The organism is Halomonas salipaludis (assembly GCF_002286975.1).
In the GTDB taxonomy this organism is placed as follows: Bacteria; Pseudomonadota; Gammaproteobacteria; order Pseudomonadales; family Halomonadaceae; genus Franzmannia; species Franzmannia salipaludis.
Genome location: NZ_NSKB01000010.1, coordinates 1 through 57,671, shown reverse-complemented (window position 1 = coordinate 57,671; position 57,671 = coordinate 1). Strand labels below are relative to the sequence as shown.

Annotated in this window: 49 protein-coding genes (1 of these 49 running past the window's edge); 18 read left to right on the top strand and 31 right to left on the bottom strand. The window is 63.7% G+C overall.

The window, feature by feature from the left end; translation table 11 throughout:
• The 5 genes in view from CK498_RS22015 to aldA are tightly spaced (at most 47 nt apart) and all read left to right on the top strand, a layout consistent with a single transcriptional unit that may run on beyond the window.
• Positions 1-840, top strand: partial view of a TRAP transporter substrate-binding protein gene (locus CK498_RS22015; RefSeq protein WP_095623009.1) — the 3' portion only. 165 nt of this gene lie to the left of the window's left edge; the window shows 840 of its 1,005 coding nt (coding positions 166-1,005); its start codon lies off the left edge, out of view; it ends in the stop codon at positions 838-840.
• A gap of 19 nt (positions 841-859) precedes the next feature.
• Entirely contained in the window at positions 860-1,339 is a 480-nt protein-coding gene (locus tag CK498_RS22010; protein ID WP_095623008.1) for a TRAP transporter small permease, read from the top strand.
• On the top strand, positions 1,336-2,619 hold the full coding sequence (locus CK498_RS22005) for a TRAP transporter large permease (protein WP_095623007.1): 1,284 nt from the start codon (positions 1,336-1,338) through the stop codon (positions 2,617-2,619). Before CK498_RS22010 ends, CK498_RS22005 begins: the two co-directional genes overlap by 4 nt.
• 23 nt (positions 2,620-2,642) lie before the next feature.
• A complete protein-coding gene (locus tag CK498_RS22000; RefSeq protein WP_095623006.1) occupies positions 2,643-3,443 on the top strand; it encodes an aldolase/citrate lyase family protein in 801 nt (266 codons plus the stop codon).
• A 47-nt stretch (positions 3,444-3,490) separates the two neighbouring features.
• Entirely contained in the window at positions 3,491-4,927 is a 1,437-nt protein-coding gene (gene aldA / locus CK498_RS21995) for an aldehyde dehydrogenase (protein ID WP_095623005.1), read from the top strand.
• Positions 4,928-4,972: 45 nt separating this feature from the next.
• Here aldA and CK498_RS21990 read toward each other — a convergent pair whose 3' ends face one another.
• Together CK498_RS21990 and CK498_RS21980 are read right to left on the bottom strand one after the other, a co-directional pair.
• The gene (locus CK498_RS21990; RefSeq protein ID WP_095623004.1) at positions 4,973-5,203 is read right to left on the bottom strand and encodes a DUF1127 domain-containing protein; all 231 of its coding nucleotides are present in this window, start codon (positions 5,201-5,203) and stop codon (positions 4,973-4,975) included.
• A 320-nt stretch (positions 5,204-5,523) separates the two neighbouring features.
• Positions 5,524-7,377 carry an ABC transporter ATP-binding protein gene (locus CK498_RS21980; RefSeq protein ID WP_095623002.1) on the bottom strand — a complete coding sequence of 618 codons (1,854 nt, stop codon included), beginning with the start codon at positions 7,375-7,377 and terminating at the stop codon, positions 5,524-5,526.
• Positions 7,378-7,493: 116 nt separating this feature from the next.
• Here CK498_RS21980 and chrA point away from each other — a divergent pair, with 116 nt between their 5' ends.
• Complete coding sequence (gene chrA / locus CK498_RS21975; protein ID WP_095623001.1) at positions 7,494-8,705, top strand: chromate efflux transporter; 1,212 nt, start codon at positions 7,494-7,496, stop codon at positions 8,703-8,705.
• A gap of 15 nt (positions 8,706-8,720) precedes the next feature.
• Here the strand turns inward: chrA and CK498_RS21970 are convergent, their stop codons facing one another.
• From CK498_RS21970 to CK498_RS21945, 6 genes are all read right to left on the bottom strand, one after another.
• Entirely contained in the window at positions 8,721-9,818 is a 1,098-nt protein-coding gene (locus CK498_RS21970) for a histone deacetylase family protein (protein WP_229359181.1), read from the bottom strand.
• 116 nt (positions 9,819-9,934) lie between these two features.
• Positions 9,935-10,783, bottom strand: coding sequence for an ABC transporter ATP-binding protein (locus CK498_RS21965; RefSeq protein ID WP_095622999.1), 849 nt, complete (start codon positions 10,781-10,783; stop codon positions 9,935-9,937).
• 12 nt (positions 10,784-10,795) lie between these two features.
• Complete coding sequence (gene ntrB, locus CK498_RS21960; RefSeq protein WP_229359180.1) at positions 10,796-11,650, bottom strand: nitrate ABC transporter permease; 855 nt, start codon at positions 11,648-11,650, stop codon at positions 10,796-10,798.
• A gap of 43 nt (positions 11,651-11,693) precedes the next feature.
• Positions 11,694-12,998 (bottom strand): CmpA/NrtA family ABC transporter substrate-binding protein, encoded by a 1,305-nt coding sequence (locus CK498_RS21955; RefSeq protein WP_095622998.1) that lies wholly within the window; start codon positions 12,996-12,998, stop codon positions 11,694-11,696.
• A gap of 277 nt (positions 12,999-13,275) precedes the next feature.
• On the bottom strand, positions 13,276-14,547 hold the full coding sequence (locus CK498_RS21950) for a nitrate regulatory protein (RefSeq protein ID WP_095622997.1): 1,272 nt from the start codon (positions 14,545-14,547) through the stop codon (positions 13,276-13,278).
• Between the two features lie 109 nt (positions 14,548-14,656).
• The gene (locus tag CK498_RS21945; protein WP_095622996.1) at positions 14,657-16,009 is read right to left on the bottom strand and encodes a NarK family nitrate/nitrite MFS transporter; all 1,353 of its coding nucleotides are present in this window, start codon (positions 16,007-16,009) and stop codon (positions 14,657-14,659) included.
• A gap of 382 nt (positions 16,010-16,391) precedes the next feature.
• On the opposite strand from CK498_RS21945, the gene CK498_RS21940 reads away from it, so the two are divergent.
• Complete coding sequence (locus tag CK498_RS21940) at positions 16,392-17,012, top strand: TetR/AcrR family transcriptional regulator (protein WP_095622995.1); 621 nt, start codon at positions 16,392-16,394, stop codon at positions 17,010-17,012.
• A 179-nt stretch (positions 17,013-17,191) separates the two neighbouring features.
• On the opposite strand, the gene CK498_RS21935 is transcribed toward CK498_RS21940, so the two are convergent.
• The 5 genes from CK498_RS21935 to CK498_RS21915 form a co-directional block, all read right to left on the bottom strand.
• On the bottom strand, positions 17,192-18,913 hold the full coding sequence (locus CK498_RS21935; RefSeq protein ID WP_095622994.1) for a methyl-accepting chemotaxis protein: 1,722 nt from the start codon (positions 18,911-18,913) through the stop codon (positions 17,192-17,194).
• Positions 18,914-19,151: 238 nt separating this feature from the next.
• Positions 19,152-20,456, bottom strand: coding sequence for an NAD-dependent dihydropyrimidine dehydrogenase subunit PreA (gene preA, locus CK498_RS21930; RefSeq protein WP_095622993.1), 1,305 nt, complete (start codon positions 20,454-20,456; stop codon positions 19,152-19,154).
• Positions 20,453-21,844 carry an NAD(P)-dependent oxidoreductase gene (locus CK498_RS21925; RefSeq protein ID WP_229359179.1) on the bottom strand — a complete coding sequence of 464 codons (1,392 nt, stop codon included), beginning with the start codon at positions 21,842-21,844 and terminating at the stop codon, positions 20,453-20,455. The genes preA and CK498_RS21925 overlap by 4 nt, the downstream gene beginning before the upstream one ends.
• Positions 21,845-21,887: 43 nt before the next feature.
• Positions 21,888-23,330: a dihydropyrimidinase gene (hydA, locus tag CK498_RS21920; protein WP_095622992.1), complete on the bottom strand. Its 1,443-nt coding sequence runs from the start codon at positions 23,328-23,330 to the stop codon at positions 21,888-21,890.
• Positions 23,331-23,352: 22 nt separating this feature from the next.
• Entirely contained in the window at positions 23,353-24,219 is an 867-nt protein-coding gene (locus CK498_RS21915; protein ID WP_095622991.1) for a nitrilase-related carbon-nitrogen hydrolase, read from the bottom strand.
• Positions 24,220-24,835: 616 nt separating this feature from the next.
• Here CK498_RS21915 and CK498_RS21910 point away from each other — a divergent pair.
• Both CK498_RS21910 and codB read left to right on the top strand, forming a co-directional pair.
• On the top strand, positions 24,836-26,347 hold the full coding sequence (locus CK498_RS21910) for an NCS1 family nucleobase:cation symporter-1 (protein ID WP_095622990.1): 1,512 nt from the start codon (positions 24,836-24,838) through the stop codon (positions 26,345-26,347).
• A 106-nt stretch (positions 26,348-26,453) separates the two neighbouring features.
• Positions 26,454-27,701, top strand: coding sequence for a cytosine permease (codB, locus tag CK498_RS21905; protein WP_095622989.1), 1,248 nt, complete (start codon positions 26,454-26,456; stop codon positions 27,699-27,701).
• A gap of 50 nt (positions 27,702-27,751) precedes the next feature.
• Here the strand turns inward: codB and CK498_RS21900 are convergent, their stop codons facing one another.
• Positions 27,752-29,509, bottom strand: a complete 1,758-nt coding sequence (locus tag CK498_RS21900; protein WP_095622988.1) for a peptidoglycan DD-metalloendopeptidase family protein — start codon at positions 29,507-29,509, stop codon at positions 27,752-27,754.
• Positions 29,510-29,725: 216 nt separating this feature from the next.
• The gene (locus CK498_RS21895) at positions 29,726-30,574 is read right to left on the bottom strand and encodes a pirin family protein (protein ID WP_095622987.1); all 849 of its coding nucleotides are present in this window, start codon (positions 30,572-30,574) and stop codon (positions 29,726-29,728) included.
• A 108-nt stretch (positions 30,575-30,682) separates the two neighbouring features.
• Here CK498_RS21895 and CK498_RS21890 point away from each other — a divergent pair, with 108 nt between their 5' ends.
• Together CK498_RS21890 and CK498_RS21885 are read left to right on the top strand one after the other, a co-directional pair.
• Complete coding sequence (locus tag CK498_RS21890; protein ID WP_095623097.1) at positions 30,683-31,603, top strand: LysR family transcriptional regulator; 921 nt, start codon at positions 30,683-30,685, stop codon at positions 31,601-31,603.
• 79 nt (positions 31,604-31,682) lie between these two features.
• Positions 31,683-32,687 (top strand): glutathione S-transferase family protein, encoded by a 1,005-nt coding sequence (locus CK498_RS21885; RefSeq protein ID WP_095622986.1) that lies wholly within the window; start codon positions 31,683-31,685, stop codon positions 32,685-32,687.
• A 68-nt stretch (positions 32,688-32,755) separates the two neighbouring features.
• Here the strand turns inward: CK498_RS21885 and CK498_RS21880 are convergent, their stop codons facing one another.
• From CK498_RS21880 to CK498_RS21860, 5 genes are all read right to left on the bottom strand, one after another.
• Positions 32,756-33,724: a substrate-binding domain-containing protein gene (locus CK498_RS21880; RefSeq protein WP_095622985.1), complete on the bottom strand. Its 969-nt coding sequence runs from the start codon at positions 33,722-33,724 to the stop codon at positions 32,756-32,758.
• Between the two features lie 99 nt (positions 33,725-33,823).
• The gene (locus CK498_RS21875; RefSeq protein ID WP_095622984.1) at positions 33,824-34,819 is read right to left on the bottom strand and encodes an ABC transporter permease; all 996 of its coding nucleotides are present in this window, start codon (positions 34,817-34,819) and stop codon (positions 33,824-33,826) included.
• A gap of 1 nt (position 34,820) precedes the next feature.
• Positions 34,821-36,344, bottom strand: a complete 1,524-nt coding sequence (locus tag CK498_RS21870; protein ID WP_095622983.1) for a sugar ABC transporter ATP-binding protein — start codon at positions 36,342-36,344, stop codon at positions 34,821-34,823.
• Positions 36,337-37,497, bottom strand: coding sequence for a Gfo/Idh/MocA family protein (locus tag CK498_RS21865; RefSeq protein WP_095622982.1), 1,161 nt, complete (start codon positions 37,495-37,497; stop codon positions 36,337-36,339). The genes CK498_RS21870 and CK498_RS21865 overlap by 8 nt, the downstream gene beginning before the upstream one ends.
• Before the next feature lie 31 nt (positions 37,498-37,528).
• On the bottom strand, positions 37,529-38,584 hold the full coding sequence (locus CK498_RS21860; RefSeq protein ID WP_095622981.1) for a sugar phosphate isomerase/epimerase family protein: 1,056 nt from the start codon (positions 38,582-38,584) through the stop codon (positions 37,529-37,531).
• A gap of 428 nt (positions 38,585-39,012) precedes the next feature.
• Between CK498_RS21860 and CK498_RS21855 the strand changes: the two genes are divergently transcribed.
• Positions 39,013-40,017 (top strand): LacI family DNA-binding transcriptional regulator, encoded by a 1,005-nt coding sequence (locus CK498_RS21855; protein ID WP_095623096.1) that lies wholly within the window; start codon positions 39,013-39,015, stop codon positions 40,015-40,017.
• Between the two features lie 4 nt (positions 40,018-40,021).
• Here CK498_RS21855 and CK498_RS21850 read toward each other — a convergent pair whose 3' ends face one another.
• The 9 genes from CK498_RS21850 to CK498_RS21810 are packed head-to-tail and all read right to left on the bottom strand — an operon-like array spanning position 40,022 to position 46,521.
• A complete protein-coding gene (locus tag CK498_RS21850) occupies positions 40,022-40,135 on the bottom strand; it encodes a DUF188 domain-containing protein (RefSeq protein ID WP_229359178.1) in 114 nt (37 codons plus the stop codon).
• Between the two features lie 50 nt (positions 40,136-40,185).
• Positions 40,186-40,299 carry a DUF188 domain-containing protein gene (locus CK498_RS21845; protein ID WP_324615573.1) on the bottom strand — a complete coding sequence of 38 codons (114 nt, stop codon included), beginning with the start codon at positions 40,297-40,299 and terminating at the stop codon, positions 40,186-40,188.
• A 50-nt stretch (positions 40,300-40,349) separates the two neighbouring features.
• Positions 40,350-40,799 (bottom strand): YaiI/YqxD family protein, encoded by a 450-nt coding sequence (locus CK498_RS21840; protein WP_095622980.1) that lies wholly within the window; start codon positions 40,797-40,799, stop codon positions 40,350-40,352.
• A 57-nt stretch (positions 40,800-40,856) separates the two neighbouring features.
• Entirely contained in the window at positions 40,857-41,687 is an 831-nt protein-coding gene (locus CK498_RS21835) for a phosphodiesterase (RefSeq protein ID WP_095622979.1), read from the bottom strand.
• Positions 41,680-42,762: an ABC transporter ATP-binding protein gene (locus CK498_RS21830; RefSeq protein ID WP_095622978.1), complete on the bottom strand. Its 1,083-nt coding sequence runs from the start codon at positions 42,760-42,762 to the stop codon at positions 41,680-41,682. The genes CK498_RS21835 and CK498_RS21830 overlap by 8 nt, the downstream gene beginning before the upstream one ends.
• Before the next feature lie 27 nt (positions 42,763-42,789).
• A complete protein-coding gene (locus CK498_RS21825; protein WP_095622977.1) occupies positions 42,790-43,578 on the bottom strand; it encodes an ABC transporter permease in 789 nt (262 codons plus the stop codon).
• Positions 43,575-44,471: an ABC transporter permease gene (locus CK498_RS21820; protein WP_095622976.1), complete on the bottom strand. Its 897-nt coding sequence runs from the start codon at positions 44,469-44,471 to the stop codon at positions 43,575-43,577. Before CK498_RS21820 ends, CK498_RS21825 begins: the two co-directional genes overlap by 4 nt.
• A gap of 2 nt (positions 44,472-44,473) precedes the next feature.
• Positions 44,474-45,481, bottom strand: a complete 1,008-nt coding sequence (locus CK498_RS21815) for an ABC transporter substrate-binding protein (protein ID WP_095622975.1) — start codon at positions 45,479-45,481, stop codon at positions 44,474-44,476.
• Positions 45,478-46,521, bottom strand: a complete 1,044-nt coding sequence (locus CK498_RS21810; protein ID WP_095622974.1) for a LacI family DNA-binding transcriptional regulator — start codon at positions 46,519-46,521, stop codon at positions 45,478-45,480. Before CK498_RS21810 ends, CK498_RS21815 begins: the two co-directional genes overlap by 4 nt.
• Positions 46,522-47,128: 607 nt before the next feature.
• On the opposite strand from CK498_RS21810, the gene CK498_RS21805 reads away from it, so the two are divergent.
• A complete protein-coding gene (locus CK498_RS21805) occupies positions 47,129-48,829 on the top strand; it encodes a DEAD/DEAH box helicase (protein WP_095622973.1) in 1,701 nt (566 codons plus the stop codon).
• 96 nt (positions 48,830-48,925) lie between these two features.
• Here the strand turns inward: CK498_RS21805 and CK498_RS21800 are convergent, their stop codons facing one another.
• Positions 48,926-49,879 (bottom strand): LysR substrate-binding domain-containing protein, encoded by a 954-nt coding sequence (locus CK498_RS21800; RefSeq protein ID WP_095622972.1) that lies wholly within the window; start codon positions 49,877-49,879, stop codon positions 48,926-48,928.
• Positions 49,880-50,043: 164 nt separating this feature from the next.
• On the opposite strand from CK498_RS21800, the gene CK498_RS21795 reads away from it, so the two are divergent.
• The 5 genes from CK498_RS21795 to CK498_RS21775 are packed head-to-tail and all read left to right on the top strand — an operon-like array spanning position 50,044 to position 56,074.
• Positions 50,044-51,039, top strand: a complete 996-nt coding sequence (locus tag CK498_RS21795; protein WP_095622971.1) for an arabinose ABC transporter substrate-binding protein — start codon at positions 50,044-50,046, stop codon at positions 51,037-51,039.
• Between the two features lie 52 nt (positions 51,040-51,091).
• Positions 51,092-52,585, top strand: coding sequence for an L-arabinose ABC transporter ATP-binding protein AraG (gene araG / locus CK498_RS21790; RefSeq protein ID WP_095622970.1), 1,494 nt, complete (start codon positions 51,092-51,094; stop codon positions 52,583-52,585).
• Between the two features lie 28 nt (positions 52,586-52,613).
• Positions 52,614-53,630 carry an L-arabinose ABC transporter permease AraH gene (araH, locus tag CK498_RS21785; RefSeq protein WP_095622969.1) on the top strand — a complete coding sequence of 339 codons (1,017 nt, stop codon included), beginning with the start codon at positions 52,614-52,616 and terminating at the stop codon, positions 53,628-53,630.
• Positions 53,631-53,654: 24 nt separating this feature from the next.
• Positions 53,655-55,400 (top strand): IlvD/Edd family dehydratase, encoded by a 1,746-nt coding sequence (locus CK498_RS21780; RefSeq protein WP_095622968.1) that lies wholly within the window; start codon positions 53,655-53,657, stop codon positions 55,398-55,400.
• A 26-nt stretch (positions 55,401-55,426) separates the two neighbouring features.
• Positions 55,427-56,074: an SMP-30/gluconolactonase/LRE family protein gene (locus CK498_RS21775; protein WP_095622967.1), complete on the top strand. Its 648-nt coding sequence runs from the start codon at positions 55,427-55,429 to the stop codon at positions 56,072-56,074.
• Between the two features lie 88 nt (positions 56,075-56,162).
• Here the strand turns inward: CK498_RS21775 and CK498_RS21770 are convergent.
• A partial coding sequence (locus CK498_RS21770; RefSeq protein ID WP_095623095.1) for an aldehyde dehydrogenase (NADP(+)) occupies positions 56,163-57,671 on the bottom strand: 1,509 nt, incomplete at its 5' end.

Sequence of the window (57,671 nt, the reverse complement as noted above, 5' to 3'; positions counted from 1 at the left end):
TTTCGTGACCTGGTGGCCGAATATAGTGATGGTGAAGTACAGGTACAGATCCTCCCATCTGGCCAGATGGGAGGGCAGAGAGAAATCATTGAATCCGTCGAACTAGGCACTCTGGAGATGGGCTATGGAGAGTCTGGACTATATGCCAACTACGTATCTGAGTTTGGGCTCCTAACGCTGCCTTTTCTCTATCGCGACACCGAGCATTGGGAACAGGTGGTAACGGGTGAGATCGGTGAGCAGCTGATTGAGCAGTTGGTCGATACTTCCGGAGTCAGGCCGCTCAACTGGATCCTGGCAGGCTATCGAGATACCTACTTGGTGGATGACGTAATAGAGAGCCCTGACGACTTCAAAAACTTGAAGATTCGTGTCCCGGAATCACCGGTTTTTGTTGGCACTTTCTCGGCACTTGGGGCTCAGCCGACGCCGGTTCCTATGCCTGATGTCTATACGGCTATGCAAACGGGCTTGGTGGATGCGATGGAAGGAACTCCGGAGGTTGGTTACACCTTTAGAATCTACGAAGTTGCTGAGTCACTCTCCAAGACACGTCATATTCTCTTCGATGGTAGCTTTGCCATTAATGAAGACTTCTATAACAATCTATCTGATAGCAATCGTGACGCAGTGACACGTGCTGCTTTGGAATCTGCTGAAATGCAGCGCAGCGAGTGGGCTGAGCGCGAGCAGTCCTGGCTCGACAAACTGACAGAAGAAGGCATCGCCATCAATGAAGTGGATCCTGAGCCTTTCCAAGATGCTTTGGCAAGCTTTCGTGAAAAGTTTGCAGCTGACATTGGTGCCGTAGAACTCCTAGAGTCCATCGACCAACAGTGACTCTAGAAGGAGTTTGCAAATGCGTCGTTATCTAGATCATGCATTTGCCACCTTGGGAGCCATGGTCGTCGCCATATTTGCGGCGATCATGGTTTTGATCTTCCTTCAGGTGATCAATAGGTTCTTCCTAGGGCTGCCACTTTTCTGGACAGAAGAAGTGGTCAGGATGCTTCTGGTTTGGCTAGTGCTGATGGGAACTCCTGTGGTGGTTTATAAGTGCGATGAAATAAAAGTAGAGCTCTTCCAGTTTAAATGCATTCGCTTTGAGATGATGAGGCGTGCTGTGGTATCGATCATATCGATTATCTTCTGTCTCTTCTTGGCATATTGGGGATATCTGTTCATGGAGCGCGCAATGGGAGCTATGCAGCCATCATTGGGGATTTCACGGGCTTGGCTGTACGCTCCTATCCCCCTCGGTAGTGTGCTGACGATTATTGCTCTCATTGTTCGTCGTGATGAAGCAAGGGATCCATTGGACATAGAGGAAGTCGTATGATCGTTGCTTTGATGTTTGGGTTGTTCACGGCTTTTCTTGCCTTGGGTGTACCTATTGCTTTTGCCATGGGGCTTAGCGCTGTCACTGTCTTGATAATTGATGGCGGGGTACCACTATTGGTGCTTCCTCAACGCTTCTTCAGTTCTCTCGACAGTTTTCCTCTACTTGCTATTCCATTGTATATATTTGCTGGTAACTTGATGAACTATGGAGGTATAACCTCTGCTATTGTTGGCTTTTCTCGATCCCTGGTAGGCCATGTCCGCGGCGGGCTCGGTCAGGTCAACATTATGACCAGTGTGCTTTTCTCTGGTATTTCTGGCTCAGCATCGGCAGATGTTGCCGCTGTGGGTGGGATGATGCTACCAGCTATGAAGAAGGAAGGGTATAAGCCAGAATGGTCTGTGGTTATCACGGCTGCCTCGGCTATTCTAGGACCAATTATTCCTCCTAGTCTGCTGATGGTGATCTATGGCGCTATGACAGGACTATCTATCGGAACACTCTTCTTGGCCGGGATCGTGCCAGGGCTCTTCTTGGCAGTCATCATGATGGGACTGGTGTACCTAAAGGCTGATGAAATAGGGGCACCGAGGCACTCCCGAGCCAGTTTGGGAGAGATCGGAAAGGTATTTCTAAAGGCGGCACCTGCTCTCGTCATGCCGGTGATCATCGTCGGTGGTATTCAGACGGGCTTGTTTACGCCCACGGAAGCCGGGATCGTGGCTGTTGCCTATGGCCTCGGTTTTGGCTTGCTAACTCATCGGCTTAATGTCAGGAGGACCTATCGCTTTGCCTTGCAATCTGCAGTGACCTCTTCAAGTATTCTTATCATTCTTGGTAGTGCAGCACTATTTAGCTGGATTATCGCGAGAGAGGGAGTCCCTGCAACCCTGGCCGCCTGGCTAGCGAGTGTAACCAGTGAGCCGGCGATTGTGCTACTTCTCATCGTGCTTGCGCTCATCCTGGTTGGTATGTTTGTTGAAACGATTTCAGCACTTATCTTGATGGTGCCAATCTTGACTCCTATTGCCCAGATGTTCGGCTTCGACATGATTCACTTTTCGGTCGTAGTGATCATCGCACTGTTGCTTGGTTCACTGACTCCTCCCGTTGCCTTGATAATCTTACTGGGATGTAAGATAGCCGAGGTTGATTATATGAAAACTATGCGCCCGCTTTTTCCATTTTTCATGGTTCTGGTCGTTGGCTTGTTATGCATCATGTATGTGCCATTGATTACGCTAGGATTGCCTGAGCTGCTGGGCGCTTTTGACTAACATTCATCTGATAGGACTCGGTTATGACAATGCCTAAGAATACATTCAAGGCAGCGCTTCATGAATCCAGCGCCCAGTATGGCCTGTGGGCTGGTTTCGGTACCGGTTATGCCGCCGAGATTGCCGCCACCACTGGTTTCGACTGGATGCTGATCGACGGCGAGCACGCTCCCAACACATTGCCGACCATTCTCGCTCAGCTCCAGGCAGTGGCGCCCTATGCCACTGCTCCGGTGGTGCGCAGCGTCAACCAGGATCCGGCACTGATCAAGCAACTGCTCGATATCGGTGCCCAGACCTTGATGGTGCCGATGGTCGAGAGTGCCGAGCAGGCCGCGAGCTTGGTGCGTGCCATGCGTTATCCGCCGCATGGTATTCGCGGTGTGGGCGGCGGTCTGGTGCGCGCCACCCGCTGGGACGGAGTGGACGACTACCTGACCCGGGCCCACGAGGAGCTCTGCCTGATCGTACAGGTGGAGTCGCCCAAGGGAATCGACAATGTTGAGGTGATCGCCGCCACCGCAGGCGTCGATGCGGTCTTTATTGGGCCCGCGGATCTATCGGTGGGCATGGGACACCCCGGTAATCCGGGGCATCCCGAGGTTCAGGCCGCCATCGAGCATGCCATCGCGGCTATCCAGGCCGCTGGTAAACCGGTGGGCATTCTCGCGCCGCGGGAAGCCGACGCACGCCGTTATCAGGCCCTGGGCTGCCAGTTCATTGCCGTGGGCATCGATATCAGCTTGCTGCGCCAGGGGGCGCTGGAGACCATCGCCCGCTACAAGGGCGGGCCATCCGGCGCGTCGCCCTCGACCACCTACTGACATCCTTCACTGCATAGCAACAACATAGCTACTAAGGGAGACAGAGCATGAGCCAGCCTACTACCTATCAGAACTACATCGATGGTGCCTTCGAGTCGGCCCGCGACCATCTCGAGGTGTTCAATCCCGCTACACAGGCGCTGCTATCTCGGGTACCGGCCTCCGGAGGTGAGGAGGTCGAACGCGCCTTGGCGGCGGCACGCCGCGCCCAGAAGGGCTGGGCGGCGACCCCGGCCGTGGAACGTGCGGCCTTCCTGCATCGGCTCGCCGACACCCTGCGTGACAATGTGGCGCTACTGGCCAGGACCATTACCCAGGAGCAGGGCAAGGTCAGCGGCCTGGCCGAGGTGGAAGTCAACTTCACTGCCGATTATCTGGACTATATGGCCGAATGGGGTCGTCGGATCGAAGGCGAGATCATCGAGAGTGACCGTGTCGGGGAAAGCATCTTCTTGTTTCGCAAGCCCCTTGGCGTAGTGGCCGGCATCCTGCCGTGGAATTTCCCATTCTTCCTAATTGCTCGCAAGATGGCGCCGGCGCTGGTGACCGGCAATACCATCGTTATCAAGCCCAGCGAGGAGACCCCCAACAACTGCTTCGAGTTTGCCCGGCTGCTCGATGGCCTGGGCCTGCCGAAGGGTGTTTTCAACGTGGTTAGCGGCACCGGCGCGGCGGCTGGCAGTGCCCTGACGTCGAGCGCTGAAGTAGACATGATCAGTTTCACCGGCAGTGTCGAGACCGGTTCGCGGATCATGGCCAGTGCCGCTGACAACATCACCAAGCTCAACCTGGAGCTGGGGGGCAAGGCGCCGGCCATCGTGCTGGACGACGCCGACCTCGATCTGGCGGTCAACGCCATCCGCGGCTCGCGCATCATCAATACCGGCCAGGTGTGCAACTGCGCCGAGCGGGTTTACGTCCAGCGCGGCGTGGCCGCTGAGTTCATCACACGCATGGCCAAGGCGATGAGTGCCACGCGCTTTGGTGATCCGCTGGCGGATGCCGCGGTCGAGATGGGCCCATTGATCAACCGTGCCGGCCTCGACAAGGTGGCACGCATGGTCGAGACCGCTCGGCGCGAGGGCGCAGAGCTAATTACTGGTGGCGAAATTGCCGACCTGGAGGCGGGTTATCACTACCAGCCTACCGTGCTCGCCGGCTGTCGCCAGACGATGGAGATCATGCAGCAGGAGGTCTTCGGGCCGGTGCTGCCGATTCAGATCATCGACGACCTGGATGAAGGCATCGCGCTGGCAAACGACTGTGAGTACGGCCTCACGTCATCCATCTATACCCGCAGCCTCAAGAGCGCCATGCAAGCTTGTCGTGAACTCGACTTCGGCGAGACGTATATCAATCGTGAGAATTTCGAGGCGATGCAGGGGTTCCATGCCGGGGTGCGTAAGTCGGGTATCGGCGGTGCCGATGGTAAGCATGGGCTCTACGAGTACACCCACAGTCATGTGGTGTATCTGCAAGCCTAGACTTGTACGAAACGCCCCGGCCACATCCTGTGGCCGGGGCGTTGGCTACGTCAGTCTGCTCCCGCAGTGGGGACAGCTCTCATGCGCGTCGCGGGTGATGCCCTCGGATGGCTCGCGCTCGGGATTGATGGCGACCAGGGTGCCGCGCTCCCAACGCAGGCCCATGTCCTTGAGCATGCGTGGGTCGCACTCCCTGAGTTGAGCGAATTGACGACGCTTGATTGCACGGCTGCGCAGCGCATGAAGCAGGCTCTTGAGGCTAGCGGAAATTGCCATTTCTCGGTCTCCTTGCGGGAGGCCGGGATGCAGCGCGAACAGGAGATGACCAAATACAGCGGGGGTAATCACATGGCCGCGACACATGCCGCGGCCATCGTTTCTCAGTATCGGATTGGCACGCGGCAACGGCAGGCTCGCATCGCATTATTGGCAATACGATGTAGCTTGCTTGGGCGATTGACGCGGGTTTGCCAGCGCATGAGAAAACGGTCTCTGGATGGGGTTGATGCCACTCACCTAATGAAGTGACTCTTTTTTTATAAACAATCGCTGAACAAGCGTCAAGCAGTTGGGAGAGAACCGTTGAGCCTGGATCGTCAGCGATATCCCTTGGCCTGGAGCCTAAACAGCGTGGCGTAGCGGCCGTCGGCGGCCAGCAGCTGGTCGTGGGTGCCGCGCTCGATGATCTCGCCGCGGTCGATGACCAGGATCTGCTCGGCGCTGCGCACCGTGGAGAAGCGGTGCGAGATCAGGATGGTCATCTTGTCGTGCCCATGTTCGCGGAAGCGCGCGAAAATCTCCGCCTCGGCGGCGGCGTCCATCGCCGCGGTGGGCTCGTCGAGCACCAGGATATCGGCATTCTCGCGCATGTAGGCCCGCGACAGGGCGATCTTCTGCCACTGCCCGCCGGAGAGTTCCTGGCCGCCTTTGAACCAGCGGCCCAACTGGGTCTGGTAGCCGCTGGCCATGCGCGCGATGAAGTCGTCGGCCATGCCGTGGCGAGCGGCCTCCTGCCAGCGCTGCTGGTCATCGAAGGCGTGGGTGTCACCGACCCCGAGGTTCTCGCCGACCTGCAGCTGGTAACGCACGAAATCCTGGAAAATCACCCCGATGCGCTCGCGCAGGGCTTCGGTCTGCCAGTCGCGCAGGTCGCTGCCATCCAGCAGGATGCGCCCCTGGGTGGGGTGGTAGAGCCGCGTCAGCAGTTTGATCAGGGTGGTCTTGCCGGAGCCGTTCTCGCCCACCAGGGCGAGGCTCTGGCCCGGGGCGAGATGCAGGCTGATATCGTGGAGCACTGCCTCGCCGCCGGGATAGGCGAAGCCGACGCGCTCGAAGCGCAGGCCATCGCCGGGCGTGGCGCCCTGGGTGAGGGTGCCGCCGTCGTCCTCTACCGGCTGCTCCAGGTACTCGTAGAGGTTCGAGAGGTAGAGGTTGTCCTCATACATGCCGCTGATCGCGGTCAGGCTGGCCGAGAGCGCTGCTTGGCCCTGCTTGAAGACCATCAGGTACATGGTCATCTCGCCCAGCGTGAGGCCCCCGGCGATGGTCTCCACCACTACCCAGCCGTAGGCGCCGTAGAAGGTCAGGGTGCCGAGCAGGCCGAGCAGGAAGCCCCAACTCTCGCGACGCAGCGTCAGCAGGCGATCCTCGGCGAACAGCCGGGTGAAGATGTCGCGATAGCGCTGCAGGAACAGCCCCTCGAGGCCGAACAACTTGACCTCCTTGATGGTGTCCTCGCGGGCCAGCACCGTCTCCAGGTAGATCTGCATGCGGGTCTGCGGCGAGCGCCAGCGGAACAGCCGGAAGGCGTCGCCGGAGAACTTGGCCTCGGAGATGAACACCGGCAGGGCGCCGGCCACCAGCAGCAGTAGCGCCCAGGGCGAGAACTGCACCAGCAGCACACCGAAGCTGGCCAGCGAGATGGCGTTCTGCAGCAGCCCGAAGGTCTTGTTGACAAGCGCCAGGGGACGGGTAGAGGCCTCGCGGCGGGCGCGGGTCAGCTTGTCGTAGAGCTCGGAGTCCTCGAACTGCGCCAGCGAGAGCTTCCCGGCCTTCTCGAGAATCATCACGTTGACCTTCTGGCCGAGCAGCGCCCGCAGCAGCGATTGCTGGGCGGCGAGGCCGCGCTGGGCAAGCGCAATCAGCGCGATGATCACTCCCTCCAGCGCCACCAGCCACAGCACCGGGGTGATCAACGTAAGCAGCTCGGGGTCGCTGGCCGCGCGGTGGGCCTCCATGGCGGCGACCACACCGTCGACGATCAGTTGGCCAACCCAGGCCGCCACCGCCGGCAGCACGCCGGCGACCAGGGTGCACAGCATCAGCCCCAGGGTCATCCAGCGCGAGGTCTCCCACACCAGGCCGAGCGCCCGGCGGCTGTAGCGAAACACGCCGAAGAACCCGGCGAGGGGATTGCTGCTGTCACGATCGGGGGCTGACGGTGGTGACACGTATGGGCTCCTGGCGAGGGAGCCGCCAGTGTACGCGTAACGAGGGCGTCACGCAGGTGTGGCATCATGAGACGGCGTTTCGCGTTACCCATACCGCCAGTCAAGGAATTCCGATCATGACTACCCTCCATCCGGGCCGCATCCAGGAGGTCTTTCGCGCTTTTCTGATGCTGGGGCTGACCTCCTTCGGTGGGCCGATTGCCCACCTGGGATATTTCCGCACCGAGTTCGTGGCGCGTCGTAAGTGGCTGTCGGAGAAGGATTACGCCGATCTGGTGGCGCTCTGCCAGTTCCTGCCTGGCCCGGCCAGTAGCCAGGTTGGCTTTGCGCTGGGACTGATGCGCGCCGGCCCCTGGGGGGCTGCCATGGCGTGGTTGGCGTTCACCCTGCCGTCGGCCATTATCCTGGTGCTGTTCGCCGTCGGCGCGGCGGTGATGGAGGGGCCTGTGGGTAGCGGCATCATCCACGGCCTCAAGGTGGCCGCGGTGGCCATCGTCGCCCATGCGGTGTGGGGCATGGCGCGCAACCTGTGCCCGGACCGCCAGCGTGCTGCCATCGCCCTGACTGCGGTGCTGGTCGTGGTGATGGTCAGCGGCCCGCTGGGCCAGGTAGCGGCAATCGTCGCGGGCGGATTGGCAGGCCTTGTGCTGTGTCGTGCCGCGGTGGAGAACGCGGTCAGCGAGGTGCACTTTCCGGTGACACGGCGTGCCGGCGGGGTCGCACTGGTGGCCTTCATGCTGCTGCTGGTGGGGCTGCCGCTGCTGGCCTGGAGCACGCCGTCGCAGACCCTGGCGCTGCTGGATGCCTTCTACCGCGCCGGTGCGCTGGTGTTTGGCGGCGGCCACGTGGTGCTGCCGCTGCTCGAGGCCGAGGTGGTGCAGTCGGGCTGGGTCACCCCGGACGACTTCCTGGCCGGCTACGGCGCGGCCCAGGCGGTACCAGGGCCGCTGTTCACCTTCGCCGCCTATCTCGGTGCGGTACTCGAGCCGCTGCCCAACGGACTGGTTGGCGCGACCCTGGCGCTATTGGCGATCTTCGTGCCGGGCATGCTGCTGCTGGTGGCGGTGCTGCCGTTCTGGAACCGCTTTCGCCAGTGGGCCAGCGCCCAGTCGCTGATGCGCGGCGCCAACGCCGCGGTGGTGGGTATTCTCGGTGCCGCGCTCTATCAGCCGGTGTGGACCAGCGCCATTCTTGGCAGCCATGAGTTCGCCCTGGCGCTGACCGGCTTCCTGCTGTTGACGATATGGAAGCTGCCGGCCTGGGCGGCAGTGGCGGTGATGGCGTTGGGCGGCGTGCTGATCAGCCTGGTCGCCGGCCTGCCTGCATGACGCAGGGTGGTAACGTCACGAATCGACAAAGGCGCGGCAGTGAAAGGCCGCGGCTGCCTCGACCTCGGCGATGCCGCACTCGCCCGGCGGCGGCGGAACTGCACCTGCGAGCACCTCGAGCACGGCCTTGACGCCGTGTGACAGCGAAATCAGGTTGTAGCCGCCTTCGAGCACGAACACCAACCGGCCCTGGCTGTGGCGGGTGGCAAGCTGCTTGAGGCGGTGTGTCATCGAGGCGAAGCCGCGGTAGGAAACGTTGAGTGCCAGGTCGTGGGCGTGAGGGTCGAAGCCTGCCGAGACCAGGATCAGGTCGGGCTTGAACCAGTCCGCCGCGGGTTCGATGATGCGTTCGAAGGCCAGCAGGTAGGCCGCGTCGCCGGCATCGGCCGGCAGCGGAATGTTGACGGTGGTGCCTTCTCCGAGTCCTTCACCGATCTCGTCCAGGCTGCCGCTGCCGGGATAGAAGGGCGCGCCGCGGTGCAGGTCGATGAACAGCACATCGGGGTCGGCCCAGAAGATGTCCTGGGTGCCGTTGCCGTGATGTGCATCCCAATCGAGAATCATGATGCGTTGGCAGCCCAGCGTCGCCTTGGCGTGGGCGGCGGCCACCGCCACATTGTTGAACAGGCAGAAGCCTCGGGCACGCACTGGCTCGGCGTGGTGCCCCGGCGGGCGTACCAGGGCGAAGGTGCTGTCGCTTGCGCCAGCGACCACCGACTCGACGGCGGCAATCGCGGTGCCGGCGGCCACTTCCGCGGCATCCACGCTGCCCGGCGATACCGCGGTGGTATCCACGTCCAGCCAGGCATACTGGCCGCGCAGCTTGTACACCTGCTCGAGGTACGACGAGGTATGAACGCGTCCTAGCTGCTCGGCGGTGGCCGCTTTTCCTGTCGCGAAGGTGACGCCCTGAAGTGGCGCGAGGGCCAGGAACTGGCTGATGGCGGTAAGCCGGCCGGGATGCTCGGGGTATTTCCAGGGCACGCCGAGCCCGGAGAGCAGCTGGCGGATGCGAGTATCCATGCGGCCGGGGAGGAAAGCGGCATCGGCGCTTGGTTCATGGGCCAGCATGCGTTCGTCATAGAATACCGTGACGCGAGGGGAATCTGTCACTGGGCGGGCTCCGTGTCGCGGGCGATGGCTATGAGCATGGCTCGACACCCGCCGGGCTGCCACCTTTGTCGTCATGCGGAGAAAGGCCGCGCCGCCCGCAGGCGGCGCGGCTGTCTTCAGGCGCGGGCCTTTGAGGCCTCGGCGGTGGGGGCTTTGTCGCGCCGTTCGGCGAGCTGCTCGACCTTACGCTGCTTCTCGTAGAGGAATCGCAGCACCTCCTGGCGGTAGTGGTTGTAGGCTGGATCATCGGCCAGGGTGATGCGGTTGCGCGGTCGCGGTAGGTCGATGTCGAGAACTTCGCCGATACGCGCCGAGGGGCCGTTGGTGAGCATCACGATGCGGTCTGAGAGCAGCACCGCTTCGTCGACGTCGTGGGTGATCATGATCACGGTGTTGCCGAGCTCATCCTGGATCCGCATCACCTCCTCCTGAAGGTGGGCGCGGGTCAGGGCGTCGAGGGCGCCGAAGGGCTCGTCGAGCAGCAGCACCTTGGGCTCCATGGCCAGCGCTCGGGCGATGCCGACGCGCTGCTTCATGCCACCGGAGATCTCCGCCGGGCGCTTGTCGAGGGCGTGGCCCATGCCGACCATTTCCAGGTTCTTGAGGATCCAGGCGTGACGCTCGGCCTTGCTCTTGGTACGCGCACAGGTCTTGTTGACCGCCAGGGCGACATTCTCATACACGGTCAGCCACGGCAGCAGCGAGTGGTTCTGGAACACCACGCTGCGATCGGGGCCCGGGGCGTTGACCTCCTTGCCGTCGAGGATCACCGCGCCGGAGGTGGACTCGGTCAACCCGGCAATGATATTGAGCAGGGTCGACTTGCCGCAGCCGGAGTGGCCGATGATCGAGATGTACTCGCCGCGGGCGACGCTCAGGTCGATGCCCTTGAGCACATTGCTCGAGCCACCCTTGGTGTGAAAGGTCATGTCGACCTGTTCGATGCTGAGATAGCGTTGGGTCATGGGGAGTCTCCGTTAGCCCTGGGCGGTGCCGCGGGTGACGCGGTTGCCGATGTACCCGACCATGCGGTCGAGGATGAAGCCGACGATGCCGACGTAGATCAGCGCCAGCACGATGTCGCTGATCATCGAGGCGTTCCAGGCATCCCAGATGAAGAAGCCGATGCCCACCCCGCCGATCAGCATCTCGGCGGCGACGATGGCCAGCCACGACAAGCCCACGCCGATGCGCAGGCCGGAGAAGATATAGGGCGCGGCGGCCGGCAGCATGATGCGGGTGAAATACTCCATGCCGTTGAGGCGTATCACCCGGGCGACGTTGCGGTAGTCCTCGGGGATGTTACGTACCCCGACCGAGGTGTTGATGATGATCGGCCAGATGGCGGTGATGAAGATCACGAAGATGGCCGACGGTGTGCTGTCCTGGAAGCCGGCCAGCGAAATCGGCAGCCAGGCCAGCGGTGGTACGGTACGCAGCACCTGGAAGACCGGGTCGAGCCCGCGCATGGCCCAGGTGGACTGGCCGACCAGCACGCCCAGGCTGATGCCGGCCACCACCGCCAGCAAATAGCCGTAGGCGACCCGCTCGAGGCTGGCCAGTATCTGCCAGCCCATGCCCTTGTCGTTGCCGCCGTAGTCATAGAAGGGATTGACGATCAGCTCCCAGGTGTCGGTGAGCACCTGGGAGGGTGGGGGCAGGGTTGCCCCAGGTGAGGAGCACAGGATCTCCCAGATCGCCCCGAGCACGGCGAGGATGATCACCGGTGGCAGGAGCTTCTGGACCAGGGTGTCCCTGATGCCCTGGAGGTTGGGTGTCCAGCCACCCAGCAGTGGGCGACTGGCGCTATCGGTGCTAGGTGAAGCGCGCATGGCGATTCTCCGCTATCAGTGAGTCGGTGGGTGTCGATGACGCTCAGGCCAGGCGCTTGATTTCGAGGCTGTCGAGGTAGGCCTGGGGATTCTCGGGATCGAAGGTCTTGCCATCGAAGAAGGTCTCGACGCCCCGCGAGGTCGAGTCGGGAATGTCGCTTGATGCCACGCCGAGTCGGTCGGCGGCTTGGCGCCACAGATCCTCGCGATTGACCTGCTCGACCAGGGCGGCGCTGTCCATGTCTTGCGGCAGATATCCCCAGCGCTTGTTCTCGGTCAGGAACCAAAGATCGTGGCTCTTGTAGGGGTAAGAGGCATGACGATCCCAGTAGCGCATCATCTGCGGATGATCCTCGACGACTCGGCCAGTACCGTAGTCGAAGTTACCTTGGATACGATCGATAAGGTCGCCATAGGGGGCGTGAATCCAGCGCCGGCGCGAGCAGATCTGTGCCATCTCTTCATGGTTGGCCGGATCTTCGCACCACATCTGTGCCTCCATGATCGCCATCAACAAGGCCTGGGTGGCATTGGGGTTGGCTTCCACGTAGTCACTGCGCATGGCGAAGGCTTTTTCCGGATGATCGTTCCACAGTTCGCCGGTGGTATTGGCGGTATAGCCGATTCCCTGGTTGACCAGCTGGTGGTTCCATGGCTCGCAGACGCAGAAGGTATCCATGCTGCCAACGCGCATGTTGGCGACCATCTGGGCGGGCGGGATGGTGATCGTCGACACGTCACGGTCGGGATCGATGCCGCCCGCCGCCATCCAGTAGCGAATCCACATGTCATGGGTGCCGCCGGGAAAGGTCATAGCAGCACTGGCCTCGTCGCCGCCGGCGCGTTTCTCGGCCAGGGCCTGGCCGAATTCACGAGTATCGAGCTGCACCTCGAGGTCGGCATAGTCGCTACCCACCGAGATGCACTGGCCGTTGAGATTGAGGCGCGCCAGGATGCTCATCGGCACCGGCTGGTTGTTGGGTGTGACCGCGCCGGAGCTGATCAGGTAGGGCATGGGGGTGAGGATATGCGCACCGTCGATGCCGTTGCGCTGTGAGCCGAGCACCAGGTTGTCGCGGGTGGTGCCCCAGGACGACTGCTTGAGTACCTCGACATCGGTCATGCCGTGCTTGGCGAAGAAGCCCTTTTCATCGGCGACGAACAGCGGAGCGGCATCGGTCAGGGCGATAAAGCCGAGCTTGGCCGCAGTGGTCTCCGGCTTGCCGTCGGCAAAGGCCCAGCTCACCGGCAAACTGCTGAGCAGCGCCGAGCCGCCGACCAGGGTGGCGGAGTTCTTCAGGAAGCGACGACGCTGAGGGGAGTAACCCTTGAATCTGTTGTTGTTCATATGATGGCTCCAAACAAAGAAACGGCGCCTGATGTAAGCCCCCACTCACTGGGGGACTCTTATCAGACGCCGTTGTCCGGTATTGAGAACTGCCTGGGAGCTGAACCGTCGTTGACTCAGCGTACGCCAATACCGTTGCAGTTAGGGTGCCATTCTTATCTGTAATGGTGCTGTTTCTTTCGCTAACAAGGACTTGCGTATAGTGGCCTGGTTTCGGTGATATCTCGCTTGGCGTTGTATTGGTGCGCATTCATGATGCATCGCACCACTTACGCCCTCAGGCCTGGCGCTTTTGTAGAATATCGGCCAGATCGATAATGGTCTTGGCCATCTCGGCCATGCTCTTACTCTGATCCATGGAGGCCTTGCGCATGAAACGATACGCCTCCTCTTCGCTCATCTGCTGATGTTCCATGATCATGCCCTTGGCTCGGTCGATCAGCTTGCGTTCGCGAAGTGTCTTGCGGGTATTTTCCAGCTCATCGCTGATATGTTGCAGTCGCGCATTCTGGGATTGCATCAGGTCTATCAGGGCCCGGTTGAGCCTCGATTCCACGGCATTGGCGGTCAATTGGCCGAGCTCGTGGGTGGCCTCCTGTGGGAAAAGGTCGGCCAGCTGTTCGCAGGTCGAGCAGTGTTCGATAGCATCCTGAAGCGAGGCGTCCAACTGCTGCTGGTCGTTGATGTCGGCTTGGGCCTGCTCGATCTTGCGATGGCAGAGCTGCGAGAGCTCGGCCGCCAGCTGCGCCTCGACCTGCTGCATGGTATCGATGCGTGCGGTCGTCAGTTCGTACCAGGTCTCGCCCAGGTCGCGGTCCAACTGCTGCGCAGCGTCGGTGCAGGCGCGCTCGCGCAGCTGCTGGATGCCGTCCTGGGTACGCAGCGACAGCTGTTGCTGCCAATATTCGCGGGTGGCGTCGCTGGCAAACTCGCTGAAGGTATCGAAGCAGCGCTGCTGGGCGTCGATCAGCTGCAGCAGTAGCTGGCGGTGGGGGGCGTCGAACTCACCGGCGGTAAACCCGATGGCCCCGCAGGCGCGCTCCTGGCCGGCCAGCTCCTTGCCCTGCATGAAGTGGAAAATGGCCACCAGCGAGCGCGTCACGTCGGGGTCGTCGGCGGTGTCGGCGGCATCGAAGACCACGGCCAGCAGCCCCCCGATCAACCGGTTGTAGGTGCGCGTCGCGGCATCGGCGCTGATCGCCAGCGTTTCGATGTCGCGGCGCAGGCCGGCGAGGTCGTCGAGAGCGACCCATACACAGGCGATGCGCTTGAGCAGGCGAGCGCTGCTCGCGGCGTATTGCGGGAGGTGGTCGAGGCGCTCGCGAATGGCCCGCTCGCGGGTGAGGCTGTCGGCCACCCGCTCCAGACGACGGCTGGCGAAGCGCTGGCCATGGGAGGCGAGAAACACATTCGAGGCACCACGCTCTTTCTGCAGCGCATGAATGAAGCGGCTGATATCGCCGACCAGTTCGCAGGTGGTGGCGAGGTGCTGAAGGTTGTCGATCTCGCTACGCTTGGCGGCTTGCAGCAGGCGGTGTGCGGGGTTCATGGGCGAGACCTCCTGAGTAAATGACGCATCATCTCCCGTCATGCAAGCCGCCGCCCTTGCGAGCGGCGGCTTGCTGTCGAGCCGAGCCTGGTGTCGGCGCGGGTTACGCTCAGCGCAGCGAGAGTGCCCCGGCACCGGTGTTTTCGCCCACGGCATCCTGGTAGGCGTCGGCCTCTTCGGCTTCGGTCTCCGGCGAGAAGCGCACCAGCAGGGCGCAGGAGGCCAGCACCAGCACGATCAGCCCGAGGTAGAACAGCCCTTGCTGATAGGTGATGGCTTCCGAGCGGAACAGGAAGGCCGCTGCCACGGCACCGACGTTGCCGCCGGCACCGACGATGCCGGCCACGGCGCCCAGCGCGCGCTTGTTGATGAAGGGCACCACGCCGTAGGTCGCGCCCTCGGCCATCTGCACGAACAGGCTGAACACCAGCATGATGCCGATGGCGTAGGAGAGCACGTGCATCTGCGAGAAGGCCACCAGGGCGATGCCTTCGCACACCAGGGCGATGAACAGCCAGCGCACGCGGCCCTTGAGGCCACCGTTGCGTGCGAAGAGGTCGGAAAAGATCCCGCCCATGGTACGGGCGAAGATATTCATCAAGCCGAACAGCCCGGCAATCAGGCCGGCGGTGGCCAGGGTCAGGTCGAAGTGATCGAAGAAGTAGATGGCGGCAATGTTGTTGATGGTCAACTCGACGCCGAAGCAGATGGCATAGACCACGAACAGCGCCCAGACGCGGATGTCCTTGGCCGCCGCCAGGAAGGTCTGGCCGGCACCGCTGTCGCCGTCTGCCTGGGGTAGTTCGCCCCGGGCGCGCAGGTCCTCGAAGTTGCCGTTGGGCGCATCCTGGGTGAAGCGGTAGTAGCAGATACCGGTAATGAACAGCACCACGCCGGGTACCACCATGGCCAGGCGCCAGCCGAGCGTCTCGCTGACACCCAGCATCAGCAGGCCGGAGAAGATCAGCGGCATCAGGATCTGCGTAGTACCACCGCCCAGGTTGCCCCAGCCGGCGCTGGTGGCATTGGCGGTACCCACCACGTTGGGCGCGAACATCATGGTGGTGTGGTACTGGGTGATGACGAAGGAGGCACCGATGGCACCGATGGCTAGGCGTGCCAGCAGGAAGGTCTCGAAGCTGTTGGCGAAGCCGATGGCCATTACCGGAATCGAACCGAGGATCAGCAGCCCGGAGTAGGCCTTGCGTGGGCCGATACGGTCGCAGAGCACGCCGATCAGCAGGCGCACGATCACGGTGATTGCCACCGAGGCGATGATGGTGTTACCGATCTGGGTCTGGGTCAGCGAGAGGTCTTCACGGACCACCGCCATCAGTGGGGCGATACCGAACCAGCCAAAGAAACAAATGTGGAAGGCGAACCACGAGAAGTGGAAGGCCCGCATCTGGGGGGTGTTGAAGCTCAACAGGCGGATCTTGTTGGCCTTGTTGCGAATATCCATGGGACTAGCCTCGTCAAGTGACGGTCGAACTCACGATCAGGGCCTTCGCCGTTGAAGGTCAGGTCGACGCACTCGTACTCGATTTGAGCCTGGTCCACGTCAATATCTGTCATTCATTAAGCAATTAGTTTGCCGTTTCTTGTATTTTTCTTTTTATTCATGGGCTTGTGATGTTTTGGGTGCGCGCTATGCTGCGCTGCATGGTGCATGTTGGTGCAATGGCAGTGTGGTTACGCCATGCCAGGGTGCAGGAAACTGGGGCGGCTAGGCGTCGGCTTGGGCGTGCTTGCGCCGCCCTGGGGGTGGAAAATGGTACGCTGGATAGGGCCTCGTCGGCGGGCGGTGGCCAGCGTTCAGCGTGAGACGGGTGCAAGGAGACGGGATGGCCAAGAAGAAGGGCGATATTCGTCGCCGTAATGTCGAGAAGATCCTGCTCGCCGCCGAGCGGGTCTTCGCCGAGAAGGGGTATGCGGGCGCCGCCATGGGCGATATTGCTCAGTTGGCTGACCTGCCCAAGTCGAACGTGCACTACTACTTCGCGACCAAGGAGGAGCTGTATCGCGAGGTGCTGCTGGGGTTGCTCGAGGTCTGGAAGCAGGATGCGCTGTGCTTCGAGCTCTACGACGATCCACGTATCGTCCTGTCGAGCTATATTCGCGCCAAGATGCAGCACTCACGCAATCGCGCCTATGGCTCCAAGGTCTGGGCAGCCGAGGTCATGCAGGGCGCACCGGTGCTTCAGGAGCGCCTGCGCGACAACCTCTACGAGTGGGCCAAGCTCAAGGAGGCCAAGATTCGCGAGTGGGTCGAAAGCGGCAAGATTCTGCCGGTGGAGCCGTCGCACCTGCTTTACATGATTTGGGCCTCGACCCAGCACTATGCGGATTTCGACTACCAGATTGCGCTGCTCAACGACGACCGCCCGCTCGATGATATCCAGTTCGAGCGGGCGGTGCAGTCGGTGACATCGGTGATCCTGCGCGGCATCGGCCTGTCGGCCTAGGTTGACCAGCGCCGAGGCTATTTAGGCTGCCGAGATCGAAGGTGGTGATGCTGGTGGTGTTTGTCGCCCTGACGGCAGGGAACATGGCGTAGCGCGATCGCACTGCCCTTGGCAGTGCGGTCGGGGTGATCAGCCGGTACTCAGCTGGCCTGGCGGGGTGTGCTATCGAGGGAGGGAACTCAGAATGTTTCCCATTCCTCGGTTTTTTCATCGTTAGCGCGTTGCAACCTGGGCGGGCTGTTGCTCCCCGTAAGGGTGGCTGCAGATTGGATATCATCGCCTAGCACGAAGGTCCCGATCATGGTGCTGAGATGCTCGGCATGGTTACGCATTTGCATGGCGGCCGAGGAGGTTTGCTGCACCATTGCAGCATTCTGCTGGGTCATGGTGTCCATCTCTGCCACGGCCGTGTTGATCTGACCGATACCCTCGTTTTGCTCCTGAGCACCGGCGCTGATTTCGGCAATCACATCGGTGACTCGCGCAACGCTGGTAACAATTTCCTGCATGGTGGCGCCAGCCTGCTTGACGATAATACTGCCCTCCTGCGTATGTGAAACAGAAGCGTCGATCAGGGTTCGGATTTCGCGTGCCGCATCGCCGCTCCGACTAGCCAGGGTGCGCACTTCCTGAGCGACCACGGCGAAGCCGCGGCCATGTTCACCGGCCCGGGCTGCTTCAACCGAGGCATTGAGCGCTAATATATTGGTTTGGAAAGCGATGCCATCAATCAGTGTAATAATCTCACGGATACGGCTGGCCGAAGCGTCGATATCACTCATGGTGCGCTCGACACTTTGCATCGCGGTTTCCCCTTCGCGGGCCACTGATGCCGTGGATTGAACCAGCTGGTTGGCCTGCTCGGCCGACTGCGTGCTGTGGTTGACCGTTGCCGCGATCTCTTCCATGGAGGCCGACGTTTCCTGAAGGTTGGCTGCGGCCTGTTCGGTACGTGTGGCCAGTTCGTCGCTGCCCTGGGCTATTTCCTGGGCGGCCTGTTGCACACTAGTGGTGCTGCGGCGCACGTCGCGTAGGGTGTCTTGCATCCGTGATACGAAGGCATTGAACTGGGCTGCCAGTTCACCGATTTCGTCGCGACTCTCCACTTTCAGACGGCGAGTCAGGTCGCCCTGTCCTTTAGCGATGTCGCGCATGGCTTCGGCGGTGCGGCGGATCGGCTGCACCGTGCGTCGCACTAGCCAGATGGCGATCACCGATACGCCAACGAAGATCAAAAGTCCTGCCAGGGCAGAGGTCAGAAGAGAACGGCGCAGCTCGACTGCCGCCTGGGTCTCGGCGCTGGCCATGGCGGCATCGATATCGGTGGTATAGACGCCTGCGCCGATCATCCAGTCAAATTCCGGCACGCTGGTGGCATAGGAATACTTCGGCTCTATCGTGCCTGTGGCCGGGTGCTCCCACGGATAGGCGTAATAGCCGCCACCTTGCTGCGCGACATCGATCAGGTCGCTGATGATATAAGCGCCGTCAGGCGCCTGAACGTCCAGCATATGGGTGCCCTCTCTATCGGGCATGGGGGCAGTGACCACGTTAAGTCCGTCATACTGATAGATGAATACGTAGTTGTCGCCTTCGAAGCTAATGGCACGCACGATTTCAGCTGCTTGCTCCTGGCGCTCGGCATCGCTGAGGCTGCGGTTCGACAACACTGGCTGGATGGCCGTGCGGGCGCTTTCCACCACGTCTCGCACACCCGCCTGGCGGGTTTCGATGAGCAGTTCACGCTGTCGCTCGAGGGCGTCATGACTGCTCTGGATGCGGGTATATGCATCCAGGGCCACCAGGCTGCCGGTGGTCAGCAATAGGGGGAGTAGCACGAGTGCCAGAATACGAGTCTGCAGGCCTAGCAAGAACGAGGCTTTGGGAGCCGAAGAAGCCATATTTTATTGTCTCATGGGAGTGCTGGGTTTACTGGCGATAAGCACTCACCCAATCGGCTTGGCTAGGCGCGACTTTAGGGGGCGCTGAAAAATTCAGCATTTGGTCTATGAGTCTGCCCAAGAATGGCTATTGCTCTATCCTCGCGAGGGGCACCGGGCATACCGGTACGCGTCATCTCATTGCAGGCGCCCCGACCGCACTGCCCTTGGCAGTGCGGTCGGGGCGATCGGCCTGTGATCAGCTGGCCTGGCGGAAGGGGTTGCGCGGGTCCTGATCCCAGCTCATATAGGGTTTGCCGGTCTGCTGGGGCAGCATGCTGATGCAGTCCTGCACCGGGCAGGTGATCTGGCACAGGTTGCAGCCCACACACTCCTCTTCGATCACCTCGTAACGCCGCGCCCCGCTGGCGTCGATCAGTTGGGCGATCGACTGGTGGGAGGTGTCCTCGCAGGCGATATAGCAGCGCCCGCATGAGATGCACGTGTCCTGGTCGATGTGCGCGATGGTCTTGAAGTTCATGTCGAGGTGCTTCCAGTCGGTGGTATTGGCCACCGCCTTGCCGCTGAACTCATCGAGCGAGCGATAGCCCTGCTCGGCCATCCAGCGCGACAGGCCGTCCTTCATCTCCTCGACGATGCGAAACCCGTGCAGCATGGCGGCGGTACACACCTGCACGCTGCCGGCGCCGAGGGCCACGAACTCCGCGGCATCGCGCCAGTCCGAGATGCCGCCGATACCCGAGATCGGCAGGTCCTGGGTAGGGGCGTCGCGGGCGATCTCGGCGACCATGTTCAGGGCGATGGGCTTGACCGCACTGCCGCAGTAGCCGCCGTGGGTGCTCTGCTGGCCGACGGTAGGCTTGGCCACCATATTGTCGAGATCGATGCTGGTGATCGAGTTGATGGTGTTGATCAACGATACCGCGTCGGCGCCACCGCGTAGGGCGGCCTGGGCGGCCACGCGGATGTCGGTGATGTTGGGGGTCAGCTTGACGATCACCGGCTTGGAGTAATACTGCTTGCACCAGCGCGCGACCTGCTCGATCAGGTCGGGGTTCTGGCCCACCGCCGCGCCCATGCCGCGCTCCGGCATGCCGTGGGGGCAGCCCAGGTTGAGCTCGATGCCATCGGCACCGGTGGCTTCCACCAGTGGCAGGATATGCCGCCAGGCCGCTTCCTCACAGGGCACCATGATCGAGACGATCAGCGCGCGATCCGGCCAGTCGCGCTTTACCCGAGTGATCTCCTCGAGATTCACTTCCAGCGAGCGATCGGTGATCAGCTCGATATTGTTGAAGCCCAGCACCTCACGGTTATTGCCGAAGTGTGCCGAGTAGCGCGACGAGACATTGACCGCGGGCGGGTCTTCACCCAGGGTTTTCCAGACTACGCCGCCCCAGCCTGCCCGATAGGCGCGCTCGACGTTGTAGGCCTTGTCGGTGGGCGGTGCAGAGGCCAGCCAGAAAGGATTGGGGGATTTGATCCCGGCGAAGTCGATGGACAGGTCGACGCCGTTGACGAGGTGGTCCGTGCGAGTGTTCATGCGGCCTCCTGCTTGGCCAAGAGATCCTGATGAATAGCGTGGGCGGCCAGCTTGCCGTGCTGCACAGCCTGGACGGTGAGATCCTGGCCGGGCGCGACACAGTCGCCGCCGGCGTAGACCCGTGGCAGCGAGGTGCGAAAGGCGTCGTCGACGCGGATGCGCTCGCCGTCGCGGGCCAGCTCGCTGGCCGCCGGGTCGTTCAGGCTGTCGTCATCGAAGCCCTGGCCAATGGCCTTGAATACTGCGTCGGCCTCGACCTCGAAGGTCTCACCGGTGCCTTGCAGTTGCCCCTCGGTCGCGTGGGTTCTTTCGAAGCGCATGCCGCTCACACGGCCTTCGGCGTCAAGCAGCACCTCACGCGGCGTCGCCCAGGTCAGCATGCGCACGCCGTTGACCTTGGCGATCTCCTGCTCGTGACCGGTGGCCGACATGGCCTCCACGCCGCGCCGATAGACCAGGGTCACCTCGTCGGCGCCCAGGCGTGCCATCTGGGTCGCCATGTCGATGGCGGTGTTGCCGGCACCGATCACCACGCAGCGGCGAGCCAGCGGCAGGTCCACGAGATCCTCTGCTTGGCGTAGCTGCTTGATGTAGTCCACGGCTGCTGCAAGGCCCGGGGCATCCTCGCCGGTCAGCCCCAGCTGGCGGCTGGCCCCCAGGCCGAGGCCGAGAAACACGCTGTCGTAGTCGCTATGCAGTTGCGCCAGGCTGAGGTCGTGGCCAAGACGCTGGCCGTAGCGCATCTCGATGCCGCCAATCTCGAGCAGGAACTCGACCTCCTTGCGCGCGAAGTCGTCGGTCATTTTGTAGCGGGCGATACCGTACTCGTTGAGCCCGCCGGGCTTGGCCTCGGCCTCGAAGACGGTGACCCGGTGGCCGAGCATCGCCAGCCGGTGGGCGCAGGCCAGCCCTGCTGGCCCGGCCCCGACCACCGCCACCTGGTAGCCGCTGTCGGCGGCGCGCTGGAACGGATGGCCGTCGAAGCGCGCGTGATCGGTGGCATAGCGCTGCAGCAGGCCGATCAGCACCGGCTGGCATTCGGCATCGTGATTGCGTACGCAGCGCTGCTCGCAGAGGATCTCGGTGGGGCAGACCCGGGCACAGCTGCCGCCGAGGATGTTCTGTTCGAGGATGGTATGCGCGGCGCCGTCGATATTCTGCTCACTGATCTGGCGGATGAAGCGCGGAATGTCGATATCCGACGGGCACGCCTCGATGCAGGGGGCGTCGTAGCAGTACAGGCAGCGCTGGCTCTCGATCAGCGCCTGGCGCTGGGTCAGCGGCGGATGCAGGTCGCTGAAGTTGGCCTCCAGCGCCTCAGACGACGTGCCCGGGCGGCCGGCGACGGCATCGCCGGCCCGGGGCAGATGGGTCAGGTCATGTTTCACGGTAATACCTCGTTGTTGTTGTGGGCCTGTCAGGGGCCTGGCGCTAGGCGCGTTTCACCGGCGTTGGCGCATTGAGCTCGGCGCGGCGTTTGAGCAGCTCGTATACGCCGGGGTAGGCGGGGCGCTCGAGGTAGCGGCCCGCGCCGCGCTCGGCGCGCAGCTCGCCGTCGCGCCATACCCACTTGCCCTGGCTGACGGTGTGACGCGGGATGCCGCGTACCGTCTTGCCCTCGAAGATGTTGAAGTCGACGTTCTGGTGGTGGGTCTCGGCCGAAATGGTGCGGGTGCCCTTGGGGTCCCACACCACCAGGTCGGCGTCGGCGCCAACCTGCACCGCGCCCTTGCGCGGATAGAGGTTGAAGATCCGCGCGGTGTTGGTCGAGGTCAGCGCCACGAACTCCTGCATCGACAGCTTGCCGCTGTTGACCCCCTCCTCCCAGAGTACCGCCATGCGGTCCTCGACCCCGGCGGTGCCGTTAGGGATCTTGGTGAAGTCGTCCTTGCCGGCGGCCTTTTGCTCGGCGCAGAAGCAGCAGTGGTCGGTGGCGGTGGTCTGCAGGTTGCCCGACTGCAGGCCGTGCCACAGCGCCTCCTGATGGCCCTTGGGGCGAAACGGCGGGCTCATCACGTGGGCCGCGGCGCGTCCCCAGTCGGTATCCAGGTAGACGCTGTCGTCGAGCACCAGGTGACCGGCCAGGCACTCGCCGTAGACCGGATGGCCCTGCTGGCGGGCATAGGCGATCTCGTCGACGGCATCCTTGGTGGAGACGTGAACAAGATAGATCGGCGCGCCCAGCGTGCTGGCGATACGGATCGCGCGGCTGGCCGCTTCGCCCTCGACCTGGGGGGGCCGCGACAGCGGGTGCGCCTCGGGCCCGATCATGCCCTCGGCCAGCAGCTTCTGCTGCATGTGGTAGACCAGCTCGCCGTTCTCGGCGTGCACGGTGGGCACCGCGCCGAGCTCCAGGCAGCGCGAGAAGCTCTCCACCAAGATGTCGTCGGTGGCCATGATCGCGCCCTTGTAGGCCATAAAGTGCTTGAAGCTGTTGACGCCGTCGTCGCGCACCAGGGTGCCCATCTCCTCGCGCACGCTGTCATCCCACCAGGTGATGGCGACGTGGAAGGCGAAGTCGGTGGCGGCCTTTTCCGCCCAGCCCTGCCAGGTCTCGAACGCCTCGAGCAGCGACTGACCGGGCTGGGGGATCACGAAATCGATGATCGAGGTGGTGCCGCCGGCCAGCGCCGCGGCGGTGCCGGTATAGAAATCCTCGCTGGCCACGGTGCCCATGAAGGGCAGCTGCATATGGGTGTGTGGGTCGATGCCGCCAGGCATCACGTACATGCCGTCGGCGTCGATGACCTCGCCGCCCTGCGGCGCCTCTAGATTGCTGCCGATGGCTTGGATCTTGCCGTCATCGCAGAGGACGTCGGCGCGGTAGGTGTCGCTGTCGGTGACCACGGTGCCACCGCGAATCAATAGGCTCATGGTGCGTCTCCTGGTGTCGGGATCATTCGCCGTCAGTCAGCCGGGCGTAGGCATCCGGGCGGCGGTCGCGGAAGAACTGCCAGTTGTTGCGCACCTCGCGGACCATATCGAGGTCGATCTCATGGATCAGCAGCTCGTCGTCCTTGTCGCTGGCCTGGGCCTCGATCTTGCCGCGCGGATTGACGATGTAGCTCGAACCGTAGAACTCGCCGATGTTCCAGGGCGCCTCGCTGCCGACGCGGTTGATGGCGGCGATGAAGCAGCCGTTGGCAGCGGCCGAGGCCGGCTGTTCGAGCTCCCACAGGTACTGGGACAGCCCGGCCACGGTCGCCGAGGGGTTGAAGATCACCTCGGCACCGTTGAGTGCCAGCGCCCGCCAGCCCTCGGGGAAGTGACGGTCGTAGCAGATGTAGACGCCGATCTTGCCGTAGGCGGTATCGAACACCGGCCACTCCGACTTGCCGGGCTTGAAGTAGAACTTCTCCCAGAAGCCGGCGACCTGGGGGATATGCGTCTTGTGATACTTGCCGAGATAACTGCCGTCGGCGTCGAAGACCGCCGCAGTGTTGTAGTAGATCCCGGTCACCGTCTCCTCGTAGACCGGCACGATCATCACCATGTGGTGCTTGGCGGCAAGCTTCTGCATCATCTGGCAGGTAGGCCCCTCGGGTACCCGCTCGGCGGCGGCATACCACTTGGGGTCCTGGCTGGGGCAGAAGTAGGGCTGGTTGAAGACTTCCTGAAAGCACAGCACCTGCACGCCTGCATCGGCGGCCTGCTGGATCAGTGGCAGGTGGGCGTCGTTCATGGCATCGCGAATGGCGTCCGGTTCCAGGTCGGTACTGGTGTTCAGCGCCATCTGGATCAGACCAATCTTCATCTTCTGCATGGCATTTCACTCATCTTGTGTTTGTTGTCAGGACAGCCTCCCTGCCGTGGTGGTGCGGGAAGGGCCCAAGGCACGATCTCGGCTGTCAATAAAGTTGACTCATTAGACAGTTTTTTAAGCTAGTCGCCATTGACAGGTTCCTGCAAGAACTTTTTTTCCACCCAGCCAGTTTGTCTATAAGTTATTGTATTGAAAGTTTTATTTGTAGTTCTGTGCGGTTACATCCCCATTTTGGTGATTCTCTGCACCATAATGGAGAAACGTGTTCTCTATATATTTTCATTACATGACAATGGTTTATGATCCATGGCTGAAGGTTTTTGTTAGCTCGATAATGAACCTTGAACCATTATGAAAACTGACTAGCCTGTCATGAAGCGTAAAGGAGATGACTGCGTAGTTGGCTTTTCCTTTCGCTGAAATGACGTCAATTAAGCTGTCTGTAGGGACAGTTTTTCACAAAAATCATTGAGTTGAAGGCCCTGGGCATGCCCTGCGGCGAGACTGGCAGTGACGTCATGCGTCGCCAATGGCGCAACTGGGCACGCTTATTGCGTTGCATCTGACACGTACGCCGCCAGGCGTTGTGACGATATGAGTGACGAGGAGAACAACAATGACCGTCAAGGCATCGAGGATGGTGGATAGGCAAGGATTGATCGAGCTCGAGGAGGGCGACGACGTCCGCGACAGTCCACGTTTCAATGCTGATATCGCGCCGACCAAGGCGCATGAACGCACCTGGTCGAAATGGAACGTGGCCGCCCTGTGGGTGGGCATGTCGATCTGCGTACCCACCTATACCCTGGGCGGAGTGCTCACCGCCTATTTCGGCCTGAGTGTCGGCGAGGCGCTGTTTGCGATCCTGCTGGCCAACGTGGTGGTGCTGATACCGCTCACGCTGAACGCTTTTCCCGGCACCAAGTTCGGGATCCCGTTTCCGGTAGTGCTGCGCTCATCGTTCGGCATCCTGGGGTCGAATGTGCCGTGTCTGGTGCGGGCACTGGTCGGTTGTGGCTGGTTCGGGGTGCAGACCATGTTCGGTGGGCTGGCGATTCACCTGCTGCTGGCGACGATCTTTCCCCCATGGCAGGCACTGGGGGGCCTGGGTGAGGTGGTCGGCTTCTTCGTCTTCGGGGCCATGAACCTGTACGTGGTGATTCGCGGCGCCGAGTCGATCAAGTGGCTCGAGACCCTGGCCGCGCCGCTGCTGCTGGCGGTAGCCATTGGCCTGATGTTCTGGGCCTGGCCGCACATGTCGATGACCGAGCTGCTGGCGCAGCCACCGTCGCGCCCGGAAGGGGCGCCGGTGTACGGCTACTTCTTCGCCGGGCTGACCGCGATGGTGGGTTTCTGGGCGACGCTGTCGCTCAACATTCCCGACTTCAGCCGCTTCGCCAAGAGCCAGAAGGATCAGATCGTCGGCCAGGTGCTGGGCCTGCCCATGACCATGTTCTTCTTTGCTGCCCTCGGGGTGGTGATGACGGCGGCGTCCGAATCGCTGGTGGGGCAGACCGTGGCCGACCCGGTGAGTCTGATCGGCATGATCGACAACCCGTTCTGGGTGGCCCTCGCCATGCTGCTGATCATCATTGCGACCATCTCGACCAATACCGCCGCCAATATCGTCTCGCCGACCAACGACTTCCAGAACGTGGCGCCCAAGCTGGTCGACCAGACCCGCGGTGTGTTGATCACCGGCGTCGTGGGGGTCTTGCTGATGGGCTATGATCTGCTGCAGAAGGCCGGGGTGATTACCTCCGGGGTGTCGCTCGAGCAGATGTACTCCAACTGGCTGTTGGGCTATTCGAGCCTACTGGGGCCCATCGCCGGGATCATGGCGGTGGACTACTTTCTGATCAAGCGCCAGCGGCTCGATGTGCCGAGCCTGTATCAGGATGGGCGCGCTTATCCGGCGGTCAACTGGCCTGGCTTCGTCGCCTTCGGGATTCCCGTCGCACTGACCGTGGTATCGCTGCTGACCGGTACCATGTACTGGTTCTACGACTACGGTTGGTTTACCGGCTCGGCCTTGGGTGCCGTGATCTACTATGTGGCAAGCCAAGTGATGTCGCCGGTGAACGTGTCGGCGACGGCTGCGGCCATCGAGCCCGAACGCATGCCCTGATAGCGTCGTTCGAGTAATGCACGCGCCGCGCCCCGGCCATCAGCCCGGGGCGCTGTCGTGTCGGCCTTCCCGCTAGACAGGCATTTCATTCATTCCGGAGCCAACAATGAAAACATCCGATTATCCGCTCAGCGCCGTGCCGGCAAGTCGCCGCAAAGGGCTGCTCTCGACGACCATGGTGCTGCTGGGTTTTACCTTCTTTACGGCGACGATGTGGGCGGGCGGTTCGCTGGGCACGGCGTTCACCTTTGCTGAGCTGCTATGGGTGATCACCATCGGCAACCTGCTGCTTGGAGGCTATGCCGCGGCACTGGCGTATATCGCCTGTCGCAGTGGCCTCAACTCGGTACTGATGGGGCGCTTCTGCTTCGGCGAGCTTGGCAGCAAGCTCTCCGATTTGCTGCTCGGCTTCACCCAGATCGGCTGGTACGCCTGGGGGACGGCCACCATTGCGGTGATCCTGGTGCAAACCACGAATCTGCCCGGCTGGATGGAAATCCCGCTGATGGTGGTGTTCGGCATGGCCTTCTGCATCACTGCGATGATCGGCTATCGCGGCCTCGACTGGCTGTCGCGTTTTGCCGTGCCGGCCATGCTGCTGTTCATCCTGATCAGCCTCTATACCGGCATGCACGATATTGGCGGGTTGACCGGCCTGTTAGGCCAGACATCCACTGGCAGCATGAGCTTTGCTGCGGCCGTCACGGTGATCATCGGCACCTTCGTGAGTGGCGGGACCCAGGCGACCAACTGGAGCCGCTTCGCGCGGTCGCCGAAAATCGCGGTGATCGCCACCCTGGCGGCCTTCTGTGTCGGCAACGGGCTGATGGTGCTCACCGGTGCGCTGGGCGCGCTGATCTATCAGCAGGCGGACATCGTCGACGTGATGCTGGCGCAAGGGTTCGTGGTGCTGGCGGTGTTGATGCTGTTCCTCAATATCTGGACCACCCAGGACAACACCATCTACAACTTCGCCGTGGCCGGTTGCAACCTGCTGCGCACGCCCCGCCGACGGCTGGTGACCGTGGTTGGTGCCGCTATCGGTACGCTGCTGGCAGTCGGCGGCATGTACGACCTGCTGATTCCCTACCTGGTGCTGCTGGGCACCTTCATCCCACCGATCGGCGGCGTGATCATGGCCGATTTCTGGCTGCGCCATAAGGGGCGCTATCCGTCTCTCGAGTCAGCGGATCTGCCGGCCTTTCACTGGGTGGGACTGCTGGCCTATGCCTTGGGCTCGCTGGCCGCCTATCTCTCGCCGCTGCTGCCACCGCTGGTGGGCGTGCTGGTGGCCGTATTGAGCTATGCGCTGCTGCTGCGCTTCGGTACTGCGACGCTGCCGGCCAAGGCCTAGAAACGACGACGCCCCGCAGGGCGGGGCGTCGTGGCGTCAAGCGCGGGAGTCTAGCTGTCGTCGCCAGGGCGGCGGGGTTCGGGCTCGCCAGTGCTGGTGCTGGCGATGACGGTGCCGGTCTCGCCGCTTTCGAGGGTCACCAGCAGGCGCTCGGACTCGCGCTGGAAGGCGGCCAGGGCATCACCTTCGAGGCTCTGGTTCTCGGGCAGGTCGACGCGCATCGGGTCGACCTGGTTACCATTGACGATCACCTCGTAGTGCAGGTGCGGGCCGGTGCTGCGTCCGGTGTTGCCTGATTTGGCAATGGTTTCGCCCATGCTTACGCGATCGCCGCGGCTGACCAGCGGCTGAGAGAGGTGCAGGTAGCGGGTCCGGTAGCCGTTGTCGTGACGTACCACGATGAAACGGCCGGCCAGCGGGTGATTGCCGACCTTCTCCACGCGACCGTCGGCCGGGGCATTGACCGAGGTGCCGATCGGCATCGCCCAGTCGGTGCCGTAGTGCGGACTCACCCGACCGGTGACCGGGTGTTTGCGGCGCAGGTTAAATGACGAGCTCTGGCGATAATTGCCGTTGAAGGGGTAGCGCTCGAAGGCGGGATCGAGGCTGTAGCCCTCCGGCGTATAGAAGCGGTTGTCGGAGCTATTGCGGATGACCGTCAGGTCCATCCGGGCGCCCTCGTATTTTACCGCGAGCACGCGGGAGTCGAGACTCTGGCCATCGATCAGGTCGGACTCTACCAGTACCTGGAAACGATCGCCGCGACGGGTGTCGCGGCGGAAGTCGAGTTTCTTCTCCAGCAAGTTGCTCAGTTGAGCGACTTCGGAGGCGGATAGGCCAGTGGCCTCGGCGGAGCGGCCGAAACTGCCGCTGACGGTGCCGGCAAACAGGCGCTGGGTGGGCTCGCCGGCCTTCTCGATGCTCGATACCTCGAACGCGGTGTCGGGGTCGCGCTCTATCAAGAAGCCGCTGCGTGGATTCTTCATCACACGCAGCGCCAGGAGTTGTCCATCTTCATCGAGCTGGTAGTCGAAATTATGCCCGGCCCGCCAACGGGTCAGGACATTGCGGTCGGGCATCTTGTCGAGCAGTTGCAGCACTTCGCTGTAGCCAAGACCCAGCGTCTGCTGGGCCATCACGGCGAAGGTGTCACCTTGCTGCACCGTATAGGTCTCCCATTCGGGCACATAGGCCTGTTCGGCTACCAGCTCTTCATCGAGAAACACCTCGCCATCATCGAACAGTACCAAGGGTCCGTCGAGATAGTCCTCGTAGGAGGTGTGCGACGCCAGCGCTTCGACGTCGAACCCGGAGGAGTCGCCGACCTGGTTGAGATCGTCGGTCTGGCCCAGCTCGGGAAGGTGCAGAGCGAGATGCAGGACATCGGTATCGATGGTTGCTGGCGAGTCGCTCTGCTGTTGTTCGTCGTCAGCGTTGCTCGACTCGGGGGTGAGCGCGACAATTGGCATTTGCTCATCACCGGCATGCGCCGTGGAGAGCACGTCGATGTCGACGATTTCCTGGGCAGCCAGTTCGGCAATGGGGACGTACTGGCGGGTGGCATCCAGCGCATTGCTGGCCATTTCCACTGCTTCTGACACAGCACTGCGTTCGAAGTCGAGGGCAGCTGTGTCGCGGTTTGTGTTGGAATCGAGGGGAATATGAATCGGAGAAGCGGCAACAGGGCTTTCACTGGAGCTATCGAAAGCGCCGATGATTTTTTGCGTACCCAGCACAGTAACCATGGTGGCAACAGGTAGTAAAAGTAACTTGTGCGTGCGGGGCAGCGAATGAAGAATTCGCAACATGATAAAGGCCGTGACTTGGTAGATGAACGTAAAAAGGCACGAGAACCTTACCCCAAGGCGCTTGTGATGCCTAGTCTGTACGTTCATACAGTCTTTTCGGCCGCGGTTTGGCAACGCTGTTCGACTTAGGTCTAGCGGTAGGTCATGCTGGAAATGCCCAGCGATACAGCGTTTCTGCCTGTATATGCGCGTTCGCTGGGCAACAATTCAAGTGAATTATCCTGTCAGTCTACCGCTTCGGTAGTCGTTCAAGGCCTGTTCGAGCTCATCTTGGCTGTTCATGACGAAGGGGCCGTAGTGAGCGATCGGCTCTCGATGCGGCGTGCCGGCAAGGAGCAGCGCCTGGGCGCCGGCCTCACTCGAGAGCGGCAGTTGTTGCCCGTCGCCCAGCCGAACCAGGTGGCCCGCCGGGATGCGCTGCTCACCGATCTCGAGCTCGCCGGCGAAGACATAGACAGCAAGCATTGGTGACTCCTGCTCGAGCAATAGTCGCCCACTTGGTTCGAGAATGACATGGGCGACGCCACCATTACCAGCCAGTGCATCCAGCGGGCCTACAACGTCATGGCGTGGCTCGATAGCGTGCCATTTGCCGCCGAGGGCAATCAGTTTGGCACCTTCGCCATGCAGGTGTGGCATCTCAGTTGACCGCACATCGCGATAGGTGGCCTCGCTGAGTTTGTCCTTGGCCGCCAGGCTCAGCCACAGCTGAAAGGCGTGCAGGCCGTGATGGTCGGTCAGCGGCATTTCCGAGTGAACGATGCCGCGTCCGGTATGCATCCACTGGGCGTCACCGGCATTAATGGTGCTGGAATGGCCCATGTGGTCTTCATGGGTCAGGCCGCCGTGAATCACGTATGTCAGGGTCTGAATGCCGCGGTGTGGGTGGGGCGGAAAGCCACCGATATAATCGTTCGGTTGATCGGAACCGAGCTCGTCGAGCATCAGGAAAGGATCGATGCCGCCGCCGAAATCATGGATGCGCTTGATCTTGACGCCGTCGCCATCCTGGCTGGGTTGGCTGCGTACCACCGAGACGACTTGGCGGACAGGGGAGTGGGTCATGGCGTATCTCCTTGGAGAAAGGGTTGGTACCTATGCCTGTCATTATCGATGATGGACAGGCGGTATCAGAAGCGCATAGTTTTGCTGCAACTGTTCGAGGAATTCGAAATGTCCCGTGTGACCCTATCGCAGTGGCAGATGCTGGCGGCCGTGGTCGACCATGGCGGCTTCGTGCGCGCCTCCGAGGCGGTGCACAAGAGCCCCTCTACGCTCAATCATGCCGTGCACAAGCTCGAGGAGCAGCTCGGCGTCAAGGTGCTGGAACCGGTAGGCCGCCAAGTGCGGCTGACCGAGGCCGGTGAGCTGCTGTTGCGGCGTGCCCGTCAGCTGATCGAGAGCGCAGAGGCGCTCGAAGAGGTGGCCGAAAGCCTGGCCGCAGGGCTCGAGGCGGAGATCGTGTTGGCCATCGACCAGCTATTCCCGCCGGATGCCCTAGCCCAAGCGCTGGATGCTTTTTCGTCCCGCTACCCCGGGGTGCGCGTACAGCTTCACGAGACGGTGCTCAATGGCGGCATCGAGATGCTCTACGATGGCCGCGCGGACCTGGTGGCCTCGGGGCTGGCAGCCCAGGGATTTCTCGGCGAACCGCTGGTGACGGTGCGCTTCATTGCCGTGGCCCACCCCGACCATCCGCTGCACCGGCTCGGTCGGCCCTTGGACCTGCGCGATCTCAAGCAGCATCGCCAACTGGTGGTGCGCGACTCGGCCCAGCGCCAGTCGATGGATGCCGGCTGGCTCAAGGCCGAGCAGCGCTGGACGCTGAGCCATCTCGACACTTCAGTGGACATGCTCGAGCGCGGCCTGGGCTTTGCCTGGGTGCCGGAAACCCGCATCCAGCCGTCACTGGAGCGCGGCACCCTGGTGCCGCTGCCGCTAAGCGCCGGCGGTATTCGCGAGGTGCCGATGCAGTTGATCTATCGCGATCGTGACCGCGCAGGTCCCGCCGCCCACGCCATGGCCGATGCCCTGAGCCAGGCCGTTGCCAGCTGCTGTGAGAGCGTCGTCGATTCGACGCCATCGAATGAGTAGGCGCAAAACTTGCGCTTGAGCGCCGGGTCGAGAGGGGTAGGCTATGGCTACTCGACTTCTCATGATCCGGAGGTGGCCGATGGGCCTGTTGATCGACGGCAAATGGCACGACCAGTGGTACGATACCGACAAGCATGGCGGTGAATTCGTGCGTGAATCCGCCCAGCTGCGCGACTGGGTGACGGCCGACGGTAGTCCCGGCCCCGCTGGCCAGCCGGGATTGCCCGCCGAGGCGGATCGCTACCACCTTTATGTGTCGCTGGCCTGCCCCTGGGCGCATCGCACCTTGATCCTGCGCAAGCTCAAGGGGCTGGACGCACTGGTTGGCGTCTCGCACGTCAGCCCGCTGATGCTCGACCAGGGGTGGACCTACCACCGTGGAGAGGGCGCCAGCGGTGACCCGATCAACGGCGTCGATTATCATCGCGAGCTCTATACCCTCACCGATCCGCACTACACCGGCCGCGTTACCGTGCCGGCGCTGTGGGACAAACAGGGTGGCCGCATCGTCAACAATGAGTCCGCCGAGCTGCTGCGCATGCTCAACGGTGCCTTCGATGAGCTGACCGGCAATCGTCTCGATTTCTACCCGGTGGATCTGCGCGAGACCATCGACGCGGTCAACGCCGACGTCTACGACCATATCAACAACGGTGTCTACAAGTCGGGCTTCGCCACCGACCAGAAGGTCTACGACAAGCATGTCGTGGCGCTATTCGAGGCGCTGGATCGCATGGAAGCGCGTCTCGCCGCACATCGCTATCTGGCCGGCGAGTGGCTGACCGAAGCCGATATTCGGCTGTTCACCACCCTGGTGCGCTTCGATGCCGTCTATCACGGCCACTTCAAGTGCAACCTCAAGCGCATCGAGGACTACCCGAACCTGTCGAACTACCTGCGTGAGCTATACCAGTGGCCGGGCATCAAGGAAACGGTGGACTTCGACCATATCAAGCGCCACTACTACTACAGCCACGACACCATCAATCCGACCCGCATCGTACCCAAAGGGCCGCTGCTCGACCTCGATCGCGGCCATGATCGCCAGCGGCTGCCGGGGCAGGGGATTCGCGAGAAGGGGTGACGGCGGTATCACGCAACGGCCGCGCCCCGGCGAAGGGGCGCGGCCGTCGTGCAGGGGAAGCCGTTGTATCAGTAGGCTGCGTCGGGTTCGTAGAACGCCTCGACGTTGTCGGCGGTGATCAGGTCGGCGGCCAGGATCACACGTGACGGAATGCCGTGATACATGTCCCCCAGGCGTTCGCCCTTGACGCCGTGCACGGCCAAGGCAATTGCCGAGGCAATCATATTGGGGGGATAGGTGACGGTGCCCTTGACCATGGGATGGTCGTCGCGAATCATCTCAATGACCCGCTGCGAGCCACCCCCGCCCACCACGAGCTGGATATCGTCCCGCTCGTTTTCCTCGATGGCCTGCAGTGCCGCGACCAGCACATCGTCGTCACCGGCCCAGATGGCATCCACCTGGGGATTGCTTCCGAGCAGATCCTCGGTGACGCTCAGTGCCTGCTGTGGATTCCAATCGGTATTCTGGGAGGCCAGGATGTTGATCCCCGAGTACTCCCCCATGACTCGGTTGAAGGCGTCAACGCGCTGGCTGTTGATCGGAATCGGTGGCCCCTCCAGAACCAGGATATTGCCCTCGCCACCCAGCTCGTCGGCGATATAGCGCGCGGCCTGCTCGCCAAGGCCGGGGTTGTCGCCGGCCAGGAAGACGTCCTGGGCCGGGATCTCCAGTTCGCGATCCACGACGACGGTATAGATGCCCTCCTCGTAGGCTTCCGAGATCACCGACTGCAGGGTCGCCGGGTTGTAGGGCAGTATCACCAGTGCATCCAGGTTACGGATCATCAGGTCCTCCACGTTGGAGACCTGGGCGGTGCCGGAATTGGCGGAAAGCACGGTGAAGCTGACGTCTGGATATTTTTCACTCAGCTCATCGGTGGCTTGCTGGGCCCACCACATCAGGCCCGCCGTCCAGCCATGATCGGCCGAGGGTACCGTGACGCCGATATGATAGTCGTCGGCGCTGGCCAGGCCGGCGGTGCCGGTCAGGGCGGCAGTCAGTGCCGCAGTCTTCATCAGGCGTGAGAAGGTCATGATTGTGGCTCCCGTTTCGTTGTGGTTCGTAAGCGGGCGGGGGATGGCCACGCCCGGAGTGGCCGCCACCCGAAGAGGTCACGGCGGCCGAAAATGGCATCAGGCGGCGCGTTTGTACTGCAGCAGAACCGCGAGCAGAATCACCGCGCCCTTGACCAGTCCCTGCAGATAAGGCGAGACCCCGGTCAGGTTGAGCATGTTATTGATGATGCCGAGGATCAGCGCTCCGATGACGGTGCCCCATACCGTGCCACGCCCACCGGATAGCGCGGTGCCACCGATGACCACCGCAGCGATGGCATCCAGCTCGTAGAAGTAGCCGGCGTCGCTGGGGCTTACCGAGTTGAGGCGTGAGGTCAGCATGATCGCCGACAGGCCAACGCAGAGGCCGGCGATGACGAAGGTGGAGAGCACGATGCGCTTGACGCGGATGCCGGAGTAACGGGCCACCTGCGGATTGGCGCCTACGGCGCAGACATGCCGACCGTACGCGGTATGGAACAGCAGGACGTGGGCGACGATGGCCAGGCCAAAGAACACCCAGACCGGAATCGGTATGCTCAGGAAGAAACCGCCGCCGACGTTGGAAAAGATCGGGTTGCGCGTCGAGACCTCGGCGGCATCGGTGAAGTAGAGCGCCAGCGAACGGAAGATCGACATGCTGGCCAGCGTCACCACGAAGGCGGCAATGCGTCCTCGCGTGACCATCAGGCCATTGAAGAGGCCGAACAGCGAGCCGGCCACGATAGCTGCCAGCATCGCCAGGATCACCGCCTGGACGGGGTCACTGATGGCGTTGACCACGTAGAGTACGATCACACCGACCAGCGCCACCATCGAGCCCACCGAGAGATCGATGCCGCCGGCGATGATCACGAAGGTCATGCCGATGGCGATGATCCCGGTGTAGGAGACCTGACGCAGCACGTTGGAGATGTTGCGGGTGTTGAGGAAGTACTCGCTGGCCAGCGACGACACGGCAAACAGCAGAATGAGTGCCACCAAGGGGGCCAGGATAGCGGCGTTCAGCGGAATCTTGCGCAGGCCCTGGATGACGAGCGCTGCCGCCGGTTTGGTATTCTGTGACTGGTTCATTTTACGTCCCCACTCGTTCGCAATTGGCGTGCTGTCGTGCGCCGGCGGCATACAGCATGATCTGCTCTTCATTGATGTCGTCGCCGTTCAGCTCGACTGCGATGCGCCCTTCGCGGACTACCAGAACGCGGTCGGACATGCCGATGATCTCCTCGAGTTCGGAGGAGATCACGATGACCGCCTTGCCTTGCTCGGTGAGCTCGCGGATCAGTTGGTAGATCTGCTGCTTGGCACTGATATCGATGCCGCGGGTGGGCTCATCCAGGAGCAGGATGTCCGGCTCGATATCGAGCAGTTTGGAGAAGTAGACCTTCTGCTGGTTGCCGCCACTCAGCTTGCTGACGGGGGCGCCCAGGTTGGCGGCTTTGATCGAGAGCCGCTGCTGGTAGTGTTCGGCCTGGCGACGTTCGGCAGCATGCCGGATAAGGCCGCGGACATAACGCTTCAGGCTCAGCGAAGTGATGTTCTGCATGACATTGAAGGAGAGCTGCAGCCCCTTGCCCTGGCGGTCTTCAGAGAGGTAGGCCAGGCCGTGGGCATGTGCCTCGTTGGGCGAGCGGATATCGACTGCCTTGCCGTCGATATGCAGCGCGCCGCCGTCCCTGCGGCGCAGGCCCATGATCGTCTCGGCGATCTCGGTGCGACCCGCCCCCACCAGGCCGGCCAGACCCAGCACCTCGCCGCGGTGGACCTCCAGGTCGATATCGTAAAGCACGTCCTTGAGGCTCAGGCCGCGCACCTGCAGTGCCGGCGAGGCCTCATGCGCCGCGGCAGGGGGCTTGTCGGGATAGACCTGCGACAGCTCGCGGCCGACCATCTTGCGCGCCATGTCCTCCTCGCTGAGCTCGCCCACTTCGCACAGCTCGACCTGCTGGCCATCGCGCAGGATCAGTAGCCGGTCGCAGAGTTCCTTGACCTCCTTGAGCTTGTGGGAGATGAACATGACCGCTACGCCGCGGGCGACCAGCGTGCGTACCACCTTGAACAGCACCGCCACTTCGCGGTCGGTGAGCACCGTGGTTGGTTCGTCGAGGATGACGATACGCGCCTCGTTGACCAGCACCCGAGCCACTTCCACCATCTGCTTCTCGGCGACACTGAGGCGTTCGATGGGCAGGTCGGGATCGAGCGCCACCTCCAGAGAGGCCAGCAGCTCCCGGGTACGCTGGCGCATCGCGCCGTGGTCGAGTAGCCCGCCGCGACGCAGCTCCTGGCCGAGGAAGACGTTCTCGTAGACGCGCAGGGTCGAGACCAGATTGAACTCCTGGGGGATCATCGCCACGCCGTGGCGGCGCGCCGTGATCGGATCCAGGGCGCTGAGTGCCTCGCTGTCCAGGTGAATGGTGCCCGCGCTCGGGGTGTAGATGCCGCTGACGATCTTGAGCAGGGTCGACTTGCCGGCGCCGTTCTCGCCGAGGATGCCGAGCACCTCGCCCGGGACGAGGGAGAGTGAGATGTCCTCTAGTACCTGGACCGGGCCGAAGGCCTTGCCGATGCCCTCGAGGCGCAGGATGGGCTCACGCATCGGGGGCCCCCCTCTGCGTCAGCGATGTCCAGCTGCCCGCTGCCTGGCTGGAGGCGAGCGCGGCGCTGATGAAGCGCATGCCGTCGACGCCATCGGCAATCCCCGGCAGCCAGGCCGAGTGTTCGTCTGCCGCCAGATCGTCGGCCAGTGCCTGGTAGAGATTGGCGAAGGCCTCGATATAGCCTTCCGGATGGCCGCCCGGCAGGCGCACGCCGCGGCCGATCTCGGCGCTCAGGGCGTCATCGCGGCGCGTCAGGCGCTGGCTGGGGCCATTGAGTGGCTTGAACCACAGCTCGTTGGGCGTCTCCTGGGCCCACTGCAGGCTGCCCCGCTCGCCAATCACGCGGATGCTCAGGGCATTTTCGAAGCCCGCCGCGGTCTGGCTTGCCCACAGCATGCCGCGGGCGCCGCCATCGAAACGTAGCAGCGCCTGGACATTGTCGTCTAACGCGCGGTCAGGCACCGCGCTGCTCAATTCAGCGCTGACCTGGTCGACGCGCTGGCCGCTGATGAACTGGGCCAGCTGGAAGGCGTGAACGCCGATATCGCCCAGGCAGCCGGCTGCCCCGGCACGGGCGGGGTCGAGCCGCCAGGCGGCTTGGCGGTTGGCTGCGTCTGGTGCCTCGCTGAGCCACTCCTGCAGGTACTCCACCTGCACATGGCGCAGTCGCCCGAGTTCGCCACGAGCGACCAGCGCACGGGCATGCTGGACCAGCGGGTAGCCCGCATAGTTGTGGGTCAGCACGAAACGCCGCTGGCTGGCGGCGGCGGCCCTTGCCAGGCGCTCGGCTTCCGCGACGCCCAGCGTCATGGGTTTCTCGCATACCACGTGCAATCCAGCTTCCAGCGTCGCCAGCGCTGCCGGAAAGTGCAGGTGGTTGGGGGTGACGATGGCGACGACCTCGGCGCCATCCTCGCGTGGCGTCTCGCCGGCCAGCAGTGCCTCGTGGTTGGCGTAGCAGCGCGTCTTGTCGACGCCCAGCTCATGCGCGGTGGCCAGGTTGCGCTCGGCCTGAGACGAGAAGACGCCGGCAACCAGTTCGAAGCGGTCGTCCAGGCGGGCGGCCATGCGGTGGACGCCGCCGATGAAGGCGCCCTGGCCGCCGCCGATCATGGCCAGGCGCAGGCGGGGTCGCGTTGAGTCGTGCGTCATGGCGGGCTCCTTGCGGGTGCTTGGTGGGTGGTCAGTCGAGTCCGAGCAGGACGCGGTTGGCCTGGCGGTCGGTGCCGGCATCGGCGAAGTCGTCGAAGGCACGCTCGGTGACCCGGATGATGTGGTCGGTGACGAAGCGTGCTCCCTCGGCGGCGCCCTGTTCGGGATGCTTGAGGGCGCATTCCCACTCGATCACCGCCCAGCCGTCGAAGTCGTACTGGGCGAGCTTCGAGAAGATGCCCTTGAAGTCGACCTGGCCATCGCCCAGGGATCGGAAGCGCCCGGCACGATCGATCCAGTTGGCATAACCGCCGTAAACGCCCTGGCTGGCGGAGGGCTGGAATTCGGCGTCCTTGACGTGAAACATGCGGATCCACGGGTGGTAGCGGTCGAGGAAAGCCAGGTGGTCGAGCTGTTGCAGGACCATATGGGAAGGGTCGTAGAGCATGCAGCAGCGCGGGTGGTGATCCACCTCCTCGAGGAAGCGCTCGAAGGTGGCGCCATCGTGGAGGTCCTCGCCGGGATGAATCTCGAAGCACAGGTCGACGCCGGCGTCAGCGAAGGCATCGAGGATCGGTCGCCAGCGCCTGGCCAGCTCGGCGAAGCCCTCCTCGACCAGCCCGGTGGGGCGCTGTGGCCAGGGATACAGGAAGGGCCACAGCAGTGAGCCGGAGAAGGTGCCGTGGGCACTCAGTCCCAGGTTGGCGCTGGCGCGCGCCGCCAGTTTGAGCTGCTGCACCGCCCAGGCCTGGCGTGCAACGGGATCGCCGTGCAACTCGGTGGGGGCAAAACCGTCGAACACGCTGTCGTAGACCGGATGCACCGCCACCAGCTGCCCCTGCAGATGGCTCGAGAGCTCGGTGATCTCCAGGCCATGCTCGGCCAGCAGTGCCTGGACCTCGCGGCAGTATTCAGGACTCTCGGCCGCTTGTTCGAGGTCGAATAGCCGCTTGTCCCAGGTGGGGATCTGCACCCCCTTGAAGCCGAGGGATGCCACCCAGGGGGCGAGATGCGCCAGGCTGTCGAAGGGAAACTCGTCGCCCACATACTGGGCAAGGAAGAGTGCCGGCCCCTTGATGGTCTTCATCGTGCACCTCGTGGTTCGGATCGCGTGGCCTGGGCGTGAATGACATCCAGCCCGGCATTGATGTAATGGATTACATGTCAGCAGAGGCGGCTAAGAGGGTCAAGCCAGAGCAGGAGTAGCAGGGGAGGCGATGAAATAGCCGTAATGCACCGGAAGTACACGCTTTTTTGGCCAGCTAGTGGTGCGCAAGCTGCTGTTTTTTTTAGACCAATGTATGAGTGAAAAACTGGTTTCATCCATCGATGGGCATGCAGGAAGCAGGGGGAGGCGATGTCGCGAAGAGGGTGGTGCTGATGGTCATGCTAGTGTAAAGCTTTACATTCGAGCGAAAGAAACGCCATGGCCCTGACGAGCGTGCAGGGCATTACCTCCATCAGGACAATCGCGATATGCTACGCGCCAAGGTATCTGGCAAGCGAAACCACTCAATGCCCACCATCAAGGATGTCGCCCGGGTCGCGGGCTGCTCGACGGCGACGGTATCCCGCGCCCTGGCCACCCCCGAAAAGGTGAGTGATACGACCCGTGAGCGGGTCGCCCAGGCCATCGCCGACGTCGGCTATGCGCCCAACGTGGCGGCGCGCAACCTGCGGCGTGCCGAGTCGAAGACCATCGTTGCGCTGCTGCCGGACATCTCCAATCCCTTCTTTTCCGAGATCATCAACGGCATGGAGGAGGTTGCGCATCTGGCCGGCTATCAGGTGCTGATCGGTGACTGCGAGCATGACCCGGCACGGGCGGAGGCTTACTTCGAGCTGCTGCCGACCAATCAGGCCGACGGTATCTTGCTGCTGACCGCCGAGGTGCCCATGGTGCTTGTCCGCCAGGCCGATGGGCAGTCAAGCTTCCCGCTGGTCATGGCCTGTGAGTTCTTTGCCGATATCGACCTGCCCACCGTTGCCATCGATAACCACCAGGCTGCCTGTCACGCCATCGACTACCTGATCTCACTGGGGCATCGACGCATTGCCACGCTCAGCGGTCCCGCTGCCAACCCGATCTGCAAGGAGCGGGTTCGCGGCTATCACGACACCCTGGCCGCCCATGGCCTGGTTGCCGAGGCGCGTATCGTGGAGGGCGATTTCGGCTTTCGCTCTGGCTATCAGCAGGGCCTGGCGCTGCTCGAGCCTGGCCGGACGCGACCCACCGCCATCTTCTGCCACAGTGACGAGATGGCCATCGGGGTGCTCAAGGCTGCGCGCCAACTCGGCCTGGCGGTGCCCGGGCAGCTCTCGGTGGTCGGCTTCGACAACATCGGCTTCAGCGAGTATTGCGAGCCGGAACTGACCACCATCAGCCAGCCGCGCAATGAGATCGGGCAGCAGGCGATGCGCCTGCTGTTGGGACTCATGCGCGGCGAGCCGGTGGTCAGGCGTCAGACACTCAGCACCCAGCTCATCGTGCGCAAGAGCACCGGCCGCCCCGACGCGTAACACCTTAGGCGTTCTTCGCCAGCCAGCGATCCAGCGCATTGGCGAACTCGCGGCGGTCGATGTCCGAGTAGCCCTTGGGGCCACTGGTGTGTTCGCCGCTGGCGCGCAGGGTTTCCATGTAGATCTTGTATCAGGCGCATCTGGACCCGGGCCAGATGCTTTATAAGTTCAGGCGTTCTTCGCCAGCCAGCGATCCAGCGCATTGGCGAACTCGCAGCGGTCAACGTCGGAGTAGCCCTTGGGCCCGCCGGTGTGCTCGCCGCTGGCGCGCAGGGTTTCCATGTAGATCTTGTATCAGGCGCATCTGGACCCGGGCCAGATGCTTTATAAGTTCAGGCGTTCTTCGCCAGCCAGCGATCCAGCGCATTGGCGAACTCGCGGCGGTCAACGTCGGAGTAGCCCTTGGGCCCGCCGGTGTGCTCGCCGCTGGCGCGCAGGGTTTCCATAAAATCCCGCATCTGGACTCGCGCTTTTATATTGCTCTTGTCGAGCATCTCGCCGCGGCTGGTCATCACCGCCGCACCCTTGTCGATGGCCTCCATGGCCAGCGGCAGATCCGAGCTGATCAGCAGGTCGCCGGCCTCGAGCCGGGCGACGATCTCGTTGTCGGCGGCGTCGAAGCCGCTGGCCACCGCCAGCGACTTGACCCAGCGCGACGGCGGTAGCGGGATCTGGTGGTTGGCCACGAACCAGGTGGGGGTGGCGGTGCGCTCGGCGGCACGCACGATGATCTCGCGGGCGACCTTGGGGCAGGCGTCGGCATCGATCCACAGGCTAGGCATGCAGGGCTCCTGAACGGTGTCGGCGAGGGATCATAGCATGCGGTCGTGCCCGCCCCTTCAATCGATCAAGCCGTTGTCGTCATAGAAGGGGAACGGGCCCGGGTAGTCGTCGATGAATCCCTGGTGGGTCACCAGGCCAGCAGCGGGCGTCCAGTGGTGCAGCAGATAGCCCGGCGGCTCGAGATGAAAGCTCGGCGTGCCTGCGCCGTCTAACCTCAGGCTGACCTGGTGCGACACGCCTGGGCAGCTCATTGCCAGGGTGTTGGCGAAGCGTGCCTGGAGGCTGCGGTGCAGATGGCCGCACAGCACCCGCTCGACCTGGGGATGCTGGACAATGACCTCGGCCAGGGCGCTGGCATGGCGCAGCGGCTGGCGATCCATATGCGCGATGCCGCTGGCGAAGGGGTGATGGTGCAGCATGACCAGGGTCGGGCGGGTCGGTTGCTGGTGCAGGGTCTCATCGAGCCACTGCAGGCGCGCCGGGCACAGCAGACCGTGGGACGCCCCAGGCACGCTGGAGTCGAGGCCGATCAGCCGAACCGGGTAGTCGTCCACCGCCCACTGCACGAAGCGCGGATGCTGAAACAGGTGTGTGAGTGTCGGGAAGGCGGCGCGCAGGTTCTCCCGGTGGTCGTGGTTGCCCGGAATTAGGTAGATCGGCAGGCTCGAATCAGCGAGTATCTCGCGCAGCGTGGCGTACTCGTCGGGTCTGCCGAAATCCACCAGGTCGCCGCTGATCAGCAGCAGCTGCGGGCGTGGTATCAGCCGTTCGAGCTTGTCGATGGCCTGGCGCAACGCCCTGGCGGTATCGACCTGGCGATAGGAGAGGCGTCCCTCGGCCTTGATGTGAGGGTCGCTGATCTGGGCGATCAGGCACGGCTCAATCATGTGGCACCTCCTCGGCCCGGGCGGCGTCGGGGTGCTGCTCGGGATGAAACAGCACCTCGGGAGGGATCGCCAGGCCGATGGCCTCGCCGGCTCGCCATTGGTGGCGCGAGCCGGCATCCACCTGCAGTGGGGCGTCGCTGCCGGTATCCACCAGCAGGCGCTGGGATTGACCGAGGAAGACGCTCTCCATGACACGGCCGCGAATGGCCGCGGCGTCCAGCGCCACGATCTGGATGTCTTCGGGGCGGCAGTAGAGGGTGCGCTTGCCGCGCAGGTGCGGGCTGACCAACTCGCCGCCGTGGACTGCCAGCCGGCCCGCGGCGCCGGCGGCGAGTACCGGCAGGCGGTTGACGGCGCCAATGAAGTCGGCGACGAAGGTGCTGGCGGGGCGATGGTAGATCTCTTGCGGTGTACCGAGCTGGACGATACGCCCCTGGTGCATGACGGCGATACGATCGCCGAGCGCCATCGCCTCCGACTGGTCGTGGGTCACATAGACGGCAGTGATTCCCAGCTCTTTGAGCAACCTGGCGATCTCGATGCGTAGCCGATCGCGCAGCTTGGCGTCGAGGGCGGCTAGCGGTTCGTCGAACAGTAGTACCCGGGGTCGCACGGCGATGGCGCGGGCCAGCGCCACGCGCTGCTTCTGGCCACCGGAAAGCTCATCGATGCGGCGCTCACCGAAGCCGCCGAGGTCGGTCATGGCCATCACCTCGTCCACCCGCTGCTGGATCTCGGCTGCCGGCAGGCGCTGGATCCGCAGCCCGTAGGCGATGTTGGCGGCGACGTTCATATTGGGGAATAGGGCATAGCTCTGGAACACCATGCCCACCTTGCGCTTCTCGATGGGCAGCGGCGTGACGTCGCGCCCGTCGAAGCGCACGCGGCCGTTGGGGTCGGGGCGTTCCAGGCCGCTGATGAGGCGCAGGGTGGTGGTCTTGCCGCAGCCGGAGGGCCCCAGTAGCACCAGAGTCTCGCCGGCGGCGATATTCAGGTCGAGGGGGTGCAAGGCGGTGTGGCCACCGGCAAAGGTGCGACCGCACGCTTCCAGGTCGATGCTGATGGATGAGTTCATATCGGTCTCGCAGGATATCGGCAAAGGTTAGTGACGCTGGCCGGTGAGGCGCCCCAGCCACTGGATGGCGACCAGCAGCGGCACGATCATGACCAGGAAGATCAGGGTGTAGGCCGAGCCGATCTCCAGGCGCATGGAGGCGTAGCTGTCGGCCAGCCCCACCGGTAGCGTCTTGTTCAGCGGCGTGTGCAGCATCCAGGTGATGTTGAACTCGCCGATCGACAGGGTGACCACCATCAGGGCGCCGGCCAGAATGCCGCTCATGCAATTGGGTACCACCACCGTCAGGAAGCGTCGCCAGAAGCCGGCACCGAGGCTTGCCGCGGCCTCTTCGAGCAGCGCCAGGCGCGCGCTGCGCATCACGGCGAGGACCGGACGGATCATGAACGGCAGGGTGAACAGCACATGGCCGACCAGGATGAATAGCCAACTGTCGCGAAATTCGCGGTAGTGGCCATAGGCCAGCAGCAGCGCCAGGGCCGTGGCCAGGCCGGGCACGGCTACCGGCAGCAGCAGGGTCTCCTCGATGGCATTGGCCCAGCGGCGGCGGCTACGCAGCAGGCCGTAGGCGGCCGGCACGCCGAGCAGCACGGTGACCACAAGGCAGGCCAGCGCCAGCCGAATCGATAGCCAGATGGTGTCGGAATAGAGTGACCAGACCTCGTCGACCCAGCGCAGCGTCAAGCCGCTGCGGAGACCGACGAAGTAGTTTTCGGTGAGCCCGGCGAGCACCGACATCGCCACCGGCACGATCATGAACAGGCATACCAGCAGGGTGAAGCCCAGCTGCAGCAGAAAGCGTAGGCGTGACGTCATGCCGGTGCTCCCAGGCCGCCACCGGCCAGTTTTCGGGCCACGCTCAAGGCGATCCAGGTGATCACGCCGAGCACCACCGAGAGGGCGGCGGCCATGGAGAAATTGGCGTAGTTGGTGAATTCGCCATAGATATCGAGGGGCAGAATGCTCATGCGGGTCCCCAGGGTGAAGGCGGTGCCGAAGGCCCCCATGCTGGTGGCAAAGCAGATCGCCCCGGTGGAGAGCAGCGCCGGCGCGATGCCCGGCACGATCACGTCACGCGCGACCCGCCAGGTGCTGGCCCCCAGCGAGCGCGCCGCCTCCTCCAGGCTGCGGTCGAGGGTGTCGCAGGCCGCCATCACGGTGGTGATCACCCGGGGAATGGAAAAGTAGAGGTAGCCGACGAACAGCCCCATCAGCGAGTAGGCGAACATCCAGCGCTCGTCGAACAGCCACAGGCTCAACTGCGCCAGGGCGCCCTGGCGCCCGCCGAGCATGATCACCAGGAAACCGACCACGACTCCCGGGAAGGCCAACGGGAAGGTCAAGCTGGCGACCAGCAGCGACTTGCCGGCAAAGCGGTGGCGGGCAAGAAAGAAGCCGGCCAGGCCCGCGATGCCCACCGCCGCCAGCGATACCACCAGGGAGATGCCCAGCGTGGCGGCGAGGCTGGTCAGGTATTGCCGGTGGGTGAGGATGGCCAGGTAGGCGCTGACGCCACTGCCTCGGTCGACCTCGGCACCCATCAGTACCAGCCGGGCGAAAGGCAGCAGCCAGAAGGCACAGAACAGCGTCAAGGCCGGCACCAAGGCCAATATGGCCGGATGCCCCAGCCCCCTCAGGCCGGCGGTTGGCGCCGGCTTGCGCGATGAAGCGGCCCCCGCTTGGGGCCGCTGCTGTGATACCACCGACATGATCACCGCACCTCTGACAGGTAGCGGTCGGAGAACTGGCGCTGTGCCGCCGCCATGGCGTCGTAGTCCACGGTTTGGGCGCGTGCGTAGTCGCTGTCGGGCAGGAACACCTCGCGCGCCTGCTCGGAGATGGCACTGTCGCGTACCGGACGCAGGTAGGCATCGGCCCACACTGCCTGGCCCTGATCCGAGAGCACGAAGTCGAGCACCTCGCGCCCGTTGTCGGCGTGTGGGCCATCCTTCACCAGGCTCATCACATAGGGCACCACCACGCTGCCCTCCTCGGGAATGACGAACTCGACGTTGGCGCCATCGCCGTGTCGGGCACGATAGGCGTTGAAGTCGTAGTCGAGCAGGATCGGAATCTCGCCGGAGAGTACCCGGGCGTAGCTGGTTTGCTTGGGAACGATGGGGGCGTTGTCGGCCAGGGCGTTGAAGTAGTCGATGGCGGGTGAGAAGTCATCGAGATCGCCGCCCTTGGCCAGGTTCACCGCTACGGCACCGACATAGCCGACGAAGGCGCTGGCGGGATCGAGGTAGCCGACCATACCGCGGTACTCGGGCTTGAGCAGGTCGTCCCATGAGCTAGGCACCGGTGCGCCGTCCAGGGCGTCGACATTGACCATGAAGCCCAGGGTGCCGGAGTGAATGGCGAACCAGTGGCCGTCGGGATCCTTGAGCCCCTCAGGGATCTCGTCCCAGTGGGCCGGCTGATAGGGCGCGACGACGTCGGCCTCCATGGCCTGGATGCCGAAGGTCACGCCATAGTAGACGACATCCGCTACCGGGCTGTTCTGCTCGGCCACCAACTGCGCCAGCGACTGGCCGGAATTCTTGTTGTCCTGGGGTACGCGGATGCCGGTCTGCTGTTCGATCAGACGCAGCTGTGTGCCCCAATCGGCCCACTCCGGCGGACAGTTGTAGCAGATGGCAGTATCGCCGCTGGCCAGGGAGCTGGCGCCGAGCAGGGCGCTAGCCAGCAGGGTTTGACGAAGACGCGAAGCGCTCATGGTGTATTCCTCTGAGGTGAGCGAAGGGTGGGGGCTTGCCGGGACGTCGGAGGCGCTCCGACGCTTTCTCCCTCTCGCAGTGCGTGAGGGAGGAAGGGGAGAGGGGGCGACTGCCCCTGGATCATGGCCAGCAGGCTGGCAATCGCCGCGCGGCCGATCTCGATACGCGGCTGCTCCATGCTGCACAGCGAGGGGTAGAGGCGCCGCCCCAGGTCGATGCCATCGAAGCCCATCACCGAGAGGTCGTCTGGTACCGAGAACGTGGCCCGCTGCAGTTCGCCGATCAGGCTGATGGCCAGCAGGTCGTTGGTGCAGAGCACGGCGGTGAGGCGGTTGGGACCCGCCAGGGCCGGCGCCAGGCAGGCCAGTTCGGCCTGGGTGTGGCGCGGCATCTCGATCAATGGCTGCGGCGCGAGCCCATGCTCGCGCATGGCCTGGCGGTAGCCGGCATAGCGCAGGCGCGCGCGGTCCGACTGCAGCAGCGGGCCGGCGACCATACCGATATGGCGGTGGCCCAGTGCGATGAGGTGGCGGGTGGCCTCGGCCATGGCGGCACGGTTGTCGACGCCGATGGCGGGAAGGCCGCCGGGGTGGGGCGGGTTGTAGACCAGCAGGCAGGGTGTAGTCTCGCGCTGCAGCGTGGTCAGCACCGCACTGTCGCGGGCCACGGCGACGGTGAGCGCCAGGCCGTCGACGCGCTGGCTGAGCATCTCCTCGACGATCGCCTGCTCGCGGCTGGGGTCGTATCCGCTGGTGGTGACGATCAGTGAATAGCCGGCTTCACGGGCCGCCACTTCCATGGCGTGTAGCTGCTCGGCGAAGACCGGATTGTTAAGGCTGGGTACCATCACGCCGATCATCTTGGTGGCTCGGGCGCGTAGCTGGCGCGCCACCTTGTTGGGCCGAAAGGCGAGCTGGGTGGCCGCGTCCTCTACCTTGCGGCGGGTCGCGGGACTTACCCGCTCGGGAGTGGCGAAGGTGCGCGACGCCGTGGCGCGGGAAACGCCGGCCAACTTCGCCACGCTGAGTAGATCTGCCATGTCGCTGCCTCATGAACGCGTGATCGATGAGATCGATCTCATGGGGCGACTCTAGCGGCGAGATATGACCGACGCGTGTTGATTCGATGGCGGATCGAGGGCAGTTGGATGAAACCTCTATGAACGGCGAGGTGACGAGGTCAGGCGATGAGGGCAAGAGTGGCGGCCGCGAAAAGACTGGCCAGGGTCGGATGGCGATGTTAGCATGCGCGCTCCTCGCATGTGTTGACCCCACCATCGTAACGGTTCGTCGCTCATCGCTGCTTGATTGGATGATGCTGCACGACGCTTTGCAGGACGCCAGATGCGTCCGACTATGTAGATGGAGCGCCCAGGAACGCGGATTGTCTTCCGCGCGGCGCAAACGGTCGCCACAGCGGTTCGCCGAGGGTCTAGGTGAGCAGCTGCCCGCCATGGCCCGAGCCGGTTCGGCCCAGCCGAATCTTCGTACGCGAACCGGATGCCAGGTGCGACCGGTGTCCCAGACTCCGCCCGTGTTGCCCCAAGGGGCAGGCCAGTCCGTCCGTGACGGTTTGGCGTATTGATGGGATCAGGGACACCACCAAACTCTGTTGCCGGTAATGACCGGCCTACCAAGGTGTGATTGATGACCTCGACTTCTGTCGCTTCGCCGAGCTTCGGCGATCTTGCTCTGTTGCCTGCCGTTCTCTCCGCTGTGGAAACACTGGGCTACGAGACTCCTTCGCCGATCCAGCTGCAGACCATCCCTGCGCTGCTGGAAGGCCGTGACATGCTGGGCCAGGCCCAGACCGGTACCGGCAAGACCGCAGCCTTCGCGCTGCCGATCCTGTCGCGTATCGACCTCGACCGCCGCGAGCCCCAGGTGCTGGTGATGGCACCGACCCGTGAGCTGGCCCAGCAGGTCGCTGTGTCGTTCAGCAAATACGGCCAGAACCTCAAGGGCCTGGAAGTCGCCACCCTGTGCGGCGGCCAGGAATATCGCGAGCAGCTCGGCGCCCTCAAGCGCGGTGCTCAAGTCGTGGTCGGCACTCCCGGCCGCATCATCGACCACCTGGATCGCGGTAGCCTCAAGCTCGACGGCCTCTCCGCTCTGGTGCTCGACGAAGCCGACGAAATGCTGCGCATGGGCTTCATCGATGACGTCAAGCGCGTCGTCGCCGACACGCCCAAGGATGCCCAGCGGGTATTCTTCTCGGCCACGCTGCCGGCCGAGATCGAGCGCATCGTCAATCGCTACCTGGTCGACCCGGTCAAGGTCGCCATCGAGGCCAGCGCCGGTACGGCGGCCAGCATCGACCAGCGCATGGTGCGCGTCGACGGCGGCGCCAAGCTGGAAGCACTGGCGCGCATTCTCGAGGTCGAGCCGGTCGACGGTGCCATCGTCTTCGTGCGTACCCGTGCCGCCTGCACCACGCTGGTCGAGCAGCTCACCGCACGCGGCGTCAACGCCGCCGGCCTGTCGGGGGATCTCGACCAGAGCCTGCGCGAGCGCACTATCACGCGCCTCAAGCGCGGCAAGGTCGACGTGCTGATCGCCACCGATGTGGCCGCCCGCGGCCTCGACGTGCCGCGCATCACCCACGTCATCAACTACGACCTGCCGCAGGACAGCGAGGCCTACACCCACCGTATCGGGCGTACCGGTCGTGCCGGCCGGACCGGCATCGCCATCACCTTCGTCGGCTTCCGCGAGACCCGCAAGGTGCGCTGGATGGAGCAGGCCACCGGCCAGCACATGGCCGAGATGCCGCTGCCCGACGAAGCGACGATCCGCGCTCACCGCGACGAGGTGTTCTCCAAGCGCGTGCAGGGCATGATCACTGCGGGTGCCGACGAGCAGAAAGCGCTGATCGAGCGCCTGGTGGCCGAAGGTAACGATCCGATCGAGCTGGCCTGCGTGTTCGCCGCCATGGCGCGCGCTGACGAAGCACCGATCGGCCGTGTGCAGGCGCCGCGCGCCGAGCGTGCCAGCGATCGCGCCCCGCGTGACGGCAAGCCCAAGCGTCGCGACAGCGCCCCGCGTGAAGGCATGACCCGCTATCGCGTGTCAGTCGGTCACAAGGATGGCGTCAAGCCCGGCCAACTGGTCGGCGCGCTGGCCAACGAAGGCGGCATCGAGGGCGCCCGTATCGGCCGCATCGATATCCGCAACGCCTTCTCGGTGGTCGAGCTGCCAAGCTCGCTGCCGTCCAGCATCCTGGCCAAGATGGCTCGCGCCCGTGTCGCCGGTCGTCCGCTGGAGATCAGCGAAGACAGCGGCGCGCCGGAGCGCGCACCGCGTCGGCGCAGCGACGGCGACGCGCCGATTCGCCGCACCAGCGCCTGATACCACGACCGCCCTCGCGGCGGTCGGGTTCGGCAACGCAAGCAGGCCGGGGACATCGTCCCCGGCCTGCTTCGTTTATGAGTCCCTGCCTGCCGTTCAGCGCGCAGCGATGCGGGTGTGGGCGATCAACTCCCGCAGGGTCGTCATCAGGGCGCTGGCCCCGGGTGACAAACGCCGCTGGCGCAGGCTCACCAGCCCATAGGGCTGAACGCTGAGGTGCTCGCTGAAGGGCAGCACGCGGAAACGCGGTGGGGCGCACAGCAGCTCGGCGACTTCGCGGGTGGTCACGGTGATGGTGTCCGACTTGTCGACCAAGGCCAGCGAGACCAGCACATCGGTGGTGTCGACGATCTGGCGCGGTGGCGCGACGCCATGGTGCAGGAACAGGCTGTCGACCCGCTGGCGCATCAGGCCACCGACCGGCTGCAACGACCAGGGGTAAGCGGCCATGGCGTTTAGCGTCAGCGGTGTCTGTCCGGTCAACGGGTGGCCCTGGCGACACACGAAGCACAGGTCCTCCTCGCCGATCTCCTCGAACACGAAATGCTCCGCCTGAAACCCTGCCGGAATACGCGTGATGGCGAAGTCCAGCTCGCCTTCCAGCAAGCGCGGCACCAGGGCCTTGCTGACGTCTACCTCGACACCGATCTTGAGCGCCGGCAGGTCGCGGTGAACGCGCTCGATGGCGCTGGTCAGTAGCGTCACGGCCGGCGCCATCACCGTGCCAATCGTCACCGTACCGGCGTTGCCGATGCGCAGCGCATTCATCTCCTCGCCGGTGTGGCGCAGCTCCGACAGCATGTTGCGGGCATGGCGCACCATGACCTCGCCGTACCAATTGGGCGTTAGTCCACGGGCATGGCGCTCGAAGAGACGTACCTCCAGCCGGATCTCCAGGTCGGTGAGCAATTTCGATGCTGCCGGTTGGCTCATGCCCAGGCGGACGGCGGCCCGGTGCAGGTTGCGCTCCTCGTCAAGGGCCAAGAACAGCTGCAGATGACGCAACTTTAGTCGTGTGTTGAGAAACCACTCCTCGTCAAGCATGCCCATGGGCTCGGCCTCTATCGTTTTATGATAACCATATTAATATCAGAAACTGATGTTTTGTGTATTTGATGGTTATCAATCGGCTATCTAGGTTGAAGTCGTCCATCACGAGGCACGCTCGCTGATCGACAACAACAAGACTCTTGCGGAGAGCATAGGAGAGGGACATGCCAATCAACACAACACTCACCCGTCTGGCACTTGGTAGTGCTGTCATGCTGACAGCGATGGGCAGCGCCCAGGCGCAGGATGACGATGTCAAAATTGGCTTCATCGTCAAGCAGCCTGAACAGGCCTGGTTCATCAATGAGCAGCGGGCCGCCACCGAACGCGGTGAGGAGCTCGGCTTCAGCGTCGTACGCCTAGGCGGCAGGGATGGGCAAGAGGTGCTAAGTGCCATCGACAACCTCTACTCCCAGGGCGCCCAGGGCTTCGTCATCTGCCCACCGGACGTACGGCTGGGGCCGGCGATCATGAATCGTGCCAATCAGTACGACATGAAGGTGATCACGGTGGATGATCAGTTCGTCGACTCGAGTGGTGAGCCGCTGGAAGGAGTCCCCCACCTGGGGATGTCGGGTACCAAGATCGGCCTACAGGTCGGTGAGGCGATCGCCGCCGAGATGGAGGCGCGTGGCTGGGACCCCCAGGAGGTCGGCGCCCTGCGCATCACCAACAATGAGTTGCCCACGGCGGTGGAACGCACCGATGGCGCCACCCAGGCGTTACTGGAGTGGGGCTTCCCCGAGGACAATATCTTCGATGCACCCCAGCAGAGCACCGATACCAGCGGTGCCTTCTCGGCTGCCTCGCCGGTGCTCTCCCAGCGCGGTGATTTCGAGCACTGGATCATCTATGCGCTCAACGAGGAGAGTGTCCTCGGTGGGGTGCGTGCCACCGAGCAGTACGGCCTGGCCGCCGACAACGTGATCGGGGTCGGCATCAACGGCTCGGGGGCAGCCTTCGCCGAATTCTCTCGCGACAATCCCACCGGCTTCCACGGCACCGTGGCGGTCAGCTCCACCATGCACGGTCGCCAGACCGCAGAAGACCTCTACCACTGGATCACCGAGGGCGAGGAGCCGCCGGCCAACACCGAAACCTCCGGCACCCTGATGACCCGCGACAACTGGCAGGACGTACGCCAGGAGCTCGGTCTTTGACGTCACCCCGGGCCGCATGGCCCGGGATACGTACCCTGTGGAGAGCACGCCTATGTCTGCCCCCTTTCTTCGCTTCGACACCATCAGCGTCGTGTTTCCCGGTGTGCGTGCACTGGATGGCGTCAGCTTCGCCGCCCATGCCGGCCAGGTGCACGCCTTGATGGGCGAGAATGGCGCCGGAAAGTCGACGCTACTCAAGGTCCTCAGTGGCATCAACCGGGTGGCCGAGGGCGCCCTGTGGATCGATGGCCAGCGCCATGTCTTCGCCAACGCCCGCGAGGCGCTGGCTCAGGGGATTGCCATTATCTATCAGGAGCTGACGCTGTCGCCGAACATGACGGTGGCCGAGAACCTGCTGCTGGGTCAGCTCCCCACCCGCAATGGCTTCATCAAGCGCCGCCAGCTGCGTGAGCGAGCGCTGGCGATCCTTGCCGATCTCGGCGAGGGCGATATTCATCCCTCGACCAAGGTTCGCGATCTGTCGATTGGCCAGCAGCAGATGATCGAGATCGGCCGTGCCTTGCTACGTGATGCCCGGATCATCGCCTTCGACGAGCCCACCAGCAGCCTGTCGGTGCAGGAGACGCGACAGCTCAAGCGCATCGTCAAGCGGCTGCGCGACGAGGGGCGGGTGGTGCTCTACGTTACCCATCGCATGGAGGAGGTGTTCGAGATGTGCGATGCGGTGACCATCTTCCGCGACGGCCAGCACATCCGTACCCACGAGGACATGACCCGCCTCGACCACGACACCCTGGTCAGCGAGATGGTCGGGCGCGATATCGAGGATGTCTATGGTTATCGGTCCCGCGAGCAGGGCGAGGTGGTGCTGGAGGTAGATGCCATCGAAGGTCGCGGCCTCAAGGCGCCGGTAAGCTTCGCAGTCAAGCGCGGCGAAGTGTTTGGGCTTTTCGGCCTGGTCGGGGCCGGGCGCAGTGAATTGCTGCGATTGGTATGCGGCGTCGAGGTGCCGAAAGCCGGGGTGGTGCGCTTCAACGGTGAAGCGCGACGTTTCAAGAGCCCCGGCGAGGCGATTCGCTCAGGTATCGCCATGTGCCCGGAGGATCGCAAGTCCCAGGGCATCTTCCCCATCGCCAGCGTGGCCGACAACCTGAATATCAGCTGTCGTCGCTTCTTCACGCGCTGGGGGGCGTTTCGCCATCCGCGACGCGAGCGCGCCAATGCCGAAGAGTACATTCGCCGGCTGAGCGTCAAGACGCCCGGCCCACGCACGGCCATCGGCACCCTGTCGGGGGGCAACCAGCAGAAAGTCATCCTGGCCCGTTGGCTGGCCGAAGAGATCGACCTATTCGTGATGGATGAACCGACCCGCGGCATCGACGTGGGTGCCCGGCGGGACATCTACACCCTGCTCTATGACCTGGCCGAACAGGGCAAGAGCGTGGTGGTGATCTCCAGTGATCTGGCCGAGGTCAGCTCGATCTGCGACCGCATCGCGGTGATGCGCGATGGCGTACTGGTCGAGGTGGTGGCCCGGGATGAGGCTACGCCCGAACGCCTTCTGGGGTTGGCGCTGCCAGCCTGATCCGTAACTCTTTTCAGGAATCGACGTTATGACAACCAACAAACTGGGGCAAGCCGCTGGCGAGTCTCTGCCGGAGCGCCCGGCAGGGCGTCGGGGGTTGATCAAGCCGTTGCGTACGCTGCTCGATACGTCGGGTCTGATCGCCATTTTTCTGCTGCTGTTCGTGGCCCTGGCGGTGTTCATCCCCGACTTTCTCACCGGCCGCAACATGGTCGGACTGCTGCTCTCGATCACCCTAATCGGCAGCCTGGCCACCACCATGATGCTGGTATTGGCGCTGGGCGAGGTCGATCTGTCGGTGGCCTCCACGGTGGCCTTCGCCGGAGTAGTGGCGGCGGTCGTCACCTCAACGTCCGGCAGCGTGTTCATCGGCGTGCTGGGCGGTATTGCCGCTGGCGCCGCGGTAGGGGTATTCAACGGCCTGGTGATCGCCAAGTTTGGCATCAACTCGCTGATCGCCACCCTGGCGGCGATGGAGTTCGTGCGTGGCCTGGCCTATATCACCTCCGGCGGTGACGCGGTGATGATCACCGTGCCGGGGTTCTTCGATCTGGGTAGCGCCGCCTTTCTCGGTCTGACGCTGCCAGTCTGGACCATGCTCGCCTGCTTCGTGATCTTTGGCGTGGTGCTCAATATGACCGCCTTTGGGCGCAATGTGCTGGCCACCGGTGGCAACTCGGAAGCGGCGGCCCTGGCCGGGGTCAATGTGCGCAGGCTCAAGATCATCGTGTTCGGCCTGCAGGGCGTAGTGGCCGGCATCGTCGGCGTGCTGCTGGCCTCGCGCATGGGGCTGGGCGACCCCAATACCTCCATGGGCCTGGAGCTGGCGGTGATCTCGGCCTGCGTGCTGGGTGGGGTGGCGCTGTCCGGCGGCGTCGCCACCATCACCGGCGTGGTGGTCGGGGTGCTGATCATGGGCTGCGTACAGAACGCCATGGGGTTGCTCAATGTGCCGACCTTCTACCAGTACCTGGTGCGTGGCGCCATCCTGTTGCTGGCGGTGATGTTCGACCGCTGGAAGCAGACCCGCCGCCAGCGTGCCTGACCCCCCATTACCGGAGACTTTCCCATGACCGATCGCCAGCGCCGCCTGCGTAGTGCCGAGTGGTTCGGCAGTGCCGACAAGAATGGCTTCATGTACCGCAGCTGGATGAAGAACCAGGGCATCCCCGACCACGAGTTCCAGGGCAAGCCGATCATCGGCATCTGCAACACCTGGTCGGAGCTGACGCCCTGCAACGCCCACTTCCGCAAGCTTGCCGAGCACGTCAAGCAGGGGGTGCTGGAGGCCGGCGGCTATCCGGTGGAGTTCCCGGTGTTCTCCAATGGCGAGTCCAACCTGCGGCCCACGGCGATGTTCACCCGCAACCTGGCGAGCATGGATGTCGAGGAGGCGATCCGCGGCAATCCGCTCGACGCCGTGGTGCTGCTGGTGGGCTGCGACAAGACCACCCCAGCGCTGCTGATGGGCGCGGCCAGCTGCGACATCCCAACCATCGTGGTCAGTGGCGGGCCGATGCTCAACGGCAAGCACAAGGGCAAGGACATCGGCTCCGGTACCGTGGTCTGGCAGCTCTCCGAGCAGGTCAAGGCCGGGACCATCTCGCTGCACGACTTCATGGCCGCCGAGGCCGGCATGTCGCGCTCGGCGGGCACCTGCAACACCATGGGCACCGCCTCGACCATGGCCTGCATGGCCGAGGCGCTGGGCACCTCGCTGCCGCATAATGCGGCGATTCCCGCGGTGGACTCGCGGCGCTACGTGCTGGCGCACCTGTCCGGCAATCGCATCGTCGAGATGGTCGACGAAGGCCTCACGCTATCGAAGCTCCTGACCCGTGACGCGTTCGAGAACGCCATTCGCACCAACGCCGCCATCGGCGGCTCGACCAACGCAGTAATCCACTTGAAGGCGATCGCCGGGCGTATCGGCGTCGACCTGGCGCTGGACGACTGGACGCGCATCGGCCGCGGCACGCCGACCATCGTCGACCTGCAGCCCTCGGGGCGCTTCCTGATGGAAGAGTTCTACTACGCCGGCGGCCTGCCGGCGGTACTCAAGCGCCTCGGCGAGGCCGACCGGCTGCCCCACAAGGACGCCCTGACCGCCAACGGCAAGACCCTGTGGGAGAACGTCGAGGACGCGCCGCTCTACAACGACGAGGTGATTCGGCCGCTCGACAAGCCCCTGCGCGAGGACGGGGGCATGTGCGTGCTGCGCGGCAACCTGGCGCCCAACGGGGCGGTGCTCAAGCCTTCGGCCGCCAGCCCAGAGCTGATGACTCATCGCGGCCGGGCGGTGGTATTCGAAGACTTCGACGATTACAAGGCACGCATCAATGCGCCCGACCTGGCGGTCGACGCCGACAGCGTGCTGGTGATGAAGAACTGCGGCCCACGTGGCTATCACGGCATGGCGGAAGTCGGCAACATGGGGCTGCCGGCCAAGCTGCTCGAGCAGGGTGTCACCGACATGGTGCGGATATCGGATGCGCGCATGAGTGGCACCGCCTACGGCACCGTGGTGCTGCACGTGGCGCCCGAATCGGCCGCAGGCGGCCCGCTGGCGGCGGTGCGTGACGGCGACTGGATCGAGCTCGACTGCGATGCCGGCAAACTGCACTTGGACATCGACGACGCCGAGCTCGAGGCGCGCCTGGCGCAAAGCGACCCCACCGCGGCCTCGCGACGGATCGCCAGCGACGGCGGCTATCGCCAGCTGTACATCGAGCATGTGCTGCAGGCCGACGAGGGCTGCGACTTCGACTTCCTGGTCGGCTGTCGCGGCGCTGAGGTGCCGCGGCACTCGCATTGATGGCATCGACATGGGGAGTGACCGCCATGGTTGAGGCCACTGCTATCGAGTGTGTCTGGAAGGGGCGGGCGCTGCTGGGCGCGGCCCCGCTGTGGTGCCCCGACCGTGGCGACGCCGGACAACTGCTGTTCGTGGATACGCTTGCTTCGCGACGCTACGCCCATGATCTGGCGAGCGGCAAGACTTACAGCTGGGCGCTGGATGAGGCGTGCTGCCGATTGGCGCGCGTCGCCAGCGGGGCGGCGCGCAGTCCCGATGGTGCCACGCTCTACCGTAGCGATACCTCGGCTGGCGTGATCCATGCCTTCGATCTCGATGTGCAGGGCAATGTCGCCCGCAAGCGCGAGCATATCCGCTTCCCGTCTACCCAAGGCTACCCCGATGGCATGGCCTGCGATCGTGAGGGAGGACTGTGGGTGGCGCACTGGGAGGGCGGGCGCATTAGCCGTTTCCTGCCCGATGGACGGCTCGACGAGACGCTGACGCTGCCCGCCTCACGGGTTACCGCCTGCGCCTTCGGTGGTGCCGGGCTGGACCTGCTATTCATCACCACCGCCGCTTCGCAGCGCAGTGATGAGGCGGCGGCCGGGGGGCTCTTCTGCTGCCGGCCGGGTGTCACGGGCCTCAGCGTCGCCGAATACGCCAGCGATGCCATACTTCCCGACGCGATATAAACTACAAGGGGCATGGCGCTCTCACGCCATGCCCCTTTCTATTGGCTCCCTTTTTCGATATCAGCCCTTGGCTATCGGCCGACTGCTGTCATCCCTCGCGCTTGCCATCCACCAGCCGGCTCACGCCCAGCGGGTTGTCGTCCTGGAGCGCCTCGGGCAGCAGGCCCGCCGGCAGTGCCTGGTAACACACCGGGCGCAGGAAGCGCTGGATGGCGGCACTGCCCACCGAGGTGGTGCGGCTGTCGGATGTCGCCGGGTAGGGGCCGCCGTGGACCATGGCGTGGCATACCTCGACCCCGGTGGGCCAGCCGTTGGCGAGGATCCGCCCGGCCTTGCGCTCCAGCGTCGGCAGTAGCGCCTTGGCCGCGTCCAGGTCGCCGTCGTCCATCTGCAGGGTGACGGTAAGCTGGCCTTCCAGCCCCTTGGCCACGCGCTGCATCTCGGCCAGGTCGGCGCACTCGATCACCAGCGAGGTGGCACCGAAGACTTCGGCCTGCAGCGCCTCATCGGTGAGGAAGTCCGCCGCACTGGCGACGAACAACCCGGTCTGGCACTGGTACGGGCCTTCACCGCTCTGGCCGCGGGCGATCTCGCGGACCTTGGGATGGCTTGCCAAGGCACCCAGGCCGTCGGCATAGGCGCCGTGGATGCCGGGGGTGAGCATGGTCTGGGCAGCGCTGGCGGTGACCGCCTCGCCGGCTGCCTTGACGAAGGCGTCCAGCGCCTCGCCCTTGATACCCAGCACCAGGCCGGGGTTGGTGCAGAACTGGCCGGCGCCCATGTTCAAGGACCCCACGAAGCCTTCGGCGATCTTGTCAGCGCGGGCCTTGAGCGCTTCCGGCAGCAGGAACACCGGGTTGATCGAGCTCATCTCGGCGTAGACCGGGATCGGCTGCGAGCGGGCCTGGGCGGTCTTCATCAGGGCGGTACCGCCGCTGCGCGAGCCGGTAAAGCCCACCGCCTGGATGCGTGGGTCGCTGACCAGCGCCTGGCCGATCTCGTTGCCGGCACCGAACAGCAGCGAGAAGGTGCCCTCGGGCAGGTTGCACTTGGCCACGGCGCGCTGGACGGCGCGACCTACCAGCTCGGAGGTGCCGGGGTGGGCGGAGTGACCCTTGACCACCACCGGGCAGCCGGCGGCCAGGCTTGATGCGGTATCGCCGCCGGCCACCGAGAACGCCAGCGGGAAGTTGCTAGCACCGAACACGGCGACCGGGCCCAGGGCGATATGCCGCTGGCGCAGGTCGACGCGAGGCATGGGTTGGCGCTCGGGCAGCGCCGGGTCGTGGCGCACATCGAGCCACTCGCCGGCGCATACCACCGCGGCGAACAGGCGCAGCTGGCCGCAGGTGCGGCCGCGCTCGCCCTCGAGGCGCGCCTGGGGCAGGCCGGTCTCGGCCATGCCGCGCTGGGTCAGCTCATCGCCGATGGCCTCGATCTCGCTGGCAATGGTCTCGAGAAAGGTCGCGCGCTCCTCGAGCGTGGTCTCGCGGTAGGCGTCGAAGGCCGCCTCGGCGAGTTCACAGGCGCGCTCGACCTCGGCCTGGCTGCCGCCACGGTAGACCGGCTCGAGGGCCTCGCCGGTGGCGGGATTGGT

Coding starts and splice junctions, on each gene's coding strand:
- CK498_RS22010 (WP_095623008.1), top strand. CDS start 860: ATGCGTCGTTATCTAGATCATGCATTTGCCACCTTGGGAGCCATGGTC.
- CK498_RS22005 (WP_095623007.1), top strand. CDS start 1,336: ATGATCGTTGCTTTGATGTTTGGGTTGTTCACGGCTTTTCTTGCCTTG.
- CK498_RS22000 (WP_095623006.1), top strand. CDS start 2,643: ATGACAATGCCTAAGAATACATTCAAGGCAGCGCTTCATGAATCCAGC.
- aldA (WP_095623005.1), top strand. CDS start 3,491: ATGAGCCAGCCTACTACCTATCAGAACTACATCGATGGTGCCTTCGAG.
- CK498_RS21990 (WP_095623004.1), bottom strand. CDS start 5,203: ATGGCAATTTCCGCTAGCCTCAAGAGCCTGCTTCATGCGCTGCGCAGC.
- chrA (WP_095623001.1), top strand. CDS start 7,494: ATGACTACCCTCCATCCGGGCCGCATCCAGGAGGTCTTTCGCGCTTTT.
- CK498_RS21965 (WP_095622999.1), bottom strand. CDS start 10,783: ATGACCCAACGCTATCTCAGCATCGAACAGGTCGACATGACCTTTCAC.
- ntrB (WP_229359180.1), bottom strand. CDS start 11,650: ATGCGCGCTTCACCTAGCACCGATAGCGCCAGTCGCCCACTGCTGGGT.
- CK498_RS21955 (WP_095622998.1), bottom strand. CDS start 12,998: ATGAACAACAACAGATTCAAGGGTTACTCCCCTCAGCGTCGTCGCTTC.
- CK498_RS21950 (WP_095622997.1), bottom strand. CDS start 14,547: ATGAACCCCGCACACCGCCTGCTGCAAGCCGCCAAGCGTAGCGAGATC.
- CK498_RS21945 (WP_095622996.1), bottom strand. CDS start 16,009: ATGGATATTCGCAACAAGGCCAACAAGATCCGCCTGTTGAGCTTCAAC.
- CK498_RS21940 (WP_095622995.1), top strand. CDS start 16,392: ATGGCCAAGAAGAAGGGCGATATTCGTCGCCGTAATGTCGAGAAGATC.
- CK498_RS21935 (WP_095622994.1), bottom strand. CDS start 18,913: ATGGCTTCTTCGGCTCCCAAAGCCTCGTTCTTGCTAGGCCTGCAGACT.
- preA (WP_095622993.1), bottom strand. CDS start 20,456: ATGAACACTCGCACGGACCACCTCGTCAACGGCGTCGACCTGTCCATC.
- hydA (WP_095622992.1), bottom strand. CDS start 23,330: ATGAGCCTATTGATTCGCGGTGGCACCGTGGTCACCGACAGCGACACC.
- CK498_RS21915 (WP_095622991.1), bottom strand. CDS start 24,219: ATGCAGAAGATGAAGATTGGTCTGATCCAGATGGCGCTGAACACCAGT.
- CK498_RS21910 (WP_095622990.1), top strand. CDS start 24,836: ATGACCGTCAAGGCATCGAGGATGGTGGATAGGCAAGGATTGATCGAG.
- codB (WP_095622989.1), top strand. CDS start 26,454: ATGAAAACATCCGATTATCCGCTCAGCGCCGTGCCGGCAAGTCGCCGC.
- CK498_RS21900 (WP_095622988.1), bottom strand. CDS start 29,509: ATGTTGCGAATTCTTCATTCGCTGCCCCGCACGCACAAGTTACTTTTA.
- CK498_RS21895 (WP_095622987.1), bottom strand. CDS start 30,574: ATGACCCACTCCCCTGTCCGCCAAGTCGTCTCGGTGGTACGCAGCCAA.
- CK498_RS21890 (WP_095623097.1), top strand. CDS start 30,683: ATGTCCCGTGTGACCCTATCGCAGTGGCAGATGCTGGCGGCCGTGGTC.
- CK498_RS21885 (WP_095622986.1), top strand. CDS start 31,683: ATGGGCCTGTTGATCGACGGCAAATGGCACGACCAGTGGTACGATACC.
- CK498_RS21880 (WP_095622985.1), bottom strand. CDS start 33,724: ATGACCTTCTCACGCCTGATGAAGACTGCGGCACTGACTGCCGCCCTG.
- CK498_RS21875 (WP_095622984.1), bottom strand. CDS start 34,819: ATGAACCAGTCACAGAATACCAAACCGGCGGCAGCGCTCGTCATCCAG.
- CK498_RS21870 (WP_095622983.1), bottom strand. CDS start 36,344: ATGCGTGAGCCCATCCTGCGCCTCGAGGGCATCGGCAAGGCCTTCGGC.
- CK498_RS21865 (WP_095622982.1), bottom strand. CDS start 37,497: ATGACGCACGACTCAACGCGACCCCGCCTGCGCCTGGCCATGATCGGC.
- CK498_RS21860 (WP_095622981.1), bottom strand. CDS start 38,584: ATGAAGACCATCAAGGGGCCGGCACTCTTCCTTGCCCAGTATGTGGGC.
- CK498_RS21855 (WP_095623096.1), top strand. CDS start 39,013: ATGCCCACCATCAAGGATGTCGCCCGGGTCGCGGGCTGCTCGACGGCG.
- CK498_RS21850 (WP_229359178.1), bottom strand. CDS start 40,135: ATGGAAACCCTGCGCGCCAGCGGCGAACACACCAGTGGCCCCAAGGGC.
- CK498_RS21845 (WP_324615573.1), bottom strand. CDS start 40,299: ATGGAAACCCTGCGCGCCAGCGGCGAGCACACCGGCGGGCCCAAGGGC.
- CK498_RS21840 (WP_095622980.1), bottom strand. CDS start 40,799: ATGCCTAGCCTGTGGATCGATGCCGACGCCTGCCCCAAGGTCGCCCGC.
- CK498_RS21835 (WP_095622979.1), bottom strand. CDS start 41,687: ATGATTGAGCCGTGCCTGATCGCCCAGATCAGCGACCCTCACATCAAG.
- CK498_RS21830 (WP_095622978.1), bottom strand. CDS start 42,762: ATGAACTCATCCATCAGCATCGACCTGGAAGCGTGCGGTCGCACCTTT.
- CK498_RS21825 (WP_095622977.1), bottom strand. CDS start 43,578: ATGACGTCACGCCTACGCTTTCTGCTGCAGCTGGGCTTCACCCTGCTG.
- CK498_RS21820 (WP_095622976.1), bottom strand. CDS start 44,471: ATGTCGGTGGTATCACAGCAGCGGCCCCAAGCGGGGGCCGCTTCATCG.
- CK498_RS21815 (WP_095622975.1), bottom strand. CDS start 45,481: ATGAGCGCTTCGCGTCTTCGTCAAACCCTGCTGGCTAGCGCCCTGCTC.
- CK498_RS21810 (WP_095622974.1), bottom strand. CDS start 46,521: ATGGCAGATCTACTCAGCGTGGCGAAGTTGGCCGGCGTTTCCCGCGCC.
- CK498_RS21805 (WP_095622973.1), top strand. CDS start 47,129: ATGACCTCGACTTCTGTCGCTTCGCCGAGCTTCGGCGATCTTGCTCTG.
- CK498_RS21800 (WP_095622972.1), bottom strand. CDS start 49,879: ATGGGCATGCTTGACGAGGAGTGGTTTCTCAACACACGACTAAAGTTG.
- CK498_RS21795 (WP_095622971.1), top strand. CDS start 50,044: ATGCCAATCAACACAACACTCACCCGTCTGGCACTTGGTAGTGCTGTC.
- araG (WP_095622970.1), top strand. CDS start 51,092: ATGTCTGCCCCCTTTCTTCGCTTCGACACCATCAGCGTCGTGTTTCCC.
- araH (WP_095622969.1), top strand. CDS start 52,614: ATGACAACCAACAAACTGGGGCAAGCCGCTGGCGAGTCTCTGCCGGAG.
- CK498_RS21780 (WP_095622968.1), top strand. CDS start 53,655: ATGACCGATCGCCAGCGCCGCCTGCGTAGTGCCGAGTGGTTCGGCAGT.
- CK498_RS21775 (WP_095622967.1), top strand. CDS start 55,427: ATGGTTGAGGCCACTGCTATCGAGTGTGTCTGGAAGGGGCGGGCGCTG.